Source organism: Leptolyngbya sp. FACHB-321 (genome assembly GCF_014695975.1).
Classification (GTDB): domain Bacteria; phylum Cyanobacteriota; class Cyanobacteriia; order Leptolyngbyales; family Leptolyngbyaceae; genus Stenomitos.
This window is the reverse complement of record NZ_JACJPI010000088.1, coordinates 1-57671: the sequence shown is the minus strand read 5'-3', so window position 1 is coordinate 57671 and position 57671 is coordinate 1. Positions and strand designations below refer to the sequence as shown.

Here is a 57671-nt window from a genome sequence, read left to right as displayed (position 1 = left end):
AATGCAAAAAGAATTAGTGGCAGGCGGATCAGGCGAATTGCAAGGGTTGCCTGTGGGCACACAGCTCACAGCGCTGGAAACCGCAACCAAAATGATTACCATTAGCGACAACACAGCCACGAATATGATCATCGCTCGCTTGGGCGGTATCGCAGCCTTAAACCAGCGGTTTCAGTCTTGGGGGTTGGTTTCTACAACACTCAACAATCTGTTGCCTGACTTAAGTGGAACGAATATGACTAGCCCCAAAGAGCTGGCATTTCTGATGACACGTATTAGTCAGGGGGAACTGGTTTCGATGCGATCGCGTGATCGCGTGTTGGACATCATGCAGCGCACAGTCAACCGCAGCCAACTGCCTCAAGGTTTGGGTAAAGGCGCAACGATCGCTCACAAAACTGGCGATATTGGTGGGCTGATTGGCGATGTTGGCTTGATTGATATGCCCAATGGCAAGCGTTACTCGCTGACGGTGCTGGTGAAGCGCTCGTTCAACGACGACAGCGCCTATGACCTGGTAGCAAATACGTCACGCGCTGTTTATCAGTATTTCAACCGTGTTCCGGCAGCCCAACCGCGCCCGGCTGTAAATCCTGCGACAGCACCAGAGCAACCACTGCCTAGAGCTGAGAACAGTGTGCCTGTTGATTCTGAGCGTGCCCTTAACCTTCCCGCCAATACTGCTATGATCCAGACTCCCTAATGGGAAGCTGCGACCGTTAGTCGAGCGATTGCCAGCCAAGCAAATTCCGCCTTTAGATATTCAATGGGGTCGGAGCAATGGCATTGAGGTCGAGCGGTTCTAGGCTGTTGTTAAGCGTTTCGGCTTCCAACTCCTCGGCTTGTAGCTCATCCAAAGATTGCCAGATTTGGTTAAGCAATGGCTCTAACCCAATGCGTGCGACGGCTGAGATTTGAAAAACAGGTACGTGACTTAATGCGTGCAGTTGCGCTGCAAGGTCATCGATCGCTTCAGTTTCCTGACTCATCGCATCCAGTTTACTAAGCGCTAAGAGTTGGGGACGCTCGGTCAGCCCACGCCCATAGGCATGGAGTTCCTGCTGGATGGTATGGTAATCGGCGATCGGATCAGGACTTGTCACATCAATGAGATGCAAGAGCAACCGCGTCCGCTCAACGTGGCGTAGAAAGTCGTGCCCCAAGCCTGTTCCCATATGTGCGCCTTCAATCAGACCCGGAATATCGGCAAAGACAGTACCATCTCCCGTGGGCTTACGAACCACGCCCAAGTTGGGCACTAGCGTTGTAAAGGGATAATCAGCAATCTTGGGTCGAGCCGCAGACAGTGCTGCAATCAGTGTTGATTTACCCGCATTCGGCAGACCAATGATGCCTACTTCAGCTAGCAGTTTCAGTTCCATGCGTAGAAAGCGGGCTTCTCCAGGCAGCCCAGGTAAGGCTCGCTCGGGAGCACGGTTACGATTACTAAGAAAGTGCTGATTGCCTAACCCGCCTTTGCCCCCCTTCGCCACACAGAACGTTTGGTTCGGTTCAACCAGATCGCCCAACAGTTCACCCGTTTCTGCGTCGTAAATCATCGTGCCGCACGGAACATCAATGATGCGATCGTGCCCTGCGGCTCCTGTACGGTTGTTGGGTCCACCCCGTTGCCCATCGTCTGCTTTAAACAGATGGTTGTAGCGAAAATCCAGCAATGTTTGCAGGTTCTCCACTGCGCGAAAAATCACGGAACCACCTCGACCACCATTACCGCCCGACGGTCCCCCAGCAGGCACGTACTTCTCTCGGCGGAAGGCAACTAGCCCATCACCTCCATTACCTGCCTGTACCTGTACTTCTGCCTGATCGATAAATTGCATGGTGCGAAACTAAAGCATTCATTCTTCATCATAGGCGTTTCAGCTTTTAGCGTTCAGTTTTTAGCGTTCAGCCTTAGGCTTTAAGCTCTAACACCTACGTTGATTGCCACTTATAGACTGTTATGCCTTGGCTTAAGCCGGAGCGGTCAGCAGGCAGAACTGCTCCATCAGAAAGCATCTCACGGGGCTTCCCGTTCCAACTTCCTGGCGATCGTAAACTTTTGATGAAGCATCCGAAATCTTGAGAATTACTTTGAATGTAACGTTGCGCCCCCACATGATCGACTCCACTCAGTCTCATCGCTTACAGGAGATTCATCAATGAACTATTTTTCTACTGTTATCTCATTATTACGCGACCGCAAAGAGTTCTTAGCGGAAATTTATGACGGTGTGGGGCTTAAAACTAAAATGGCGGCGCTCCTTATTTCTAGTTCGTGCTTCTTCGCCATTTATGGAGCAATTATTGGCTCCTATCATAGCCTGCCCCAAGTTGCTTCTTCTGCTATTAAGTTACCTGCCTTATACCTGATTACCTTAGTCATCTGTTTGCCAACGCTATACATCTTTAATGCGCTCTTTGGCTCTAAACAGACGATCGGGCAACATTTCACGTATCTACTCACAGCCGTTTCAGTGATTGCAATCTTGCTGTGCGGCTTCGCTCCCGTCACCTTGTTTTTCTTGATTACTGTTAATGACTACTCCTTTTTCTTATTGCTTAATGTGGCAATCTTTGCCCTTACAGGTATTATTGGCGTTACATTCCTCTATCAGATAATGAAGCCTATTTCTGATAATGATGGCGATCAAGGCGCTAAAGTTCGCAAAAACATTCTCCGCTTTTGGCTAGTACTTTATGGCTTTGTTGGCAGTCAGCTCGGCTGGACGTTGCGTCCTTTCCTCGGTTCACAAGGTCAGTTTGAGCTGTTTCGTCCTAGAGAAGGCAGCTTCTTTTCAGGTGTTTGGAATGCGCTCGTTAGCCTTTTCTCTTAACCTGAGTGGCTAACATGAACCCTGAATTAAAGCAACTGACGATCGCAGCAAAAGAGCTAGAGCAGCTTACTGGATTGGAAGTAACCGATCTCTTTATTGGGGGAATGGTCGGCGGTGCTTATCGCTCTGACCTTTTCAAAACTCGGCAACGCTTCCTTTCCTTTTGCTTAACTCAACTCTTTATCTTCGTTTTAATCTTTATTTTTACGCTGCCGATCGGTCTTCTTCTAGTACGGAATCACGCTAATTCTGTGAATGATGTGTCAACCATCTCTTGGTTTTTGCAAGTCAGCTTTAGCGTCAGTACAGTGGTGATCGTGGGCTGGAACGTAACGATGGCACTTAAAAGTAAAACGCTCAAACCGCTTGCCCACTTACTGGACGAAGTTGATAAATATAACGAGATTGTGCAAGCAGTAGCTATCGTTGAACGACTAGACGCGATCGACAGTTCGCAGACTCACAGGATGGATCGTCAGCAGGCGATCGAAGCGCTAACGATCGCTAGAAATAGTCTAGTTTGTGGCTTAATGACCGAGAAAATCTTGCGGCAAAATCGTGGGCTTTTGGCTCGACGTGCTGCTCTGCTGATGAACATTGAAACCAACTTGACTACTTTAAAGACAATGGAAGTGACCAGTCAGGCAAGTGAATATGTCGAGTTATTGAACGAAGCCTTGCAAATTGGCATCAGCGTCCATCAAGAAGTGCAGCAATTCTCTCAACGGTAGATGTTGAAAAAACTGCTGCACATAGTTTGAGTGAAGCTAAAACGGGTAAAACCGCTACTTTTCGATCGTCACTGAGAGAATTTTGTCGCCTTTGCGAATTGCATTGACTACATCCATATCTTTCGTTTGACCAAAGGTTGTATGCACTCCATCCAGATGGGGCTGGGGCGAGTGGCAAATAAAGAACTGGCTACCACCTGTATTTGGTCCAGCATGAGCCATCGACAGCGTACCAGCCAAATGTTTGTTGTGGTTAAGTTCGTCCTTAATTTTGTAGCCAGGTCCACCAGTGCCCGTCCCTAAGGGGCAACCGCCTTGAACCATAAAGTTAGGAATTACTCGATGGAAGGCTAGCCCGTTATAGAAGCCTTTCTCAGAGAGATCGACAAAGTTTTTTACCGTATTGGGTGCATCAGCATCAAAAAAATCAATGTTAATGGTGCCCTTATCGGTTTCGATGATGGCGCGTGTCATGATGTCTACTTACTCCAGGGTGCGGTCATTGGTTTAGAAAACCTTTTCGATCCTAACGCTCAGGGAGGCTTTACAGTCTTTTAGACAAAAAAATCTCGTTTTACGGGCAGTTATGTGGAAATGTTGAACCTTCTTTTACCAGCTTTCTTTAACCACACTTCAGAGGCATCCTTACGCCAATTACGCCGACTCTGGGTTTAATTTGCCCATTACCCAAGTCGTATAGGTACCGATCGGACTCCAGAGTAAGTACGGCACAAGCAGCAACGCTGCCCACCCTGAGATCTGCCAGACAGCGAAGGTCAGAACTAGCCCAATAATGACCCCAATACCACCGATCAATGTACCTGCTTTCAGGCTTCGCAGCCATAGAGTGACCGGAGAGTAGAGGACGATCGCCAGCTCCAGCAATAGATACGCAATCATGAGCGACCAGGTTTTGCTGCTGCCAGGATCACGTTCCCAAACAATATAGGCAGACCAGGCTCCAGCAATTAAAATGACGATCCAGATCAGGGGAATTAAGGGTTCAAACGTTAACCATCGAGGACGACGCAAGCGTGCAAACCATTTCACATCTTTCGGTCGCAGGATGTTGCTAGCAAGCGCCACTAAGAAAGTCACGGCACCAATGACCATCCAGGACTTAATCATGCTTCTCTAATCTCCACTGTTGCTTAATCCACCCTTCAAAAGTTTGGACTTTCTGATTATGTCAGGGCAGCAGTAGATCTTAATCTGTCCTTAGTGCAGTGATACCAAGCCTCTCAAAAGGAAGAACCCTAGATGCTGGGGAAGCTCCATGCATCGCTCTGACAGTATTGGTTTGTTTCTTGCACTAACGGACCTTCTTGCTCTTGAATTGCAATAAAGGTCCTGTTTGCCTTTTGCACACTTTGCAGATTAGTTACGGGTGCACTGACGACGGCATCGCTTGCTCTACTTGTGTCTCGATAGAGCTTAATAAATTGTGCCTGCAAAATCTGAATCTGCTTGTTAGAAAACTCCATTCCAGCCAAGTTATCGGCATACCCATCCAGTTCAATGGCAGCTCTCAGCAACAGGCGGTTGTCTTCTGCGATCGTCATGCCTATCCTTTCCGGTCGAGCTTCAGCAACTTTATTAACGATCGCTACCAATTGATTACACTGAGAGACCTTGCTTTTGCTATGATGCGCGATCGCGGTAGTCAAGAGGCACGCTCCTGCAAACAAGACAGCATATCTACGGGTTAAAAAAGTTGCCTTTCTCGTTGCCTTAACGTTAAAGCGATCGCGAGTTACGGTTTTCACTGATTTCTTCCAGAAAGTGTGCTTCAACTGGACGCGAAAAGCCGTATTCACACGGGGGCATAAGCGAATACAAGCCAAGTGTTACACAACACAATACTATCGAGCAAGTGAAGATCCGTAAAAACCGCGAAGATTCAGCAAGGGTTGACTAACGTTAGCCAAAAATACTGCCGAAGAACTCAACGGCTTCCTTCAACGACGCGATGAAGATATCAATCTCTTCCTGGGTGTTGTAAAAATAGAGGCTAGCGCGTGCAGTCGATTGAGCGCCAAGATGCCGATGCAACGGTTGGGTGCAGTGATGTCCCGCTCGAATTGCTACGCCTGACTGATCCAAGATGGTAGAGAGGTCGTGAGGATGCACATCCCCAGCAGTAAAGGCAGCTAATGCTGCACGTCCACTGCCATCCGCATTGGGCTTAGGACCATACAGCCTCAGTTCCGGCATTTGCTGAAGCTGCTGAAAGAGGTAGCTAGTGAGTTCCTCTTCATACGCATGAATAGTATCCATGCCGATCGCACTTAAATAATCAACGGCTGCACCCAAGGCGATCGCCTCAGCAATCGCAGGTGTACCCGCCTCAAACTTATGGGGTAAATCCGCGTAGGTTGAGTGATCCAGAAAAACGTCTGCAATCATTTCGCCACCACCCAAGAAAGGAGGCATTGATCGCAGCAACGCTAACTTGCCATAGAGGAAGCCAATTCCTGTAGCCGCGCACATTTTATGTCCAGAGGCAACGAGCCAATCACAATCGATTGCCTGTACATCGATCGCCATGTGAGGAACGCTTTGGCAAGCATCAATCAAGACTTTCGCACCGTACTGGTGGGCAAGCGCACAAATCTCCTTCACCGGGTTGATGCAGCCCAAGGTGTTGGACACATGCACGACCGAAACCAGTTTTGTTCTGTCTGACAGCAGCGACTTAAAATGCTCCAGATCAAACTCTTCGGTTTCGGTTAACTCGACAAACTTCAGCACTGCGCCCGTTCGTTGTGCCAGTAGTTGCCAGGGAATCAGGTTGCTGTGGTGCTCCATCACGGAGAGGATGATCTCATCGCCCTGCTTCACATTGGCGTTACCCCACGCATAAGCAACCAGGTTGATCGCCTCACTAGCATTACGGGTGTAGACAATTTCTTGCCGCGACGCTGCGTTCACAAAGGCTGCTACCTTATCCCGTGCTCCTTCGTATGCATCAGTTGCCCGCGAACTGAGGGTATGCACACCTCGATGCACATTAGCATTGTCGTGCTCGTAATAATGGCGAAGGGCATCCAGCACCGCAATCGGCTTCTGCGATGTCGCCGCATTGTCCAAATACACTAACGGCTTGCCATGAATCTGCTGATGCAAGATGGGGAAATCAGCACGAACTCTAGCTGCAATAGGCTTTTCTTGAGTGAGGGTCATGGCAGAAGGGGGAGAGAATGAGGGGCAAGGGGAGCGGAAGGGATAAGGGATAAGGGTTAGATTAGCCGTCTGTAGGGACATTACATATAACGTCCCTACAGACAAAGAGTTTTAGGTTTGCTGAGTACGAACGATCGCCGCCAACTTCTCTCTCAGCGATGCAACGGGAATCTCTTGAATCACTTCGTAGGCGAAGGCATAGGTCAACAATTTGCGGGCGTTGTCTTCATCGATACCGCGGCTTTGCAGGTAGAAGACTTCATCGCTATCGAGTTGACTAACCGTGGCACCGTGAGTACATTTCACGTTATCAGCGGTAATTTCAAGCTGAGGTTTAGTATCGATCCGGGCTTTAGGTGACAGCAGTAGGTTGCTGCTTAGTTGTTTGGCATCCGTAAGTTGGGCGGCTTTGGGTACGAAGACTTTGCCGTTAAAGACTGCATGGGCACGATCGTCCACAATGCACTTATGAATCTGATTGCTGCTGCCGTGGGGATGGGTGTAGGCGATCGTGCTATGCGTATCCGCCACCTGTTCACCACTAATAATGGTCAATCCGTTCAACGCTGTTTCGGTCTGCTCACCAGTGTGGTAAACCTCTAAATTATGGCGAGAGAGTTTCGCACCAAGACTCACCGCATTACAGGTGTAGCGAGAATCCCGCGCTTGCGAAACAGCCGTTTTACCAATATGGAACGCCTCAATGCTATCGCGCTGAATACGGGTGTGGTTCACTTCTGCATTATCACTCAACCAGATTTCCGTTACAGGATTGGTGCAGTAAATGCCGTCATACAGTGTGACGTAGTCTTCAACCAGCATCAGTTTGCTACCCGATTCTGCAACAACCAGTGCGCGAGGATGGGCGATCGTCGGCTGAGTGGCAGTTGAAACGTACAGAATTTGAATGGGATGAGCGATCGCCTGATTTTTCTCTACCCAAACGAGGGCCCCATCGCTCAGGTTAGCAGTGTTCAGTGCTGTGAATGTTTCCTCTGCGCCCTGCTGCTGTGCCAGATAACGCGGCAGTTGCTCAATGAGTTCTGCGCCAGCAACCAGATGAGTAACCAGTATCCCATCGGGCAAATCATCGACTGCCGACAACGCTGCGTCGTAGCGTCCATCAACAAAGACCAGGCGGCTGCTCACGGCTTCTGGCAGAATAAATGGCTGAATCGCAGCAAACCCTAGTGTAGGCGCTAGCTCATTAACTGCTTGGAAGGTAACTTGCAGTAAGGCTGATAGATCAGTGAAGCGCCATTCTTCGTCTCGAGTAGACGGAATTGCCAACTCTTGAACCCTAGCAGTGGCACGATCGCGAATGACGTTTAACCAACCCGCTGATGCATCCAGTTCTGGACGCAAACTCACTAGCTTTTGAAGGTAGGTAGCTCGATCGACCTTCAACTTCCCGTTTGTTGGTGCGACATCAGAAACAGTAGACTGAGTTGTCATTGTGCTGCTACTGCCTCCTCTTCACGCACCCAGTCGTAGCCACGGGCTTCTAACTCTAGCGCCAGTTCCTTGCCACCTGTAGTGAGAATGCGTCCGCCTTCCATGACATGGACATAATCAGGCGTAATGTAGTCGAGCAAGCGCTGATAGTGAGTAATCAGGACGATCGCATTGTCTGCGTTTGCCAGTTGATTCACGCCATTCGACACAATCTTGAGTGCATCGATATCCAACCCCGAATCCGTTTCGTCCAGGATGCCTAGCGTTGGTTCCAACATCGCCATTTGAAGAATCTCGTTGCGCTTCTTCTCACCGCCCGAAAAGCCCTCATTCAGGCTGCGGCTAAGGAACGCAGGGTCCATTTTGACAATATCCAGCTTTTGCCGCACCAGATCATCAAAATCGAACGCATCCAGTTCTTCTAAACCTTGGTGCTTGCGTTTGGAATTGTAGGCAACGCGCAGAAAGTCGAGATTGCTGACGCCAGGAATTTCAATGGGGTATTGGAAGGCAAGGAAAATGCCCGATCGTGCGCGCTCTTCTGCCTCTAGCTCCAGCAGGTTTTTGCCCTGAAAGCTAATTTCGCCACCCGTCACTATATAGTCAGGATGACCGGCTAGGACTTTAGAAAAGGTGCTTTTGCCAGACCCATTGGGACCCATAATGGCATGAACTTCACCCGCTTTTACTTCCAGATTCAACCCTTTCAGAATCTGAATCCCATCTACGTCGGCGGTCAAATTCCGCACGGACAAAATCACTTCGCTGTTCTCGCTAATCATCCTTAACCTCTAAAAAAATTAGCTATTAGTGCCTGGCAATCAGCCACCAAGAGCACGCCTTCAGCACTAATAGCCAATAACTAACTACTAAACACTGCCTTTACCCAACGCTACCTTCGAGCTTGAGGCTGAGGAGGCGATCGGCTTCCACTGCAAACTCCATCGGCAACTGGTTAAACACATCCTTACAGAAACCGCTAATCATCATCGAAATCGCGTCTTCGGATGAGATACCGCGCTGGGAGAAGTAGAACAACTGGTCTTCGCCAATCTTGGACGTTGACGCTTCGTGTTCCACTTTGCCTTTGTTGTTTTGCACCTGGATGTAGGGAAAGGTATTGGCTTGAGCTTTGTCGCCAATCAGCATAGAGTCGCACTGCGAATAGTTCCGTGCGCCTGTTGCCTTAGGACCAATCTTGACCAACCCGCGATAGCTGTTTTTGGACTGTCCAGCCGAAATGCCTTTAGAAATAATGGTGCTGCGCGTATTCTTGCCAATGTGAACCATCTTGGTGCCCGTATCTGCCTGCTGATGGTGATTCGTCAGCGCGACCGAGTAAAACTCACCCACAGAGTTATCGCCCACCAACACACAGCTTGGGTATTTCCAGGTAATGGCGGAACCTGTTTCTACCTGCGTCCAGGAAATTTTGGAGTTTACGCCCTGACACAAGCCACGCTTGGTCACAAAGTTGTAGATGCCGCCCTTGCCGTTGGCGTCGCCTGCATACCAGTTCTGCACCGTAGAGTACTTAATATCAGCGTTGTCGAGCGCGACCAGTTCCACTACGGCAGCATGAAGCTGGTTGGTATCAAACATTGGCGCAGTGCAACCTTCGAGATAGCTGACTGAACTACCTTCTTCTGCCACAATCAGCGTCCGTTCAAACTGACCTGAATCGCCATTGTTAATACGGAAGTAGGTCGAAAGCTCCATTGGGCACTTTGTGCCTTTGGGAATGTAGACGAAAGAACCATCACTGAAGACCGCAGAATTAAGTGCCGCGAAGTAGTTGTCGCCAGCAGGAACCACACTACCGAGGTACTTTTGGATCAGTTCAGGATGCTCTTGCACCGCTTCTGCAAAGGAGCAGAAGATTACCCCTTCTTCGGCTAGCTTTGCTTTGAAGGTCGTGGCGATCGAAACGCTATCAAAAATGGCATCCACTGCCACATTGCTCAAGCGTTTTTGCTCCGAAAGCGGAATGCCTAGCTTCTCAAAGGTATCCAGCAGTTCAGGATCAACCTCTTCCAGGCTCTTCTTTTTCTCCTTCACCTTTGGTGCGGAGTAGTAGACGATGTTCTGATAGTCGATCGCTGGATAGGTTGCATTCTGCCAGTTCGGCTCCGTCATCTTGAGCCACTGACGATACGCCTTCAGGCGAAACTCCAGCATGAATGGCGGCTCTTCTTTCTTCGCCGAAATCAGCCGTACAACGTCTTCACTCAACCCGCGCGGTATCGTATCGGATTCAATGTTAGTAATGAAGCCGTATTTGTAAGGCTGGTTAACCAAGTTTTGAACAGTTGGACTCATCGGTAGTGTTCTCTGGTCTAGGTTGGGGATCGGGTCGGTAGAAAGTAATTTGCGGAGCGTAACTTACAGAACTGCTAGCTGTGTTGCTGATTAGTGACCGTTCTGATTTCATCAAACGTTATGTCTTGCTGGTCGCCTGCAAAATCATGGTCGGGCGTAAGAAACAGTAGGCAGTGGCATTCTTTACGCTCACGCATCGGTACACATGGGCAGTTCCAGTAAGCAGCTTCGACTTCAGCCGCTTTGTCCTCGTAATGACGGCAGGGGCAAAGGGGCGAACCCAAATCATCTTTATGCTTTGCCAAGCCTTCAATCACAACTGCCGTCACGCCAGGGTCAACGCAGAAATAGGTGCCGGTTCGCTTAGCATAGGTAATAGAGAAGTGCCTCATCGCTTCGAGGCTTTTATCAGTGGACTGAGCCGCTTTAGGGGAGGCAGATTGATTAGGTTGAGTGTCTGGGTTCATGAGGCAGCGCGACAAGACAACGGATCGATTCTATAATTAAAACAACATAGATGTTGCTTAATCATATTGTAAAGCACTTTAGCAACAATGTTGTTGCCAAAGTCGAAAGCAGAACCTTAAATAAGGCATTGAGGACTATGGCTTAGGGCAAGACGATTGTGTGTTTAAGTCGTTGTAATATCAGGTTGTCGTAGCCGTGCTCCCGTAGTCGATCGCTGTTTTAGTAAAGCCATGTGAACTTAGCTGTCAGCTTTACCGCTGGGAAAAGAATGACAACTGTCCAACAACCCTCCACAAAACAAGACATTTTGCACCACTTGCTCAAGCAAGGACAGTCAACAGTACAGGAGTTGGCTGAACAGCTACACGTCAGCCCGCAAGGCATTCGACGACACTTAAAGGATTTAGAAGCGGATGGCTTGATTGTCCATCAGGTGATTCAAACGGGCATGGGTCGCCCCAACTACAGCTACACACTTAGCCAAGCAGGGCGCGATCGCTTTCCCGATCGCTACGATGATTTCGCCGTTTCGCTCTTAGACACATTGGCGGCAACGGTGGGCGCAGACCAGATGGGCTCTATTCTGCGGAAACAGTGGGAACGTAAAGCGCTGGAGTACCGCGATCGCCTCGGCAACGGTTCTCTCAAAGAACGAGTGGACCAGCTAGTTGCACTTCGCCTTGCTGAAGGCTATATGGCAGAGTGCCATCCCGTTGATGTGAATGGCGCTGCTGTAGAACAGGGCGATCGCTTTATCCTGACAGAGTATAACTGCGCTATCTCTCACATTGCTGAGTCCTTCCCTAGTGTTTGTGGTCACGAACTGGAAATGTTTGCCGCCGCTCTCGATTGCAAGGTCGAACGCACTCACTGGCTTGTCAACGGCGAACACCGCTGTGGCTATTTGATTCAACCCAAGTAGCTTTTAGCAAGCAAAGAGGTTCTTGCCAATGAGTTGGGTAACAGATGTGCTTCTTATATTTAGCCTGGGAGAAGTTTGGGCAGATTACATGGAGCCAATTGAAGCTGATGAAAATGGAGAATCAGTTGAAGAACCACTACCGCTAAGGACTATTAATGCTTGGTTGATAAAGAACAATCAGCAATCTTTGAACAGATGGGACGAGTATGTCAACACTGGGAAGCCGATGCAGTCCCGTATATACGGTGGAGCTTACAACTTCTTAAAAATTAGTGAGTTCGTTGAGGTTGTCAAAGCGCAACCGTGGCAAGAGCCTCAGAATATGCAACTCCTTATCAAAGATGATCCAGAAGATCGATTTACTCTGTACACCTTATCCACTTAAGCTGATAGCTGACTGCTGATCGCTGAGTGCTGAACCCTTCCATGCAACCATCCAATGAATTTCTAACACCAGAAGAATGTGCGGAGGTAGATAAGGCACTGCTAACTTCGCGGGAAAAGTTTTCGGCGCGAGTGGCAATTTATGCGCTGCGATCGCTCAAGCAAATCGCTCAAGCGAATGGGGTCACCATTGTGCAGTTAGACCCGCAGCAGATTGAAGCTTGGGTTTACCAGGATGAGAGCTTACAAGCAGGGGTCGATCGCGAGTTTCGGCAGTTTTTCTCGCAGTTGGTCATTGCGTCGATGAAACCGTTGAGACAAATGGCGGCGGCGGCAGGTGTACCGATCGAGGCAATCGGATTGGCTCAGGTTATTGACTGGTTTGAACAACAAGCAAAGCTAAATTTAGGCAACCGTTAAGTTCCTGTATTAACGCACCGTGGCTTGTACTCAGAGTCTTTTTGATCAAGGTTGCTTTGGTGGTCGTTCAACGTCTACAAGCGGTAGTGCAGGTCGAGCCGCAGGCTCTTGCTTGATCGGCGCATTTTGGATTAGGAACAAGGCAGTGCCCATAAAAATAGCGCTTCCTAAAACAGTCCAAACAGCCGAAAGCCCACTCAACCTAAAGTCACGTCGAACGCGGGCAAGAGGACGGCTTTCGCGGCGTAGCCGATGTCCAGTTGGTAGATTGCTGAGAGTAAAGGGGTCACGCACATAATGACCGCTCCAACTCACTACCAAGCGTTCGCGACAGTTTTGACACGTTAGCAGCCCGCGCAAAAGTTTATGGGGCTTAATAACACCAGCACGGTGACAGATTGGACAGATTGGAGAAGGCGTGTCAAAGGTATGAGCGTTCATCTAAATCGTCTATCACTACAGAGGCTTACTTAGATCAAATCGACAGGCGTTATTTTGCAAACAGTTGGTCACAAGGAGCATTTTCTTGCCTCAGCGGATGACTATAGCCTCAGCTCTCAAAAGACTATTTCGTATCCGTTAAGCTCGTAACGTTCAAGCGTATAAATTTTCTCGATATAAGCTCTAAGTACCAGTATACAGACCCTTGCGGGATGTACACTTGAATCATCTAGCCCAAATTTTCCTTAAATTTATGCTTCGAGTTGTAGCCTAATGGTTGCGTCGTTGACACAAGAATGCTTTGACCAGGCATAAAAAGTGTTTTCAGGTTTTGCTTCCATCCAGGTTTCTCGCTTGAAGCTTCATAGTTGAGGCAGGTAGTGCTGGCTATAAGGCGCTGTATCATGTCGATTGAGAGCATCGACTAAAGGTATTAACTATGCCTAGGTAGAGCTTTTAATTGGCTAGAACAATTGCCTCGCTTAGTGTAGCTTGCGTTACCTAGAGTTGGCAGTACTGTCAGAGTACCCATTTAAGTTTCTTCATCTAAACAGCAGCGATGTTTGTTGGGGGTTAGGCAAGCTCATTTTACGATCGTCCCTGAGTGATTTTGAAGCAAGAGTGACTTTGCAGCAAGTACGATTTTCTCCAAACTTCGGCTTGTAGTCAGCAGCAACTTAGCTGTCTTTGGCGACGTTAAAGGATGGCGTTACTAACAGGACTGATCAGAAGCTTGTTGGATTACACAGCCCTGCAAAATTAGCGCTTTAGCGGTTGAACTGAACAAGGGCATTAGGGTTCAGCTCTTTCAGCACCTTATGAAGACGTTCTCCCCGGAAGCGATCGTAGAAATAAGCGAAGATAAAACTAGCAATAAAAGTTAACTCTGATCTCATAATCGCTCTTAGCCTGATGACTGCCAGCCCTTCTCCCAACGTTCTGACACCTCAGACACCGCCAGCGACTGTGCTGAGTCCACCAAAGCCTGTGCTTGCCAGCACGCTGAACCGCCTGCAACCTGCGCCTGAAACCCTCGTGCTGCTGTTGGCACTGGTTATTGGTAGTGGCACGGGCTGTGCTGTGGTGCTTTTTCATTACCTCATTCAGCACATTCACAGCCTGATGCTAGAGGATGTGATGGGATTGATTGTGCCGCTGGGTTTTTGGACACTTGCCTGCATTCCGGTGCTCGGTGGGCTACTTGTAGGGATTATGCGCTGGTGGCTCCAGGATTTTGGACCGAACTTGTCCGCGTTGATTTCAGCATCTCAGGGACTGGATAGCGTCTCGCCATTACGAGCCAGTGGGAAAGCTGTTGCAGCATCAGTGTCGTTAGGAACAGGCGCATCTTTGGGTCCTGAGGGTCCAAGCGTTGAAATCGGTGCCAACATTGGCGTGATTGTTGGGCAAGCACTACAAATGTCGAAGGAGCGCCAGCGTCTCTTGCTAGGGGCAGGTGCTGCCGCCGGCCTGGCAGCAGGCTTTAATGCGCCGATCGCAGGTGTCTTTTTTGCGCTGGAAGTAGTGTTGGGCACGACGTTTGCAACCTCTGCCGTCAGCGTCGTGCTGTTGTCAGCAGTCGTGGCAGCGTTGATTGCTCAAATTGGGCTAGGTGGGCAGCCACCATTTACATTGCCAAGTTATGAGGTGCGGAGTCCCTTAGAGCTACCGTTGTATCTAGGGTTAGGGCTGTTTGCTAGTTTGGTGTCGATCGCCTATACCCAGTCTATTCAACGCGCCCAGCAGTTTTTCGATGGGCGAATTCCAGGTATGGGCTGGATGAGTCGAGTACCCATGCTGCTGCGTCCGGCAATCGGTGGTTTTTGTGTTGGCGCGATCGCATTGCAATTTCCCCAAATTCTTGGTATCGGCTATGAAACTATAGAAGCGATGCTGCGGGATGTACAGTTTTCGTTGCCGTTACTGTTGAGTTTGCTGGTACTTAAGTTGGCAGCAACAGCTATCAGTCTGGGCAGTGGGCTAGTGGGCGGGTTATTCGCGCCTGCGATGTTCTTGGGTGCATCTCTCGGTGCCGCTTATGGCAAGTTGATGGCGCTTGTGCTGCCGCTCTCACTGGGTAGTATTGCGGCACCCCCAGCCTATGCCATGGTGGGTATGGCAGCAGTGCTAGCAGCTAGCGCCCGCGCACCATTGACTGCGATTTTGCTGCTGTTTGAGTTGACCCGTGATTACCGCATCATTCTGCCGCTGATGGCGGCTGTGGGCTTGAGCGTTTGGCTGGTTGATCGCCTAAAGCCACTTGACCGCAACCTCTCAACCATTCAGTCAACGAGCTTAGCCAATTCACCCGATCACAATGCGGATGTGCTGCATCAGTTACTAGTTGTTCAGGCGATGCATCAAACGTTTCTGTCGTTGCCCAGTACTATGCCAGTGCTCAAAGCTGGTTTAGCTTTAACAACCCATCAATCTCGCAGTGCGCTGGTGGTAGATGCCTCTGAGCAACTGATTGGTCTCGTGACGCTTCAGGATATTCATCGTGCCATTTCCCGCTGGGAAACTTATTGCCATACCCATGCTGCTAGCGATCGCCCGGTCATTGATTTAACAACTCAGACGTTGGACGACATTTGCACGAAGGATCTGCTCTACGCTCATGAGGATGAACGAATTCAGGACGCGCTTGCCCGGATGTCAGCCAGAGGGTTGCATCAACTACCTGTTGTCGATCGCCACAACACCCGTCACATTATCGGATTGCTAGAGCAAGAAAAAATTACCTTGCTATGCAGCCTCACATTGATGCAACAATCGCTTCATCCTTATTTGGACATGGGAAAAGATTCTGCTGACGGCAACGAAATGCCTACAGCAGAATTGATGAGCTTGCCACAAGCTTAAAGGTTTGCTCTGCTCTTATTTCTTGCGACTTGTCCAAATATTGCTGAACATCATTAGCAACCCGCCGACAAAAATCGCGATCGCCAAACCTGCGGGCAGTACAGTCATCCAATCGATCGTTTCCATTTAAGCTTCTTCATCCAATTGGTCAATCTGCTTTAGATGAATGTGCTTACGACCCAGGGAAATTTCAAATTCATCGCCTGGTTTAAGTTCCATCTGCTTAGTGTAGGCAGAACCGATAAGCAAATTACCATTGGACTGAACGCTAATCCGATAGCTGGCACTGCGACCGCCGCGTCCATTTATATTTTGTTTACCATCAAGCTCAATACCCTCTGCGTCAATGAGCGCATTGAGAAACTTCATCATATTGACTCGTTCTACACCGTTCTTTGTCACCGTGTAGTAACCGCACTCCCGCGCTTTCTCTTCTTTACTATGGTTCTCTAGTTCTTTAACTTTTTTGAGCAACGCTTCGCCTAGAAGAGGCTCAATTTTTTTCTTTTTACTCATTAACTTAGCTGGGAACTGTGTGGATTGGGTCACAAATTTACTAACATCTGGCAAAGGGTAAATGCTTTAGCTGTTTACTTACCTATGCAATCATAGTACACCGTCCCTCTCATTTGTCTCATACCCCAGCTGCTAATTTACTTAAGAGCGAAGGCGTTGTTCAGCTTTACTAAGCCGATTGATCGCTGATAGTAATTGCCACAAGCATTTAGTTTGTTGGTATTGGTGGCTGGAGAAGAGACAATGACCTTCAACCTTAGCTGCAATGACTGACTAAAATTGTTGCTTGCAACACTCACATGATCGTTACTCAATTGGCGCCACTGCCACTAATTGAAAGCAGCCAATAGTTAGTACATTCGTTATAGCCATTTGTAGACCAAGCTTACGGATTCAAAGCATAAGCGTTAGTCAAGCATCGTTAAGTAAGGTTACTAGGTTAGGACATCGCTCTGCTAAGGCAAGGCAACGTTTACCTCTAAAGAATGTTCGCGCACTCAATTTAATTTGGATAAAAGACGCGTCTTAGAGGATGTCTTAAAAGTCCACTTTCTCGTCGCTTTGGCGACTGAAGGCGACTGAAGTCGCAGCTACATAGATCAAACCTGCCGACGCAGGTTGTTAAACTCTTTCATTCCGGTAGTCCGCGTAGGCGGACTTTGTTTTCGTAGTCGCAGTTTTAACCGCCAGACACTTTTCAAACAACCTCTTAGCCTAAAAGTATTGACGATCGCCTTTTCACTACTCAATGCTGCATGGTGTTGTAACGATATGATAACGTGTGCTGAAGAAGCAGCCATCAGCCATTACATCTGGCTGCTTCTGAGCTACTCACTGAGTTCTTGCTATCCAATGCACACGACAACGAGAGCTGTGGCACAACAAAAAAGGAGAGTACGGAACTTGTTAGTCCACGTGCCCTCCTTCTCCTGATTTAGCAAAAGCTCCTGCTTTAGCAAAAGATATTGTACAGACAAGCGCTACGTACGCTAAATCACCTCAGCAGCAAGCACTTAACTTATTGGCTGGGTTGCTGACGTTTTTGCGATCGTTGTTGACGACGTTGCTCTAGTTGCTGGCGCTGTTCAGCGGTTAGCACAGCATCCATCTTTTGCTTGGCATCCTGACGGACAGCTTGAATTCTCGTTTTTTGGTCTGCCGTTAGATTTAGGGCTGCCCACTTGCCGCGTGGCTTTTGTCCTGCCTGTCTTTGCTCCCCTGACTGCCCTTGTTCTCCTGGCTGTCTTTGTTGTCTTTGTTGTTTGGCGGCGTCTAACTGTGCCTTTTGCTCTGGCGTAAGGATCGCATCAATCTGGCTGCGGGTCGATTCGCGGATTTGCTTAAGCTGCGCTTTTTGGGCTTCGGTCAAGTTGAGATTAACGCCACGTTTTTGATATTGCCCAGCAGGTGGTGTTGGTGTTTGTGCTGCGACAGGCAGCATGGGTACAGCATAGGAAAGTGCGATCGCCAAGGCACCGGGTAAAAAAAGGAAGCGTTTGACGTTCATAGCGTAGTTGTGTGTTGTGAAGTGTTTCAGATTAAGGAGGTACAACTGATGCATCAGTTGTGTAGCCTTAGACCACTCACAGTTTCGCAAGGTTCAACGCAGGCTTGAGATTAAGTTGACAAGGCGGCAGAACGTCCCAAGGTGGTGATGTAAAGGACGGCTTCATCAATGGGAATACCCAGCACTTCATTGACCTGATCGTCAAAAAAGCCAGCAATGCCACTGACACCTAGACCTAGCTGGATCGCTGCCAGGTTGAGGCGTTGTCCTAAATGTCCCGCATCCAGATGCAGGTAGCGGTAAACGCGATCGCCATACGCCGCGATCGCCGCCTTGAGGTCTGCCGTATGAAACAGCACGGCTCCAGCATCGCGACCCAGCGCTTGCCCCAGGCAGAGAAAGTGCAATTCTTGACGGAAGTTTTTGAAACGAATCTGGCGGAGTTCCTGAGCCTTAGGTGCGTAGTAGTAGCAGCCTTCCTCTAAGCCCATCACGGAGGAAACAGCAATAAACGTTTCGACCAGGCTGAGATCAAAATAGTCGGGAGAGGCATCCAAGCCCTGATCACTGTAGTGCTGAGGCTGGTAGGTAAAGTCCAGCAGGGCAATGAGTTCTTCGAGGGTTAGAGCTTCTCCGCTGTAGCCACGGGTAGAACGGCGTTGCAGCATGGTTGTTTCTAACTGTTCCAGACGATCGCCCCAATCAATTGGCGGAGTCACTGTGGAAACCTTCAGGCAAAAAGGAAAGTTGTACTTGTCGATCCGCTGGGGCTGGGTTGCAGCAGGCTTCCAGTTCACTTTTGCTGTCGCATCGAGCGGTAGCTGTGTCGCTTGATGCAAGTGGCTCAAGATTTGCCCCTCGGAAAGGGGCGGATACTCGCGCTGTGTGGCGCTTGGCAGGGCAGTCCGCGCCAAAGACAAATTTTGCTTGACTTCGAGCAAATCAGCAAGGGGCAACACCGCGATCGCCCCTTCTTGCTCAGCATCAAGGTAGAGCAGTTGTTGCATGGCTTCGTCCATAAAGCCGCCAATTAGGTGCGGGCGGTAGTCATTGAGTGCACATGCCATCTCAATGTTGCCAAGTAAGTGCCCTGTATCGAGACAAATACGTCGGTAGGCGCGATCGCGGTATCGCCATGCCGAGCGAAAGAAGACGGCTGTTGTTACCAGAGCAAGCTGTGTATTTTCCAGCACTGGATGCCAGTAGCAGGCAGCTTGAAGTTTTGTCCAAACATCACTCTCCCAAAAATGCATCAAGGAGTGAGTGTACGCCTGGTAGTTGTAAAGTCCGGCTGGCAGCAGCGGTGTACCGCGTGAAATGAGGTACAGTTCAGCAGGATACAGACCGCCAGCGGAAGGGGCAGCCCTCAAATAATGAGGGGCATTGGGGGTGAGAATTTTTCCAGTGAGTCCATAGCTGCACAGCAGCAGGCGCGACAACCGTCGCCACCATAGCCCAGTCGGGTCATTGCTAAAAGCGTCTGGCTCATCAGCCAGATAGGGCTTCAGGTCAGTGACAGAACCGATTTTGTACTCTTTATAGGGTAGCGGTGGCTGGTTCCAGTCTATTGCTGGCTGGTTCGCGTGGATGGTTTCTGGGTGGTACTTTGTCCGCTCATGATAGTGCTGGGCGATCGAGGCGGTGAGATCCGACATAACGGTTGCGGAAGAATGCGGCTCCGCTCCAATCTTGACACTCTCTTAGCTAAAAGTGCCATAGCTTTTGGCTCAAACTACGGCTTGTCAGCGCGATCGCCATTTAATCGCCATTTAAACTGTTGCTGTGCAAAAACCTGGAGGCGCGCTTGCCAAACCTGATAGCCTTTAGCGCTGAGATGCAAACCGTCGGTACTTAAGTCAGCCGCCAAGTTACCGTTTGCGTCAGTAAAGTAGGGTTGTAGATCCAAATAAGTAACGTCTTCTTCCTTTGCCATGTCTGCCAGCGCTTGATTCAGCTCACGGATGTCACTGTTTGACACTGGCACTCGTCTTGACAAAGAGCCCGACGCTGGCTCAGGCTGTGCTGTGTCTTCTTTGGAGGATGGTTGCGATTGCAGCGGACGGCGATCGACATAAGGCAGAATCGACTGCACCACAATCTGAGCTTGAGGATGAGCTGCTTTAAGGTGGAGTACAATTTCGCGATGATTCGCCAGGATTGTCTCAGTGCCTACACCGTGCAGCAAATCATTGATGCCAATCATGACGAGCACTACTTCTGGTCGCGTTTGGTCGAACAACCTGAGCCGACGCAGTAAGCCAGTTGATGTTTCACCCGAAATGCCCTGGTTTAACCAATTCTCTTCTGAAGGAAGTAGTTCTGGTGGAAACCAGAGGCTGAGAGAATCGCCTGCCAGCACCACTAAGCGCGGTGGCTGCTTTTCGGCTGCTACTTTTGCTTCTTGCCTAAGCAACGCCACCCACCGTTCATACGTAAGCTGATGGCGCGGTCCTAAGATTGGCAGAGGCACTGTAGCGGTGTCTGCTTTCACTGTTGAAACGGTTGTCGAAACTGTTGAAGCATTAACCTCCTGAAAAAAAGCGGTCAAGCTACCCCGATGCAGCAGCAGAGCAGACAGAAGCATCAGTCCACTTAAGCTGAACGACAGGATAGCCCAACCACGAAGAGAAAGGAATCGCCTAGACACTGGCTCAGATTTAAGTTGCTTTGAGTCAGATTGTAATGGCAATTTCAGGCTTTTTCAGCACTACTGATCGATCGTTTTGGCAAAAGCGATTTCACCACGAATCTCTTCACCGTAAGCACCCTCGCCATGCTCGTAAATATCCAAACCTTCGTCTTCGACTTCAGGCTTGACTCGCAGTTCCATAAAGAGACCCAGCACTTTGAGGATGATGAATGTGCCAACTGCCGCAATGATCGCTGCAATCAACACAGCAATGATCTGAGTGACTAACTGACCAGCATTACCATATAGGAGACCATTGTTGCCAGCTGCGTTAACAGCTTTTGTTGCAAAAACTCCAGTCAAAATCGCACCAACTGTACCGCCAACGCCGTGTACTGGGAAGGTGTCTAATGAATCATCAAACTGTAGCTTTGCTTTCAAGTTAACGGCAAAGAAACACGCTAGACCCGTCAAAGCACCAATGGCGATCGCAGACAATGGTGTAACAAAGCCTGCTGCGGGTGTAATGCCGACTAGACCAGCAACGAAGCCGCTACCCATGCCAACTGCTGTTGGCTTTCCCTTCAACAACCACTCTGCTACAAGCCATGCCAGACCTGCCGCCGAAGCGGAAACTGTTGTTGCTACAAATGCAACTGTTGCCAAACTGCCTGCGCTCAGTGCACTGCCACCGTTAAAGCCAAACCAGCCCATCCAGAGGATGCCAACGCCCAACAAAACAAATGGGACGTTATGAGGAATCACTGGCTTCGACATCCAATCTTTGCGAGGCCCAAGTACCCACGCAGCGACTAACGCCGACACACCGGAACTAATGTGAACGACTGTGCCACCCGCAAAGTCCAACGCTCCCATAGCACCTAATAAACCTCTACCCCAAACCATGTGGGCTAGGGGCGAATAAATGAAGGTAGACCATAGAACGATAAACCAAAAGAACGCTTTGAACGAGATGCGCTCAACGATCGCCCCAGACACTAGTGCGACCGTGATGATGGCAAACATCATCTGGTACACCATAAATACCTGGTGTGGAATCGTTGCCGCATAACCGATTGGATCAGGCGCATCAGCCGCAACGCCATTGAGACCCAGCCAACCGAGTCCACCGACGAACTGCTGAATCCCCTGGGCAAACGTTTGCCCCTCTGCAAGCGTTACATCAAACGCTAAGCTGTAGCCCCATAGAACCCAAGTAACGCCGACGATCGCCATTGCCACCAAGCTCATCATCATGGTGTTAAGCACATTGCGCGATCGCACCAGCCCCCCGTAGAAAAATGCCAGACCGGGTGTCATAAATAGCACCAGGGCGGCAGATGTAAGCACCCACGCTGTATCACCCGTATCCATTTTGGGTGGTTCTGCGGCAGCAGGGGCAGCAGCATCCTGAGCCACAGCAGGATCAATCAGCAACCCTGTCAGTAGGTGGAATAGCGTGATTGCTACCAAAGGCAAACCAAAGGCTAGAACCAACCTGCGTAGAGTTTTTTTGCTCTGCTCGCTCGGCTTACCGACAGCCAGATTTACAACGTGCTGCCAAAGCGAGGATACCGATCGAGAGAAGGAGTGCGAAGACCGCCGACGCTTATGCTTCGGCTTCTGATGAATCGTTAGTTTAGACATTAGACACCAAAGAATCCTTGTGAAAATATCAGCCAATACAGTGGGCAACTCGCCGGGGTAGGCTAAGTCAAAGCGACATTACGTAAAAGGCTTGGAAGTTGCTTACTCTACTCGACCCCCTCAAAGCACAAAGCATCAGAGATTTTGGGTCGGTGCCGCTACAAGCGTTGAGCAAAGCAGCCAGGCAGTCAACAACCTTTTCCAAGCGATGAACTAATAAGAGTGATTGCACCAAGTCTGAGAAGGTAAATTCTGTATAATCGATTACAGTTTGACTTTGAAAGCTTACTGGCTTGCAGTGTAATATCACCACTTTGGGGCTTGTAAAGCTTTCTAGTAAAGGGTTAGGAGATCATTCAACAATAGGCTTGACCCCAGTAACCTTTTTACGTGATTAAGCTTTGTTTGTTTAAGTTACAGGAGGGCGATCGCACAAGGTTCGGCTGCCATTCTCGTCGTCCCTTGCAGTATCAACCTGTCAGACGATGTATTGTTGACCTTTTCCCAGATACTGAAAGAAGACTGCTCAACTGAGGGAAAATGTATCATGCTGTCAAAAGGGTTTGAAGTTGAGATTTACACCAGCACCCCAGACGGTGATATCGTTGGGCTGTCTGACAAGATTGTGGCAGCGTTAGATGGTTTTGTACGTGAACCAGATAGCCGCAATGTGGAATATACAACGCCGCCCTGCTACCGCTACGAACGGCTCTTGTGCGATTTGGTACGCCCACGTCTGCAACTGCGTGATTATCTGCATCACCTAGGAGACTACACGCTGATTCCTGGCAGTACGCTGTCTCTGGGCGCAGTCGATCGCTTTTGGCGGTCTGATCCAGGTAACCCTTACCACACCTATATCGAGCAAACCTACGGCACCAGCGTCGTTACTGCCAGCATTCACATTAACGTTGGCATTAGTGACCCAGACTTGCTGATGCGGGCGTGTCGTTTAATCCGGCTAGAAGCACCGCTTTATCTAGCATTGAGTGCGTCGTCACCGTTTCTAGGTGGAGAAGTAACGGGCTACCACTCGACCCGTTGGGGCTTGTTTCCCAAAACGCCTGCCGAGGTGCCCCTGTTTGAGAGCCATGCTCATTTTATCCGGTGGACAGAGCAACAGCTTGCAGCAGGGACAATGCAAAACGTGCGTCACCTCTGGTCGTCTGTACGCCCTAATGGCGATCGCCGTCCCTATAACCTCAATCGGTTAGAACTGAGGATTTGCGATCTGGTGATCGATCCGGTTGCCTTACTTGCCATCACAGCGTTGTTAGAAGCTCGCTTATTACAGCTTCTAGCTGATCCATCCCTCGATCCGCTGGAAAGCAGCCAACTGTCCGCCGCCAGTCGATCGCACGCTTTAGCCGATTTGGCTGACGCAAATGAGAGCGCCGCCGCTCGCCTCAGTCTGGATGCTGAGCTAAGGCACTGGAAGGACGGTAGCCCCATCCTGGCAAAAGATTGGATCGAGCAGCTTTATCAAGAAGTCTGGCCGATCGCCAAGCAGGAAGGCTTTAGTTGTTTTCTCTTGCCCTTGAAGAAAATTTTGCGAGAGGGCAACGAAGCACAACGCTGGTTGAAACTATATGAGCAAGGTCTTGCCGTTCAACCCATTATGCGACAGGCAATTCAAGCTGCTGCTGACTACGAACTCACACTGCAAGATGACCTTTGCCAACCGCTGGTTGCGTAGACTTTAGTTTTGTAGTCTTTTCCCAGAAGGGGCTTCTCACCCCAGCTCAAACCGCTTCATAACGGTTTTTACTGAAATAAAGGGCACCCAATAGCTGGTTCCCAACTTTAAAGGCTGTATCGCGATGGCTTAAGAACGGCTAGATCAAAGCAAGCGCTATTATCCTCTAGCCACTTGAAAGTGCTAGCGATCGCTTTACTGCTTAATCATCCCTTCGGAGGAAGACAGTTTTTAATCAAGAGCCCTAAATAGGCAACCTTTGCTCAATAAAGATTAAAAAAAGTTATCAATCGCTCTTTTTTTAAGATCGTAATTACGGCATTAAGGCACCAAGCGCTGATGATCAGCTACAGACTTAGAGTTGTTTTAGTCCATCCGCAGATTCCGCCAAACACAGGCAACATCGCTCGTACATGCGCTGCTACTGAAACTGAGCTTCATTTAGTAGCGCCGCTCGGCTTCGAGATCAGCGATCGTTACCTCAAACGTGCAGGCTTAGACTACTGGCCTCATGTCAAGCTGCACTATCACAGTTCGATCGAAGCGTTTCATACTATGCAGCAGTCACAAGAAGGGCGTTGCATTGGTTTCAGCACTGGTGGACGCTGTAGTTATACTAAATTTGCTTTTCAACCTCATGACTGGTTGCTCTTTGGCAGCGAAACCACTGGGCTTCCTGCCCACGTGCTTTCTGCCTGCGATGAGACGGTTTATATACCGATGGCAAGCCAATATGTCCGCAGCCTCAATCTCTCTGTGAGCGCTGCTGTTGGTCTTTTTGAAGCGCAGCGACAACTGAGCTGCTTGGAATAGCACGATTACTACACCAACCATGTATGTTTGCCTAGACAACTGTATATGTACTGCTGAAAGCTGTGACACAGACGATCGACGTAAACACCTGCCTGTCCTTCTTAAAGGATGCAGAACCATGTTTTAGAACTCCTCATTGACGAGTTCTAAAACATGGTTCGTCGTTACTCAAGTACTCTCCAGGCAATCGCAACGTTTATGGATTGACTGAGCAACGACATGTGATGAATTCATTTTCTGAGCTAGAAATCAGGTCAGAGATTGATTCGTTGTTTGAATCGCAGCTTTACGCGATCGCTCTTCGCCAGCCAGAACTGCGTTCATGACAATGCTTAATCGCTCTATAGCTATCTAGAAATAGGACTGAAGCAAGGTTAGCTGTGTCCTTGGAACCATGCTTTTCCTGCGGTCACTAAGCTTTCAAACACAGCTAATTGCTATGATCGCAGGCTACTTTTGTGTAATAAGAAATTTCTATAACAGTAGTACTGAACTATTGAGTGTGATCCGGTTTTGTAGGTTGCTGTGCTCAAGCGCTTTACAGGGTAGTGGCAGCGGCTCACAAAAGTTCCAGGTGCTACAGGCAGACTCACTAACACTCAAAGCCTTCAGTTATTAATTGTGATAATGTACACAATTCTACGGTTGTTGAGTCACCTGCCTTCCGTCTACCGTCATGCAAGTGAGCGTTATGATTGCAACTTCAATCGTTGCCCAAGATTAGCTGTAATCCTTTCCAGGACGCTGTTTCTATGTTTTTCTTCAAGGGAAAACTGAGTGCTTATAGGCTGAGTCAGCATGATTTGATTGAGCGAACAATCGCCTCTTTAAGATGCTTACGCCTAAGCCTTTTACAAGCACGTGAGCATCAGCTTTTTGAGGGGCAAGCGATCACTGATAGCGCTCAATTAAAGGTTCTTTCAACACGAGTTGTAGATTTTTGGGGTTATGTTAACTTGTCTAAATTGAGAAAGCAGGGTAATCTTGCCTAAGTGTTTGTCGCTAGTGATCCAGATCGCTTACCTAAGTGATTTCTATCATTGGCTGATGGCAAGCTGAGTGACTCAAGGACAGTTAAACGCTGGACATTTTTAGGAGGTCGTTTTTTTGGAACGAACATTTCCGCAGAAGGTTAAGCCTGTTCCTTCCTGTGAAGTTGAAGATGGTGTGAATGTGAGTCAAATCAGGCAGGCTCCATCGGAGGTCAATCGTTTGGTACGGACTTCTGCCGCCATGATCGGCTTGGCAATCTCGGTAGGGACGTGTAGTTTGCCCTTACCAGGTCAAAGTGATGAGGCGGTTGCTGCGGAACCCGTTATTGGTGAAGCGGCTGTAGGCGAACCGAACGCCAGTGCCTTGCCTCCAAAGTTTGATGTCGCGGCAATTTCCACTCCGACAGAAGCAACCGATCAAGCTCAAAATCTCTCGCCTTCGGGAGCCATTGAGCACGCTGTGCAAGAAGGTCAAACGCTTTGGCAGCTAGCTCAACTGTACCAAGTTGATGCTGCCGCGCTGGCACTAGAAAACGGCATTTCGGTTAACTCCGTACTGCATGTTGGTCAGGTATTAAAAATTCAGGGTAGTGGTCAAGTCGCTCCCATAACACCGACTGTCGATGTCGCTAGTGTGTCTGGAGGCTACGGTTCGGTTAATAGTGCTGCAACAGAGGATAGCGATCGTCCTGCTGCTACACAAGCGAGTGACAAGGAAGCCCTTGATACCTTGCATCAAAAGCAAGAGCGTTTGCGACTGAGCCTTGCACAGCTCGAGTCTTCACGTAAAACTTCTGCTCCGGTTACAGCTCCAGAGTCTGTGGCTGAGGTTGCGGCACCATCTTCTGAAGCGTCTTACTCCGAAGCGTCCTACAAAGTTGTCCTGGGAGACACACTAGAAGCGATCGCAAAGGTACACGGCGTTTCTTTGAAGCAGTTGTCCGAAGCAAACCGCCTGGTTAATCCCGATGTTTTGAACGTTGGTCAAGTACTGGTTGTTCCTCAAACGAGTGAGAGTGCATCTCCCGTTGCGTCTGCCACTGCTCCTGTAATGATTGCTTCGGCAAGTCCAGAGCAAATGACGCTGCCAGCTTCCATTAGCCGACCTCAAGTTTTCTCCCAGGCTAAGACTGCACCATCCACGCAAGGCAAATTCCAGCCTGCATCGTCTGCCCAGGTTGGGAGCGATCGATTGCGCGGTATCGCCGTTCTACCTAGCCAGTCCAGCCAGTTAACTGCTGTTGATCAAACGATTCCAGCAGTGTCTTTGAACCACTCGCCTATTGCTCCAGTGGCGATTGGTGGGGCCAATGAAGTTGCCACTTCGTCTTTTGTTGGCAACCAGGGTGCTCAGGCTGCTCAGACTGGTTCCAGCGCCCAGCAGAGCTACGTGGAGAATCTCAGACTGGAGATTGTGAAGCTGCGCGAAAAATATCAGGGTTCAGTGAGCCAAATTGATCCTGCTGCACCCAGTACAAAGGTGGCGGCATCATCTCTGAATGTTGCGGCACCTGCAAATGCTGAAGCTACAGCCTCAAGCAGTACCGAGCTGCAACCTTCCCGCTATACTAAAGCCCTGCAGGCACAGATTCGCCAGCTACAAGATAGCCACCAGCAAGGTAACCGCGCTGTTGTAAAGCCTATTGCTGTTGTGAAGCCTGCTGCAACGCCTGTTGTACCGTCGAAGCCTCAGTTGCTGGCAACGGCATCCATTGGTGCTGAGAACTACGAGCCGCTAGTGCGATCAGCTACCGGGCAGATGGTTTCTCCAGACCTTCCCCCTCTTGGCTCGGTTGATGCGTATTTACCTGGAAAGTCAGATAAGTTTAATGGCTACATCTGGCCTGCTAAAGGTGTTTTGACCTCGGGGTATGGTTACCGTTGGGGTCGTATGCACAAAGGCATTGACATTGCTGCTCCTGTAGGGACTCCAATCTTTGCAGCGGCGGCTGGTGTAGTCATTAGTGCTGGCTGGAACTCTGGTGGCTATGGCTATCTGGTTAAGATCCAGCATCCCGATGGTAGTGTCACGCTATACGCGCACAACAACCGCATCATAGTCCGAGAAGGGCAAACAGTTGCTCAGGGTCAACAAATCGCCGATATGGGCAGCACGGGCTACAGCACTGGTCCTCACTCCCATTTCGAGGTTCATCGCCCTGGTCAGGGAGCTGTCAACCCAACGGCTTACTTGCCAAGAGGACAGGCGTAACCCTCTTTCAAGTCAAATCACGACTACATTGGGGGAGCATTTTAGCTCCCCTTTTTCGATCGCAGCTTTTGATGCGCTTACCCTGCAGCGGCTGAGTGGTGCTTGTTAGTAAGGGGTGCTTATCAGAAAAAACTTAGCAGCACATGGCAACGGTTCGGTTAGAAGGCATTACACGACAGTTTGGCAGTGCGGTAGCTACCGCAGCAACAGGCATTGCAGACATTACGTTTGAGGTTCCTGATGGTCAGTTTTGGGTGCTGGTTGGTCCTTCTGGCTGTGGAAAATCTACGGTTCTTCGCACGATCGCTGGGTTAGAGGCAGCAACGGCTGGCGAGCTTTATATTGGCGATCGCTGTGTCACTCAGATGCCAGCGCGCCAACGAGACGTGGCAATGGTGTTTCAAAACTACGCGCTGTATCCCCACATGAGCGTGGCAGAAAACCTTGCTTTTGGACTCCAGATGCGTCGGGTTAATGCTCAGCAAAGGCAGGAACGGATTGTAGAAGTGGCAAAACTGCTTGCGATCGACCATTTACTCGATCGTAAGCCTGGGCAACTATCGGGCGGGCAACAGCAGCGTGTGGCGTTGGGTCGGGCGATCGCTCGTCAGCCCCAGGTCTTTTTGCTCGACGAACCGCTGTCCAACTTAGATGCCCAACTGCGGGACGAAACTCGTGCCGAACTGAAGCGGCTTCATCAACAAGTAGGCATTACGACGATCTACGTCACTCACGATCAGGTTGAAGCTATGACTCTAGCAGACCAGATTGTTGTTCTAAACCAGGGGCGCATTCAGCAGATTGGCGACCCTCAAACCATTTATGCACATCCAGCGAACCGGATGATTGCCACGTTTTTGGGCAGTCCACCGATGAATATCCTGACTGCTACGTACGATGGCACCGCATTTCAGATTAATGGACAAGCGCTTCCTTGCCCAGAGGCACTGCAAGCCAAACTTCAGCCGATCACTGGACAAACCTACGATCTCGGCATTCGTCCAGAGCATCTTCAGCTTTGTGCTGATGCAGGTGATCTCAAGGTCGAAATTAGTGTGGTAGAGCCGCTTGGTCGAGAAGTGTTGGTACGTGCTAGGTTACTGACAGAGTCATCGGCTCGATCGTCAGAACTCGCTTTTCAGTGTCGCCCTGATCAGCGCCTCTGTGTAGGCGATCGCTGTTCACTAACGCTAGATTTTGATCAGCTCTTTGTCTTTGATGCCACTACTGGCAAAACGCTGTATCCCTTAAATCAGCTCTAGAAACACGCCGTAACATTGTTTCTAGCCGTCATTTATTATCTTAATTGTGCTTTAAGAGAATTTAGCCAGGGAATTGACAGCTTCTCAATGCTTTACAGCCTTGAGAGGGCGGGCAGCAGTACGATGATCAAAGTAATGATTGACAGTAACGATCGCCCTTCAGCCTATTAACAACCCTGTATCTAGCGGTACTGCTGCATTCACTAACGACAACAGCACGCCTGTTTGCTCCTGTCCGTTTGTTGCCAAATCACTATGGCAAAGGTAGACTCGCTCCTCAGTACGACCGAGCAGATCTAGCAGAATGCGACGGAGACGGCGTTCATTTGCATCCATCGCATCCGCAGATGTCCAGGCGCGCCCCGACCAACCTTGCAGAAACAGTGGTGCACCAAATAGTGAGTCGACCCCACTCAACCAGCGTGGCGAACCAGCATCCAGCCAAAATTGCCAGCGGTGAACCCGACGACTAGAACGGTACTGAAACACATTAGCCAATAGCACTGCATTACTATCTGGTCCGATCGGGCGTACGGGATAAGGGTTCGCAGTCACAGTGTCACTCTGTAAAAGTTGAACAAAGCGGCTCACGGTCATATAAGCCGGTGCATCAAACCGTTGGCTGCGTCGGAGTCTACCATCTACTTCCCAGTAGTGCTGAGCCGTTTCGATCAGCTGGCGTAACGCCGATAGTTGCTCAAACGGTAACGCGCCGCCGCCAAACAGGAAGTGCTGAATGGCACGATCGAGCAACGAGACCGCATTGGGGATCAACCGCTGTTCAAGTTGACTCTGCTGCGTTGCAATCCACTGTACGATCGCCTGGTAGGCGTTGCTTGCCTGGTAGCCCAACCGATCCCAGCGAGGAAAGGTGGTGACTGGCAGCAAACGGGGGCGATCGGGATGAGGGGCAAAGCAGTAATCGGCAAGTAACCCAGCACGAACGGGGTCGATCAACGAGGGATGAGGGGTAAGGAGTGAGGGGTGAGGAGCTTCTGACTGCTGACCGTTTGCTGGCTGCTGACTCAACACTACTAGCATCTCTGCCACTGCTTCTCGATCAACCAGTCGTCCTAAACTGGGATAAACCAGGGTTAATAACGTCAGCAGGGCGCGAATAATAGGCGAACTGGTCAAGGGGCGCTGGTCGTTGAGAGATTCGACGGGAATCTGATGCTTACCGAGCATTTCGGTCAGGCTGTAGCGGGCGATCGCATCTACGCCGGGTGCAATGACGACAATATCGCGGGGCTGCACTTGCTGAGTCTGCACCGCTTCAATGATGACTTCCGCAGTGCGGCGCAACAGTTGGGCACGGGAGGTTGTTTGAATTGCCTGGATTGTGTCTGGCAGGCTAGCAAAGAAAATTGGGTCAGTGGCGAGTGCCACAACTGCATCGCCTAAGTCGTCACCCAGGCAGTAGATAGGACGATCGGTCAGCGTTTCAATGCGACAGCGGTCTACTAAACCTGCCAGATAAGCGGGATCAGCTCCCAAGCCCAACCGTACGGCTCCATCTGGATTGTAGGTAAAAATAGCGGCTGCTCCAGCATCCAGCAAAGTCTCGAAGACCGATCGCGCGATCGCTGGGTACTCGTCCACATCATCCGCTAAGACCACCTGATACCGTTGTGCCAAGTAGCGTTGGTAGGTTGGGTTGGGTAGTAAGTATTGCCAGTACAGCCCCGCAATGATGCCATAGGTTAACAGCCCTTGCGACAGACACCAGTTTTGCCAGCGTTGCAGCAGTTCACCCACTTCAGATTCTGGGAATGGCAGCGCCTCATTTTGCCCTGCAAGTCCCTGTTCAAGTATTACAGGGATATCTGCGATCGGAATGCCAGCCAGGGCTGCGAGTTGTAGTAAATCCAGCAGTCGTCGAACCAGGCGTACCTCGGTCAGGCTCGTCTGTTGCCCGATCGCCTGGTCGAGTTCTGATCGCCAGAGTTGCGTTGCCAGTGCTTGCTCGTTTTCGGGTGCCAGGCGCACAGGGAACTGCGCTTTTAGGTCAAGCTGTTGAATGAGCAACGACCAGAACAGCGTCACTTCTGACTGAAAAAAACCTAGCGGTGTAGTGGAGTGGAGTGATACCTTGCCTTGAGTCGCTGCCGTCAAGCGATCGACTAGCTCAATTCTGTTATCACCGATCGCTGCCAAGACGAGGACTCCGGGTACACCCTCAGGTGTGGTGGAGAAAGAAACGAGCGGCGGCACGGATGAGTGAAGTGACGTAGGGGGAAGCGGTGGCGAAGCCCTTTCTGGTGTTTCATTTAATACTTTAGTGCTTCGCTCTCTCGGTGTGCCATGTTGTGTTAAACCAGACTGTATCCAACTACGAAACTGGTTGACCAGATAGGCAGTTTTGCCGCTGCGTGTTGCGCCTGAAACCCAAATTGGCTCACTGTTCACTGATTGCCCTCGACTGATTTTGCTACCATGACTGAGCGCTCTTAGCTTTAGCGTTTCCGTTTCTGCAATAGAGTCCTTTAGCTTTCTTCTCAGGCTAGCAAAGCTTACCTATCAGCGCTAAGGATTCAGCGCCACTCTGCACCCCTTCGTATTATGCAAACAACACTTTGGACAAGGCTGAAGCAGTCACTCGGCGCTGCTAGACAGTGGTATGAACAAACTCCAGAGCGAGCCCTGGATCAAGCCTATGCTGCCGCTTTGATGATCCAAGCGATCGAAGATGAGCATTTTGACGGCAAGCCAATTTCTGCAGAAACCGCTAAATATGGTGCTAATTCAAAGGCAGTTTTTCAAGAAGAGCTAAGAAAATGCCTCAAGATTGCAACCCTCCGGCTCTCAGAATTTAAAGCCAGTCGGTTTATTTTTAACACAGCCGATACGTCCGGAAATGCACGCCAGGGTGCCGCTTCTTTAGCCAACAGTGAGCGAGCGGCGGTCATTTTAGAAAAGCTGAAGTTTATTGATACCGTTCTCGAAAAATATCAGCCGGAAACAGAATCTGTGGCGCTGGTACCTGTCAATCAAACGGGCAGCGTTCCAGTGGCACAAAATGGGAAACCGCAGCTAGCGATCGGAGCCAAAAGCAATACTGGTAGTCAACGCTTGAGTAATGGTCAAACTATTGACCAACTTTATAAAGGAGAAAAAGGAGAGCCAGTCTTTGATGATGATGACGATACGGGTATTTTTGATAAGTCGGGTGTATTACCCCGAACGATCGCCAGCACGCTCGGTCGTATCAAGCGTGACTTAGACCCAAATTCTGAACAGAAAGTAGTGCAAAGCTTTCGGTCTAACAAGGTAAAGACACGTACCTCCATTCGCTTTTTGCTGATTCTTATCACTGTGCCGTTGCTCGTGCAGCAAATTTCAAAAACGGTTCTTGTTGGTCCTATTGTTGATTCCTTTCGATCATCCGAGAGCGCTGATCCCTTCTTGAATTTTGAGCTTCAAGAAACAGCCTTGAAAGAGCTGCACATGTTTAGAGAACGGATGGAATTCGACTTCTTGTTGGGCAAGGCTCCAAGCCTTCACAATGATGTGCTAGGCGACCCAGCACTTGATGGAGCTGAAGAGCATTACACAACAGGTGAAACCAACAAACCATTAACAAGAGCAGAGCAGGAAGAACGCATTGAAGCCAAGCTAAAAGAGCGCGCCGAAGAGATTAAATTGGAATACAGCCATAGCGGTTCTGAGGCGATTAAAAACATTTTTGCTGATTTATGTTCACTGATTGCTTTTGCGATCGTGCTGATCATGAATCGTCGTGAAGTAGCCATACTCAAGTCATTTATTGACGACACTGTTTACGGTTTAAGTGATAGCGCCAAAGCCTTCATTATCATTCTGTTTACCGATATGTTTGTCGGTTTTCACTCGCCGCATGGATGGGAGGTTTTGCTAGAAGGTTTATCGAAACATTGGGGCTTACCTGCAAATCAAAGTTTTATCTTTTTGTTTATTGCAACGTTTCCAGTAGTCTTAGACACGATTTTCAAATACTGGATTTTCCGCTACCTCAATCGCATTTCACCATCGGCAGTGTCAACCTACAAAACTATGAATGAGTAAAAGTTACGGTTACAGCAAAGACCCAATGGGTAAGCCAGAATTTCTTCTCACTGACTGAAGGGGTGAAAGAGCATGGCTTCTTTAATTGAAGATCGCTGTAACTTTATATCCCAGACTTGTTTTCTAGTTTCCTTTCTGTAGCGGCGAGAGGCTGGGAGATGAGAACGTTTCTGCCAAACGAAAATGGGTCTGAGGCAGTCTCAAACCCATTACTTATTAGGCGCTTAAAGCTGACTTAGTACAGTTGGGGGATCGGCTGGGCTGGGGTCGTTGTTGCAGGAGCCGTAGGTGCTGGGCTAGTCACTTCCGGCGCTGGGCTAGTCTGTAGCGGCGTTTCAGTCTGGAGTGGGGTAACGCTCACACCACCTGACGGCGTAAACGGTAAGAACGTTGGGTCAACCTCGCGTGGGAAATAGCTAGCATCCACACAAGAGTCTAGGGCTTGTGTTGGCGGAACTTTGGCAGCTCTGTTCACTCCGACCACGCAATCAGAATAGCGCTTGGGCAGCAAACTACGTCGGCAGCTATCGAGTACCTCAGCCGCAGTGCTATCGGTGACTTCACGCCGAATATCAACCACGCAAGTCGCCATTTCTCTCGGTCGCCGGACTTGGCGGCAGGCATTGAGGGCGTCAGCGGCAGCAAAAGTGTTTCCGCTCAGTTGGCTGACACAGCTCGATAAATCGCGTGGGGCAAAAGCTCTAGAACAAGCAGACGCAGCTTCTTCGGTCGTAATCTTGGCACCGAGGAGGTCTGATGTGCAGCGATCGTAGTCGTTGGCGGCGGTCGCCGGTGCTGGCAGCACGATCGCGAGCAGACCTGCTGCAACGCTAAGGCTGGCAAGGGTGCTAACGAATGAAACACCAGACTGAGGCGTGGGCTGATGGATTTGAGCGTTCACAGATTCAGGGGTGAAAGGTGATCGTTTGCATCATAACAAGCTTTCTAGCCCTGGTTCAAACCCCTGTCTAAGAGCCAACTAACCGAAGATTACAATTCTGTTATCAACTTCACTAACCCGAATCTACTACAGTGATAAAGGTATACGAACCCGTTAGCAGTCGAAAGGATACCCCGGTATGCACCTGAGTGAATTAACTCACCCCAACCAGTTGCACGGTTTGTCGATTTATCAGCTTCAGCAAATTGCTCGCCAGCTTCGTGAGAAGCATCTGCAAACCATTGCTGCCAGTGGTGGGCATTTGGGTCCTGGTTTAGGTGTGGTCGAGTTAACATTGGCACTCTATCAAACCCTGGATCTCGATCGCGACAAAGTGACCTGGGACGTGGGGCACCAGGCATACCCTCACAAACTCCTGACTGGGCGCTATGCCCGCTTTCACACGCTGCGGCAGAAAGATGGCGTTGCGGGCTATCTCAAGCGCTCTGAAAGCAAGTTTGATCACTTTGGCGCAGGTCATGCGTCTACCAGCATCTCTTCAGCGCTGGGTATGGCGTTGGCGCGCGATCGCAAAGGCGAAACCCATAAAGTCGTTGCGGTCATTGGCGATGGCGCTTTGACAGGCGGCATGGCGCTAGAGGCAATCAACCACGCAGGACATTTGCCCAAAACGAATCTGTTGGTTGTGCTTAACGACAACGAGATGTCCATTTCGCCCAATGTCGGTGCGATTCCCCGCTACCTCAACAAAATGCGGCTCAGCGCACCTGTGCAGTTTATTTCGGAAAATCTGGAAGAGCAATTCAAGCAATTACCATTTGTCGGCGAATCTCTGGCACCAGAACTGGAGCGTGTCAAAGAAAGCATGAAGCGGTTAGCAGTGCCCAAAGTCGGTGCTGTGTTTGAAGAACTGGGCTTTACCTATATGGGACCGATCGACGGTCACAATTTGCAAGAGCTGATTACCACCTTTCAGCAAGCGCATAAGCATACGGGTCCCGTTCTCGTCCATGTTGTCACTACTAAAGGCAAAGGCTACGAGATTGCCGAGAAAGACCAGGTTGGCTATCACGCCCAATCGCCGTTCAACCTCGCCACTGGGAAAGCGGCTCCCTCTAGCAAGCCCAAGCCACCCGGTTACTCAAAGGTGTTTGGTGACACGCTCACTAAACTTGCTGAGAACAACCCAAAAATCATTGGCATTACGGCTGCGATGGCAACGGGTACGGGACTCGACATCTTGCAGAAGCAACTGCCTGAGCAATACATCGACGTCGGCATTGCCGAACAGCACGCCGTGACGTTGGCAGCCGGACTCGCGTGTGAAGGGATGCGTCCTGTGGTGACGATCTACTCCACCTTCTTGCAGCGTGGGTTTGACCAGATTGTTCATGATGTCTGCATTCAAGACTTGCCTGTCTTTTTCTGCATCGATCGCGCTGGCATTGTGGGTGCAGATGGTCCCACCCATCAAGGCATGTACGACATTGCCTATCTCCGCTGCATTCCCAATATGGTGCTGATGGCTCCCAAAGATGAAGCCGAACTTCAGCGCATGATTGTGACAGGCATTGACCATACGGGACCGATCGCCCTTCGCTATCCACGCGGTAATGGCTATGGCGCTCCTCTGATGGAAGAAGGCTGGGAGCCACTGCCGATCGGCAAAGGCGAAATTATCCGTAATGGTGATGATGTACTGCTGGTTGGCTATGGCTCGATGGTTTACCCTTCGATGCAAGTTGCCGAAATTCTCAGCGAACATGGCATTGAAGCGACGGTGATTAACGCCCGCTTTGCCAAACCGTTGGACACCGAACTGATTCTGCCCCTGGCACAAAGCATTGGTCGTGTTGTGACGCTTGAAGAAGGCTGTTTGCCTGGAGGTTTTGGGTCTGCGATCGCCGAAGCCCTGTTGGATGCCGATATTTCTGTACCACTCACCCGCATTGGCATTCCTGACAAGCTGGTTGATCACGCTACGCCAGAGGAATCTAAAGCAGACTTGGGCTTAACGCCACCCCAAATGGCAGACCGCATTTTGAAGCTGTTTAGCAAACAACCATTGACGGTTGGTGTGTAAACAACGATCGACTGCTGCCTAAAACTTCCTTGAATCGCTGCCTAAACTAAGGTCGCGATCGCTTTGCATTGGCGGCGTTTAAACGGTTCATGCCCTTTGGACTGGCTAGGAAACTGTGCGGTTTGGCTGGTATGGCACACAGGTTAAGGGATTGGTCATCTGTAGGGGCAGGGTTTGCCCATGCTTAATGCATCAAGCCGTTCAATCTTAACCAAACCTGCCCTCATGGAACCGAACCGGGCAGGTTTTGTCGTTGCTTGTCGGGCTAACCGTGAATGATTCGCTAAACCTGCTCTATCACGCTACGCAACTTCGGGAGAATGGGCAGGTTTCGTTGCTTGTTGGGCTAACCGTGAATGGTTCACTAAACCTGCCCCTACCACCCTATCTGCCTCTACTATTTGGGTGGGCAATCTGGATGCAATTGATCGTCCTGCCACGATAGAGGGTTACTGTGAATGTATTGCCGCAGACGTTGTAAAGACGTTTCGTCGCGAACAATATGTTCATAATAATTGCGCTGCCAAACAGCAACCCCAGTTACTTGCCGACGTTGGTTGATGCAACGGGCAGAAAATGTTTTGAACCCACGAATAATTTCGGGAATGCCATGACGGTTAGTCGTTAACGCCGCGTTGGTAGGGGCAGGTTTTGTTTCAGATTTTTCGGTTCTCGTCGGTTGGTTATCTGCTAAATCTGCCCCTACGGGGGCTCGTTTAAAGCCAAAATGCCGTGAACATGATTGGGCATCACCACGAAGGCATCCAACTGCAAATGTGAATGGTATTTTGGCAAACTCATCCAATGCGATCGCGCAACCTGCCCAAAGTCGTTCAATTGCATTTCACCCTCCACAATTTCACCCAACAAACATTGCCGCTGATGTGTACAGATAGTGATGAAATACAGTCCGGCTGATGCGTAATCATACCCCTGCAACCGAATCGTTCGCCTTTGGCGACGCTTTGCGTCTCGACGATGATGTTTCTCCGGGTCGTATTTCATGCAAAGCTGCTCCTGACAACGCACCTGTTGATAGAGTTTCCGTAGGTGGCATGGCTGTGCGTCTCCATCGTAGGAATACCAAACAAATTACAGATGCCTGTAGGGGCGAGTTTTGCCTAAGAATTAACGCGAAGCTGATTATGTATTGTCCAAACCCACCCCTACGACTGAACTGCGTTGCCGTTACCAAGGCAGAAGTAATCGTCACGATCGATCAAGCAATCGTTACCATCGCATAAGCTGTCGTTACCTCCACACAAGTAATTGTTACCACTGCACAAGCTATCGTTACTTCTGCACAAGTTATCGTTACCTCTACACAAGCGATGGTTAGGAATGATGAAGCTATCGTCACTAACGTTAAAGCTGTCGTTACTAACGCTGAAGTTACCGTAAAGTTTGCGCGTGCGATCGCCATACCTGAACGCATCACCAAGGCATTCCCCAAAGGCTTTCACTAAATTGCAACAACCCGGACAGGCTCATCCGTACACTACGTCAGCACAATCATTGACTGGCTTAAACAACTTCATGGAGAAAATACGCCTTTTCTGTGAGCTTTGCTGAACCGAAAGCTCTTGGTCATCAGCCATGCTGGTTTCATCCACTCTCATCAGGGTTTGCTTCTATGTCTCGCAAAAAACGTACTTCGCAGATGCTCGAAAAAGCGGAACTCCGCTCTGCTGGCTTGAAAGCCGTTGATCCAACGCTAGACTTTGGTGATACCCGCAGCATGGCTAACCTCACCACTCAGATCGAACAACTCCGCACCAAGATTGACGCTTATAACACGGCTCTCGCCATCATTGATTCCTCTAAAACAGAAATTGCAACTCTGGAGAAAAACCTGGGTGATTTAGCCGACCAGATGTTGATTGGCGTTGCCTTCAAATATGGCAAAAACAGCCCTGAATATGAAATGGCAGGTGGTATCCGTAAGAGTGAGCGGATTCGCAGAAGTACCGCTAGCCGTTTGAAAGCCGGAGCAGAAGAGCTGTCGGCTAGCAGTGCTGGTGTGCAAGCGGTCTAGTGTTTGCTTCAAGCAAGGGCGATCGCAGCTTGCTGAGCGCTTCAAAGTGCAGGCGCGATCGCCATCTTTACCGACCATTACAAATTTAACTGCTGCTGCATGACTGCCCTAGCAGTTTCATACTCTTCGCTAGTGAGAGAAGAGAAGTGATCGTCACTAGCGAGGCAGCATTCACAGCCAATTATGATTGATGTAATTCATCCTTCAACATTTGCTCAATCACAGGTTTCAGTGCTTGTAAATCTTGATAGACTGTATCCCATAGAACTTCGAGATTCACGCCAAAGTAAGCATGGATCAGCTTATCTCGCATTCCTGTAATGCTTTTCCAGGAAATCTCTGCATACTGATTGCGTAACGCTAAAGGAATGTATTTTGCAGCTTCGCCAATCACTTCGATCGCACGTGTCACTGCAAAAATAGTCTTCTGATCGGTTTGAAACTCAGTAAAGGTTATGCCTGCAACGAATTGTTCTGCAATTTCAATGGTGTTTAAGATGTCCTGGAGGTAGTCTTGAGTGTTGCGCTGAGTCACAGATAAATGACCTCCTGGAGAATTCGCTCCCCAATACGAGGTTTCAGCCCATCCTTCATCACCAGATCCACCTTCAGTTCCAAAATATCGCTGAGATAATTTTCAAGTTCGCAAAACGTGACTAAGCCAAAACGAAATCCGGGTTCAAATTCAACCAGCACATCAATATCGCTCGCTTCAGTCTGCTCACCTCGCACATAGGAACCAAATAACCCCAAACGAGACACATGATACGTTCGCTGGAGGTTCAATTGATAACGTTCCAGTTGCTGTTTGATCTCGTCCAGGGATTTCATGATTTATTCTACAGTGACCGACTTTGCGAGATTACGAGGCTGGTCGACGTCCAAGCCTCTACGTGCAGCAATGTGATACGCCAGCAGTTGCAGGGGAATCACCGTGACGATCGGCGACAGCAGTTCATCCACATGAGGCACTGGAATCACCGTATCAAAGGTTTCGGCAGCTTCGTGTTCATCCATTGGCGTGACACCAATCAGACGTGCATCGCGGGCTTTTGCTTCCTGGGCATTAGAGAGCACTTTTTCAAAGACAGTTCCCGGCATCGCGATCGCCACCACAGGCACCTTTGCATCCAGCAGCGCGATTGGTCCGTGCTTCATTTCGCCAGCCGGATAACCTTCGGCATGGATGTAGCTGATCTCCTTCAGCTTGAGCGCACCTTCAAGGGCGATCGGAAAGTTAATGCCCCGTCCTAAAAAGATAAAGTCCTGCGTTTCGGCAAAGTCGTGCGCCAGTTGCTCAATGTAGCGCTCCTGGCTTTCCAGCACAGCTTCAATTTGTGCGGGTAGCTGCTGCAAGCCTGCCAGCAGTTGTTCTAGCTGCGCGGGTGCAATGACTTGACGCTGCTGTGCCAGGTCGATCGCCAGACAATAAAACGCCATCAGTTGTGCGACAAACGTTTTCGTTGCCGCTACGCCAATCTCAATACCTGCGTGAGTATCAATAATGTGAGGCACCAAATCCCCTAACGAACTTTCTGGACGGTTAGTAATGCCTAACAACCGTGCTTGAAACTCTGATGCATGACCCGATCGACGCTGCTTCTCCATTGCCAGTGCTGCCAGCGTGTCTGCTGTTTCGCCAGATTGCGTCACGCCAATAGTGAGGGTGTTTGGGGTCAGCGGCGAGGGTGCATAGCGAAACTCAGACGCATATTGCACCGATGTCGGCAGTTCTGCCAACTGCTCCAGCAGGTACTTCCCCACTAGCGCTGCGTGCCAACTAGTGCCACACGCCACAATTTGAATCTGTTGCAAATCGGCATATAAATCAGCCGATAAATTCAGGCGAATTGGCGAATGACGGTGATCGGCGGCTGTCCAGTGACTATCAATATAGTTTTCCAGACACGATCGCACGACTCCTGGCTGCTCATAAATTTCCTTGAGCATAAAGTGTTTGAAGCCCTGCTTTTCCACCATTACAGGGTTCCAATTCAGCGTCCGAGGTGTTTTTTTGAGGCGCTGTCCCTCGAAGCTGTAAACTTCTACTCCTAACGGAGTCATCCGTGCCAACTCACCGTTATCTAGAGTCAGCACTGCGCGGGTGTAGGGGACGATCGCAGGCGTATCCGAGGCACAATAAAACTCGCCCTGCCCAAAGCCAATAACGACGGGAGCCTGCTGCCGCGCCACGATCAATTCGTCAGGATAATCAGCCGAAATAACGGCGATCGCAAACGCGCCTTCTAACCGATTGACTACTTGCCGCACCGCTTCTAAAAAGGGCGACGGTTCGATCGAAACCAACGGGCTGGCTTCCATACTTTCCGCTTGCTGTAACACTTCAGCAATTAAATGCGGAATCACTTCTGTATCCGTATCCGAACGAAACTGACAGCCTCGCTCTTTCAGTTCTTCTCGGAGTTCACGATAGTTCTCGATAATGCCGTTTTGAATCACCGCGATGCGCTTTGCAGTATCGGTGTGAGGATGGGCATTATATTCTTCAGGCTTGCCGTGGGTTGCCCAGCGGGTATGTGCAATGCCCACTCGTGCGGGATTATCCTCACCAGCAAGCTTTGATTCCAGGTTGTGCAATTTGCCCTTGGCGCGGACGCAATGAATCTCGCCCTCCAGCACAGTGGCAATCCCAGCAGAATCGTAACCGCGATATTCCAGCTTACGCAGCCCTTCGAGCAGAATGCTGCTTGCTGCCTGAGTGCCAATATAGCCAACAATTCCGCACATTTGGCGTTGCTCCACCTGAACCTACATACCCGCCAATATACTCCGTTTTTTTAATCTCTAAGGAGAGTGGGGAGTGAGGGAGTAGGGAGTGGGGAGTGAGGGGGCAAGAGGATGATGAGGGGAGCGGCAGTCGATGAGGCAAGAGTTGCGTTTGCCTCCTGCCCTCTGCCTGGTGCCTTCCTCAGCAATCCCAGGCACCAGCGTTCTGAATGCCATACTCCGATCGTAGTGATTCCAGATCGCGATCGAGTACGGTCTCAGGATCGATCGCGGCATTAATTTTTTGGGGCAACGCTAGCCCTTGCTTGACTCCCTTCAGGTACAGTTGGCAGACCTGCACAGGGTTATGGTAGATGCCGCCCCACGCTTTGCCCTGGATGGACTGCCACAACAGCTCTAAAAACACCACGAAGCTTTGCGCGTAATAGTACCAGGGGCGTTTCCAGGTAAGGGCAGTCAGCAAAAAGCCAATTAGTTGGAGTTCTTGTTCCAGCGCTGTGCTGTAGCCCGTGACTACGTGCATAATGTCGTGCCGCTGCATGTCGCACCAAGGAATCCGCATGATGCCAACCTGAAGGTCTTGATTGCGCACAAAGTCGGGGTTTGCCTGGTAGTAACGTTCTAGCCCCTGCCGTAGCGTGAGGGACTGTTGCGGTAGGTGGGTAGATACATTGATAGAGCCGATCGCATCCATTGGGATTTTTACTAAAGCGTTGATTTTAGTCTTGCTCTAAATATATGACTCAATGCTTAAGCTGGTGACAGTCAGCAGAAGTGTCACAAATTTTAGGTAAATTCTACGCGAAATTACTAGAGTCAACCTATCGACTTCAGGTTAAGTTAAATCATTTTTTGACCTGTAGAGCATACGTTTAAGGCTCTAGAGATAAATTTGTTTTTCTTAACTACATTTTGGGCATCTTTCCTACAAGTGGCTTGATGCATTGACTGCTAAAAAGTTCCGAAATGGTTAGAACTGTCGATGATGTCATGGAGGAGTGTTTCAGGTTAGGAAGGTCGGCTTCTGAATCTTGAAATTAGGTTTTATTGCTCTCAAAAATCACCTTTTCACAATAAAGAGTCACATATGCACGGTGTATACATCAACAGCATCGGCAAGTTTTTGCCTGGAAATCCGATCGCCAATGACGAGATGGAAGACTATTTAGGAAAAGTGAATGGTCGCCCCTCAAAAGTCAAACATCGTATTCTCAAAAGTAACGGCATTCAGCAGCGCTATTACGCACTTGATCGCCAGCAACAAACCACATATAGCAATAGCCAAATGGCAGCGAGCGCCGTTCGTGATGCGTTAGCAAACGCTAATCTAGAGCCAGGTGCGATCGACCTTCTCTCTGCTGCCACCAGTTGGTCAGATTTGCTTGTTCCTGGCTTTGCCAGCATGGTACATGGCGAATTGACGGAACTATCACCCCTCGAAATTAGTTCCAGCCAGGGCGTCTGTTGTGCGGGTGTGACGGCATTAAAATATGCAGCATCACAGGTAAAGCTAGGCGAAAAACGAGCCGCGATCGCTGTTGCCTCAGAGCTACCGTCACGGTTGTTCAAACACACTCATTTTGAAGCTGAAGCAAGCGTCAAAGCGGGAAAATCTCTCGGTTTTGATACCGAATTTCTCCGCTGGATGCTGTCTGACGGTGCAGGCGCTTTTCTCGTTCAAAATCATCCTAATCCTTCAGGCATTAGTTTGAAAATTGAATGGATTGAGTTGATTTCTCATGCCAATGCCTATCCTGTTTGTATGTATGCTGGCACAGAGGATGACAGCGCACAAAAAAGTTGGATGGACTATCCTTCCTACTTGCAAGCTGCTGAAGCGGGGGCTATCAATCTTCGTCAAAATATTCGACTTTTAGATAATGTGATCAAGCTTGGCGTCGAAGGTTGGCTCAAGTTAATTGAACTAGGTCGCGTGCAGCCTGATGACATTGATTGGTTACTGTGTCATTATTCATCCCACTTTTTTCGGGGACAAATTGTGGAACTGCTGGAGAAAGCAGGCTGCATGATTCCTGAAGACAAATGGTTTACCAATCTCTACACACGCGGCAATACAGGTTGCGCGTCCATCTACTTAATGCTGGAGGAATTATTCCACTCTGGCAATCTGCAACCGGGGCAAAAGATCTTCTGCTTCGTGCCAGAAAGCGGACGGTTTACAACGGCGTATATGATGCTGAGCGTGGTGGGGAGCCAGGAGGCAGAAGCGAAGGAAGCAGGGGAGGCAGAGGGAGCAGAATTGATTCGCAACTCGCAACGCTTTAACGCATCTGCACCAAGCATGAATCAAAACTCTTCATCCCAATCCCCAACTCCTATGCCTCACCTCTCCAATGACCTAACTCAAAACTTAGAACTTTCTGGCAACGCAGCGCAAAACGCTATTCAGAACTCTCTTCCACTCCCCACTCCCCACGCTCCAATCCCTACTCCTGAAGAACCCGTTTCTGCCTACCTGCTGCGTCAACTTGCCCTCGTCTGGTTAGAGTTTGAGCGTGAGATTCGTTCCGTTCCCATTGTGCGCAAACTGCATCGCGGTGAATTTACGGTGGATGACTACAAGGCGATGCTGCGAAATTTGCGTCCGCAGGTGGTGGAAGGGGCGCGGTGGATTGCCCGTGCTGCATCGAATATGACGGACTTTCGGCTACGATCGACCTTCATTGGTCATGCCCAGGATGAACACCGCGATTACCAGATGCTAGAACGCAACTACGTGTCGATCGGTGGTGCGCTGGAGGAAATTGTGAATGCGGAGAAGAACATTGGTAGTGAGGCACTGTCAGCGTTTATCTTCCACCAGGCATCACGCGAAAATCCCGTTGATCTGCTGGGAAGCATGTTTATTATTGAGGGCTTGGGCAACAATCTGGCGGGACATTGGGCAGCAAAAATTCAGCAAACGCTGGGGCTAAAAGATGAACAAGTGTCGTTTTTGGGCTATCACAGCGCGAATGACGAAGCACATTTGGGCAAGCTGAATGAGTTGATTAACGCCGAATGGATGACTACAGAGATTGCTCAGCGAATTGTAAAAACCGCTCAGGTAACAGCGCGACTTTACTTGCTGCAATTGGAGGAGATTCGGTGATGGCAACTACGCCTTAGTAAACATGAGGACTGAGTATGAACCGAAGCCCCAACCTTTTGAAGCAAATTTTAGTGGCTATCGTGAGTTGTTTGGCGGTGATTCTGATCCATTCGATCGCTCCGATTCAAGCTCAGTCCCAACCCGTTGTTGCAGTCAAAACTGTTTACTATCCAATTAAGGGCGCAACGGCTGGACAACTGCGCCAACAAATGAACCAGTTGGGCCCCATTAGCCAAACATCAGGGCAGCGCTTTGATGCGCGTACCGATTGGTATGTGCGCTGGAACTATCAATATTTAAGTCAGGCAAATAGCTGTCAATTAACTGCGATTCGAGTCAGAGCCGATGTCTCGGTTACCCTGCCACAGTGGAAGCAACCCGCTAACGCTGCGAAAGGCTTGGTCAATCGCTGGAACCAGTACATTAAAGCACTGCGCCTTCACGAAGATGGGCATAAAGACAATGGCATTGCCACTAGTCAAGAGATTCTACAGCTGCTAAAACGGTTTCCGGCAAAAAGCTCATGCTCAGAGCTGGGGGTTGCTGCAAATAAGGCAGCTCAAGGCATCATCAGCCAGTACAACCAGCGTGACCTCGACTACGATCGCAAAACCCAACACGGTGTCACTCAGGGTGCCGTCTTTTCAGGCTGAGCAACCTTATGCTTCACTTCACTATTTAATTCACAAGAAATATGGACGTTGTTTCTGCTTCCACTCAAGCGCCAATTCAAGCGACGATCGAGCCATTGCCACTGCAATCTGACCTGAACCCTTATCTACCCGAACCGCACGATCGCCGCAATCCTAACGCCTGGGATGCACTGTATGTCGATCAGGCGATTCCGGTAGACCTGGTTGCGAAGGGCTACATGATTCGCGACTTGCGAAACTGGACGCGCAGCTATCTATTATTGCCGATCGCTTTCATTGCAAATGTGCTGCTGGCAATCATTATGACGGTGAAGCGGCTGTTGCCCTTCCAGTTCAGCAACTACACGCTGATGCATCGATCGGCTGCCTGGTTTCTCAACACTTTTGCGTCGCCCGAAGCCTGCTACCTGATTGTGCGGCACATCTGCCTCGGCTCCAATATCGTCAATTTCCTGATTGATAACGGTCCTGATCCGACGATCGAAAAATCTAAACTTTACCCCAGCACCATCAACGATTTGGCAGAGAATGCGTTTCTGGAACACGATCTCATTCTGTATAACTTCGTGCTGGACTACAGCAAGGCACAGCGCGAAAATCCTCACTGGATACAGCAGGTGCAGGCACGAGGGCTGAGTTTTGACAGCATCAAATCGGTGCAAGTAGACATTGATTTCACGAAGCGTCGCTGGTTACGCATCCTGGATCTGGAGTCGTCGATCGAGCTTTTCAAGGTCTTCTATTCGCTCTGCCTCACGAGTGACGAATTTGAACGGGCAGTGCTGTCCCTCGAATTTGACGAAAACTTTGGTTGCTATGTCAGTGCGCTGACAGGTGACTATAACTGGAACCACGTCATCACAAACCGCCATCCACTCGCTCCCGAAAGTTCGTTTAGTTCTGCCCGCAACCTGATGCTGCACGGCATTATCTCAGAGTATTTGCATCGCTACCTGGAGTTACGAAAGGAAATGGCAGTAAGCGGTAAGGGTTGAAAGTTAAAGGATGAAGGCTAAAGGCTAAAGGGTTGAAGTTGGAGTAGGAATTAGTAACGGCATTGGTTAAGCAAACAACTCTGTAACCAGGATGCTGAAACCTTGCAGGATGGTTTGGGTATCAGCTACGGCTGTACTTTCCACAAAAGGGAAGTAATTATCTGTAGCCATAGATAATCGTCCTCGATTTTCAATAGTCTGCTTTTATGTGGCAAAGAATTGCTTCACACTACCTGTTGGGAAGAGTGAGCAGAAAGGCGACATTTAGCAGCGCAGTCATAATACCTCCTAAAGCTGCACCTCTAACCAAGTTCCACCTCCGTAAGCGAGCCGCATAAATCAGTAATGGAGTAAGATACAGGACTTGAAATGCCCCTATAAATATTGCTGCAAAACCAATTAGATTTACATTAGTGCGGCTGGGACGTATAGGGTTTCCAGGAGCGTAATATGACGAAAAATAAGCAATTCCTAAGCAGGCAATAACTAGATTAAATACGACGACTAGAAAAGCACTTAGAACAATTCTTCGTTCATCCTCTACTTGCATAAGGCTTTACCAAGTCAGTCACAAAACTCTAGCTGTCTTAATCAACTTTCGTAAAGTGCTGCCCTATAGAAATCCTAGGGTTAACTAATTATGAAGCTAGCAGATGAGCTTGCTGTACTCCCCTAACCGAGAAATTATGTAGCCCAGCGCTCTATTATAGGCGTGCAGTCAGTGGAAGGATGACAGTGGTGAGTAGTCCCGTTTCAGACCCAGCCGAGCATCTTTCAGAGGCGATTACGCGCTTGCGTGGTCTGACCCAATGCACTATTCAAGCAGGTTGGCGCTACTGCGATGAGGATCTGTCGATCGCTCAGGCAACTCAGCCCGAAACCTGGCAAAGTTGGTCGATCGCGCCCCTTAATGAAAAAGACCACCTTGCCTGGACAAAGGGCAACCGGGTGCGCTGGTTTGGGCAAGTCATCACGGTGCCCCAAGACTTGCAGGGTTATCCACTGACAGGTTTAACTCTGCGCGTCGCTGCTACCTGGTGGGCAACCAATGCTCAACTTTTTGTCAATGGCACGTTCGTGCAGGAAGGCGATCTGTTTGATGTCAGTACTCGGTTGCTCCTCAGTAACACCGTTGCACCCGGAGATACATTTGCGATCGCCATTCGCCTGATCAGTCCCGGTCATGACGATGGCGCACTCGTGCGATCGGTCTGTCACTACGAATCCTCCAGCGACGCTCCCGAACCCAGCTTCATCGCCGACGAACTAGACGTACTCCGCCTCTATCTCCAAACCTTCGCGCCCGAAGAACTCCCCCTCCTCACCGAAGCCATCACCGCGATCGACTGGTCAATCCTTTCCTCTCCCCCTGCATCCTCCCTCCGCAAACTCTTCGATCAAGCTCTGGCAACCTTACGCGATCGCCTCCTCCCCCTTTCCCCCTTCATTAAACAGCGTCGCATCCGCTTGGTGGGACACGCTCATCTCGATATGGCATGGCTCTGGACAGTTGCTGAAACCTGGAACGCTGCTGAACGCACCTTCGAGTCAGCCTTGAACCTGCAAAAAGACTTCCCCGAACTCATCTTCTGCCACTCGACTCCCGCACTGTATGAATGGATTGAGCAGAACCGTCCTGCGTTGTTCGAGAAGATCCGAGAGGCGATCGCGGACGGATGGTGGGAACCCGTCGGTGGGCTGTGGATCGAACCAGAACTCAACATCATCAGTGGTGAGTCAATGGTGCGGCACGTGTTGTACGGTCAACGCTACTTTCAGGAGAAATTTGGCAGCATCAACCGCATGGCATGGCTACCCGATAGCTTTGGCTTCACCTGGCAGCTACCGCAGATCCTCAAGCAAGGTGGCATCGATTACTTCGTTACTCAAAAACTGCGCTGGAACGACACCACGAAATTCCCCTACGAAGTTTTCCAGTGGCAAGCTCCCGATGGCACCGAGATCTTCAGCCTCATGTCCGCGCCGATCGGCGAAGGCATCGACCCCATCAAAATGGCAACCTACGCCTGCGACTGGGAAACCAAAACAGGCATTCCCGATGTCCTCTGGCTCCCCGGAGTCGGCGATCATGGTGGTGGTCCCACCCGCGATATGCTCGAAATCGCCCGCCGCTGGCAGCGATCGCCCTTCTTCCCCCAACTAGAATTCTCCACTGCCCTCGACTATCTGCAAGACCTCGAAGCGCACTACAAGCCAGATGCAGCTAGAGGCTCAACGGCTGAGGATCAACGCTCGATCACCCAAGCACAGCTAGTCGTGAATGAGCCTTCAACAATCGTCAACGAGTCTTTAACTGCTCCTAACGAAACTCAGAACTCAAAACTTTCCTCTTTTTCTCCTCCCCTTGCCCCTCACCCCTCTCATCTTCCTCTCTGGGACTCCGACCTCTACCTCGAATTCCATCGTGGCTGCCACACTACCCACGCCGATCAGAAGCACTTCAACCGTCATTCTGAAGAGTTGCTGTATCAAGCTGAACTGTGGGCATCGCTGGCAACCATCAGCGCAAGCGTGAACTATCCCAAAAGGGATTTAGAAACTGCCTGGAAAAAAGTGCTGTTTAATCAGTTTCACGATATTCTCCCTGGCTCATCCATTACAGAAGTATTCGACGACGCGAATCGGGCTTGGGAAGAAGCGACAAAGCTTGGTCAGGAAATTAAGCAGTACTCGCTCGCTACGATCGCCCAACAAATTGCCCTTCCACCGCCACCGCATCCAGATGCGAAAGCGATCGTGGTCTTTAATCCGCTGAACTGGGAGCGATCGCATGTTATTGGAGTTGATATCTGTTTATCATCTGGTGATCCAGATAACTGGCGAATTTTTGATTTAGAGGGACAAATCATTACAGCCCAGCGTTTTTACTCTCTAGATAGAGGGCTTTGCGGCATTTCCTTTTTTGCAGAGCAGATTCCAGCAGTTGGCTACCGTACTTACTGGCTCTGCCCTTACGAATCAACTACAGAAACGATCGAATCGCATTCATTCGTCCTAGAAAATGAGTTTTTGAGAGTCATCGTTGATTCAAAGACGGGAGATTTAGCCAGCATCTTTGATAAAATCCATCAACGCGAAGTACTTAACGGCCTAGGTAATGAACTGCAAGCATTCGAGGATAAAGGACAATATTGGGATGCCTGGAACATTGACCCTAAGTATGCTCAACATCCTTTACCATCTGCAACTCTGCTAACAATTGAATCATCACAGAAACCTTTTCAGAGAAAAAATGACTACGTTCAAAATGCCCTTGAAGAATACATTTATATTGAACGCAAAATTGGGGCATCCATCTTTAAGCAATTTTATGTTTTGCAGCAAGATTCACCCAATTTGGAAATCCGCACGTTTGTTGATTGGCAAGAGCGCCATGTTGTCGTGAAAGCTGCTTTTCCATTGAATCTAGAAACAGATTACGCGACGTATGAAATTCCTTGTGGGGCGATTGAGCGGACGACGAAGCCGGAGAGCGAGCGCGAAAAAGCGCAGTGGGAAGTCCCTGCGATGCATTGGGCAGATCTAAGCGACGGTAATTATGGTGTGAGCTTACTCAACGACTGTAAGCATGGCTATGACGCGAAACCTGATCAACTACGACTCACCTTACTGCGTGGCTCCGAATGGCCCGATCCAGAGGCAGACAAAGGACGGCACTCGTTCACCTATGCCCTCTATCCTCATGCAGGCGACTGGAAAGCCGCTCAAACCGTCAAGCATGGCTATGAGTTAAATATGCCGCTCACTGCACAGGTCATTTCTGCTAGCGGAGACGATCGCCCTAAAACCTTGCCACCGACCGCTTCCCTTCTAGATCTGGGAGCCGAGAATCTCGTGTTGATGGCATTCAAGCAGTCAGAAGACTCGCTGGATGAGTGGGTCTTGCGTTGCTACGAGTGTCACGGCGAACCAGCACAGCTTACTTTCCAAAGCGACTTGGATTTGGCGCTAGAGCAGCCTGTAGATTTGTTAGAGCGACCAACGACTGCCCAAACAACTCAGGGGCAAACCGCTACAGTTCACCCCTGGAAAATTGTCAGCGTCAAAGTAAAGCGGTCAGCTACTAGCGGTCAGGTTTCAGCGCAGCCTTCAGCACAAGACCAAAGCGATCGCGTCGATGACTGAAAGTCGATCGCTGACGGCTGATGGCTGCAAGCTCTAATCTTCGTGATCCTCAAACGGATCATCTAATGCCTTCGATGGTGGTCCAAACGCCGTGTAGATGGCATATGCCGTCAAGCCGACCAACGTCGCGCAGATCGAAATATTAAGAGCTGTTGCGGGTTCCATATGCGAGAAATATTATGAGTGCGTTGCCATATAATGTTACAAACAATATATATGTTCTGTCGAGCTAAACATTAGGTGACTCATGGCACAGCGGACTCGGTTGGGAGACGTTCTTAAACCCCTGAACTCTGAATACGGTAAGGTTGTTCCCGGTTGGGGCACTACGACCTTGATGGGTGTCTTTATGATCCTCTTTTTGGTATTCCTGCTCATCATCTTGCAGATTTACAACTCTTCGCTTCTGCTAAATGATGTAGATGTCGATTGGACAAGTCTGGGCGGCTAAGTGCGCTTGGCTTCCCAATGCGAATGACGATTCGGCTTCCCGGCTTGACCGGGATTTTTTATGGCGATTTAAGACTGAGTTGCGTTCAACTAAGTAGCACAAAGGACTGAGGACGATAGACTAGACTGCGTAGGTGATACGTTATAACGTGACTCCTATAAATTCATAGTCATGCTTTAGGGTTTGCGTTCTTAGTCCAGCAAGCATTTGCAGGAGGCAATACGGTGAATATTTTCGGGATTGGGTTGCCAGAAATGGCAGTAATTATGGTTTTGGCGCTGCTTGTGTTTGGGCCCAAGAAACTGCCAGAGATCGGTCGCAGCGTTGGTAAAGCAATTCGTGGCTTCCAGGAGGCATCCAAAGAATTTGAGGCAGAGTTTAAGCGCGAAGCCGAACAAATCGAGCAAGCGGTGAAAGCTCCTATGGAAGCGATGCTGGAAATGCCCTCTCAGCCAACCTTATCTCCCGCACCTGACACGACTTCGGCTTCTGACACTTCCACGATCGCTGAACCAGATCTCCAACCAGACTCCGAAGCTGAACCTACTGTGGTTGCTGAAACTGTAGCTGAACCTACCGAAGCTGACTCTACTGCGCCTGAACCTAAGCCTACTGAAGCTGCTGTTCCAACCGAAGTTGCTAGTTAGGTCTAGCTCGATTGACCTGCCTGGATAAGACCAATGACAGAGGCAACCACTGCACAACCCGTTATCCCTCAGTTGATCGTTGGGCTGGGCAACCCGGGTGCAAAGTACGATCGCACCCGCCATAACATTGGCTTTGAGGTGATCGATACATTGGCAAAGGTCTGGCAGATTAGTTTGTCAGAAAACCGTAAGTTTCAAGGGTTCTTTGGTGAGGGTATGGCAGCGGGACGAGTCAAGATCCGCTTACTGAAGCCCACTACTTACATGAATAACTCTGGGCAGGCGATTCGCGCTGTCACTGACTGGTACAAACTGCCGCCTGAATCTGTGCTGGTGATCTATGACGACATGGATCTACCTGTTGGGAAGCTACGACTACGCCTTTCTGGTTCGGCAGGCGGACAAAATGGGATGAAATCGGCGATCGCCCACCTCGGCACACAAACCTTTCCACGTTTACGCATTGGCATTGGTAGCGCTAAGAATGGTGATGTGGCAGGTGACGCAGTTTCTCACGTATTAGGTCGGTTTTCAGCGCGAGAAGCTGAGGTAATGACAGAAGTTTTACACCTTGTTGTGGGCGCTGTCGAACTCAGCCTCAAGCAAGGGGTGGACAAAGCAATGAGCCTTTACAATAATCGGACGATCACACAGACTACTTCATGAGTAGCTTAGTATTACAACCTGAAAGCTTGAACCAGTGAGCTCCGACGAGCTTGAAGCAAGGCAGTGTCCTCGCCGCTTGAGCAAAATAAGCTAAGATTCCATGCAATCGTCTAAAGAAGTATGTCTATGACCGGACAGTCATCCTCAGACAACCAGCAACTCCTAACCACACTTGTGCAGGCAACTGCTGAACTAGCTCAGTTAAACAAGCAGCAAGCGCAAAAGCTCGGCACCTTTGACACAAAACTTGATACCTTTGACGCGAAAATTGAAGCCATTGCAGACCAGATTGGTAAACTCACGGAATCTATGACTGCTTTTCGCCTAGATCTTGATGACATTAAAGAGACCACTCGAAAGCAAGCTGAGACCGCAAAAGCCCAAGCTGAGACCGCAAAAGCCCAAGCTGAAAGCGTTTCGCAGTTGATTGCGTTGTTGGGAACGAAATGAGATTGTGCCATCAAGCTCGATCGCACTCTGCAAAAATGTACTTCTTAATCAACACATACGATCGTGGGTTCTCGTCGCTTACCTGAAACTACTGCTTATGTTCGCGTTCTCCGTCAGTCCTGGCAGCAGGGTGTACTGGAGGGCGAGGTGATTGCAAACCAATTTGAGTGGCAGTTTCAATGGTGCTTTCAACGTGGTGAACTGTCTGTAGAGCCATCGCTAGGTCGGGCGCTAATTAAAGAACCCTTGGGACGCTTTCTAGAGCAACGCGATTATCAGTTAGAACCCGGTGCCGATTACTCGTTTACTATTCGAGCCGATGTGTAGCATTTTTAACTGTTCAGGTACTTTGGCAGAGGGTAAGTTGCTGTTCTAGCATGGGGATATCTGAGTTTGCCTCAGGGCAGTAGACTTGAGATAATCCGTAGACGGATGTGAGCGACTTGACAAGTGGTGTATCGGTAGTTTGTATCAGCCTTGCGGTAGGAGCGATCGCGCCATGTTTGGCTTTGCGCCTAAGTTTATTCGTTATAAGAAACGCCGCTTTCAGTGTTCTTTAGCAAGAACCTATCAAGCTTTGAGTTCAGCATCGGTTGATGATCTGTGGCAGAAAATTGTTGATCTGACTGATGTGTCCTGGCATCCTATTATCGCCAGCACGAACGTTCCCAATGGGCTAGTAGCGAAACCAGGCTTGATTTATCAGGCAGTGACACGGTTGAGTCCGATCCCCATCCAAATCTTTGTGGAGCGCGTACGACCGGGAGAACTGTTCAGCGTGCGTATTCTTGTGATGCCAGGGTTGGAAGAACAGGTTACCTATCAGGTCAAGTCTACTGTTTGCGGCACTCGCGTCTCTTATTCGGTCACGCTTCGAGGTTGGCTATCACCGTTGCTCTGGTCACTCATGCGCCCTTATGCCGCGCGAGTTGCGTCTGACTTGGTACAAGCGGCGGAACAAAAAGCATTGCAAGCGGTGTCTGGAAAGCTGAAACGATCGAATCAAAGTTGTCTCGATTTCTAGGTCTTCATTTCTAGGTCATCTATCGTACTTCAGCCAGTGTGCGATCGCTTAACGGTAAACTTATGACAGATAGCCGCCCGCTTTTTCGCACTGGAGCCAGGGTCAACCATGCCCAATCGCCTCGATACTAGTTCTGTTTTAGAAGTACTCAAACCGGTGCAAGACCCTGAACTCAACAAGAGTTTGGTGGACTTAAATATGATCCGCAACGTGGCGATCGCTGATGGTAACGTACGTTTTACGCTGGTACTCACCACACCTGCCTGCCCACTACGCCAATTTATTGTTGATGAGTGCGAACGTGCAGTCAAAACACTGCCAGAAGTCAAAACTGTCAGCGTAGACGTGACGGCTGAAACCCCCTCGCAAAAAGCATTGCCCGATCGTGCTGGCATTGATGGTGTCAAGAACATCCTGGCGATTTCAAGCGGCAAAGGTGGCGTGGGCAAAAGCACCGTTGCTGTTAACGTTGCGGTAGCGCTGGCGCAAACTGGCGCTAAGGTCGGTTTGATCGATGCAGACATCTACGGTCCGAATGCACCGATGATGCTGGGCTTGGAAGGTGCCAAAATCACGGTGCGACAGTCAGGGGCGCAAGAGGTGCTAGAGCCTGCTTTTAACCACGGCGTTAAACTGGTGTCGATGGGCTTTTTAATTGACAAAGATCAGCCTGTGATCTGGCGTGGACCCATGTTAAATGGGGTGATTCGTCAGTTTCTTTACCAAGTGCAGTGGGGCGATCTGGATTATCTGATTGTGGATATGCCACCGGGTACAGGCGATGCCCAGTTGACACTAGCGCAGGCAGTACCGATGGCAGGAGCGGTTATTGTCACAACGCCCCAGAGCGTTGCGCTGCTAGATTCCCGTCGTGGCTTGAAGATGTTTCAGCAGCTTGGTGTGCCAGTGCTGGGTATTGTCGAAAATATGAGCTACTTCATTCCGCCTGATATGCCAGAGAAACAGTACGACATTTTTGGCTCGGCTGGCGGCGAAAAAACAGCAGCAGAGCTACAGGTGCCGCTACTTGGCTGCATCCCGTTAGAAATTTCGCTCCGAGAAGGGGGCGATCGTGGTATCCCAATTGTTCTGGCAGCACCCGAGTCGGCTTCGGCAAAGGCTCTAACGACGATCGCACAGCGACTTGCCGGGAGAGTTTCGGTAGCAGCGTTAGCGTAGAAAAGCAAAAAACAGGAGTCAGAATTAACTCAAGGACTCCTTACTCGTCACACTCCCTCAACTATGTTGCAAAAGTCCTTCAGTCGCATTCGTTGGAAGTCTCTGGTGCAGCCCTGGCAGCATACCGATTGGCTGCTTTTCGCGCTGCCTGGGGGCTTGACAGCATTTGGGGGTGTGATGATTCGCAGCACCGAGTTAAACCAGGGCTGGACGGATTGGTATCAGCATTGGATTATTGGCGCGATCGGCTTTGTGATCGCGCTGGTGATTGCGCGAGTGCGCTACGACACCTTGATGGCATCCCGCTGGATTATTTATGGGGTGACCAATCTTTCTCTGCTAATCGTTATTTTTCTCGGTACGTCCGCGTTGGGGGCGCAACGCTGGATCACGATCGGGGGCTTTAATGTTCAGCCGTCAGAATTCGCTAAACTAGGGATTATTGTAACGCTGGCAGCTATTTTGAGCGATCGGGCTGCCTCGACACTGCCTGTGCTAGTGCGGACATTAGCCATTACTGCCGTACCGTGGGCACTGGTGTTTGTCCAGCCCGATCTAGGTACTTCGCTGGTTTTTGGTGCCATTACGTTAGGCGTACTTTACTGGGGCAATGCAAATCCAGGTTGGTTGCTTTTGCTGATATCGCCGCTCGTTTCCGCTATCTTATTTAACCTGATCACGCTTTCGCCTTGGTTTGTTGGGTTAGTGGCAATCTGGGTTGTGTTAATGGCTGTCGTTGCATGGTACACGTTACCGTGGCATCGGTTTGGGGCGGCTGGGGCGCTGGTCGTAAACCTGGTTGCTGGTGAACTGGGTCATATTGCCTGGGGCATTCTGAAGGATTATCAGAAAGACCGGATTATACTGTTTCTCGATCCTGATAAAGATCCTTTGGGTGGCGGCTATCACTTGATCCAGTCGCGCATTGCGATCGGTGCTGGCGAACTATGGGGACGAGGGCTGACAAAAGGAACGCAAACGCAACTGAACTTTATCCCAGAGCAGCATACAGATTTTATCTTTTCGGCGATCGGCGAGGAACTGGGCTTTGTTGGCTGTTTCCTGGTCTTGCTGGCGTTCTGGGTTATCTGCCTGAGAATTATCATCATTGCCCAAAATGCGCGCGATGACTTTGGCTCTCTGCTGGCGATCGGCGTTTTGTCAATGCTTGTCTTTCAAGTCGTTGTCAACGTAAGCATGACGATTGGGCTGGCGCCTGTTACAGGCATTCCCCTACCGTGGCTTAGCTATGGGCGGTCTGCCTTACTAACAAACTTCATCGCGATCGGGCTAGTGCAGTCCGTTGCAAACTTCCGTCAACGTCTTAACTTTAGAGATTGAGATAAAACGAATAAAGTGGAAAGTATAAAGGCTAAAGTATGAAGGATAAGTAAAGGATTTTAGCCTTTAGCTTTCCGCCCCTATACTTTCATCTGTCACCCCACTACAACACCAGAAGCTATGATTTTGCCCGGTTCAGCCGTTAAGGTCATCAATCCCGAAGACACTTACTATGCCTTTCAAGGCTTGGTTCAGCGTGTTAGCGACGGTAAAGCAGCCGTACTGTTTGAGGGCGGCAACTGGGATAAGCTGGTCACTTTTCGCCTTAAAGAGTTGGAAGAAGTGGATGTTACCGCTGGCAAGAAGAAAGGAAAGTGAAGGAATAAAAGTTTTGAGTTATGAGTTATGAATTAAAGACAACTCAAAACTCAGCACTTAAAACTCATAACTCTGCTATGCGTCTTCCCCTGCCTCAATTTGCTGCCCAGAATCGTCCGTCGAGCCATATTGCGGAAGTCATTGAAACGGCGACGACCGAGTTTCTGGCGCAATGTTTGGAGCCAGAGAACTTAAGTTTTCCGGTGATGCCACCCTTTGGCAGTTGGGTGAAATCGATCGACGAAGAATCGGGTAACCAGATCTATGCCGTGGTTTATCACGCCACTACCAGCCCAATCGATTCCGTTCATCGGGCGCGAGCCTTAGGGCTATCGCTCCAAGATCTGCGCGAACAGCAGCCTCAAATCTTCGCCATGCTGAAGACAGAGTTTCGGGCGGCGATCGTTGGGTTTCAGGCACCTGTCGCAGCCCGAAATGGCGGTGCTGCTGAGGCTGCCCGCGTGTATCAGCACTTGCCGCCGCGCCCACCCCAAATTCATCAAGCAGTTCACGTTTGCGAAGTAGCCGAGATTTTGCACTTTAGCGAAACGTTAGATTTTTTGCGTACGCTCTTGCAAATGCCCAGTGCACCTGTGGATGCGTTGGCGGCTGCAACAATCCGCGAAATCTACCAACTGCGGCAGGCAGACCGCGCCTGGCTGGTGCAAGCGGGGCGATCACTCAGTTTGCTGTTGAAAGATGACTACGATCGACTGCGGATTATCCTGAGTCAGATTCACATTTGAACCACACGTTTAAAGCCACATATTGAAACGTGACCTTTTACTGCCTTAGTACTACTGGGTGTTGAAGTCTAGAATCGGTTCCTTCTTTTTGAGTTGTCGCCCCTCTTGCAACAGTCGTTCTGGCAGCAGTGTGCTAGTCAGCGTAGTGTTCAGAAGGTTGGCTCCATAGAGTTCCACTTGCCTTAAATCGACATCGCTCAGGTTTGCTCCTTCAAGGTCGGCGAACAGAAGGTTTGACTGCTTCAGCGTTGCATTCTGTAAGTCAGTCTTGATGAGGCTCCCGCCACTTAGATTTGCCCTGTTTAAATTGGCACTAACCAAGTTGGCATGGGTCAAGTTGCTCAAACTCAAATCTGTCTGCTCCAGCGTTGCTGCTGTCAGATTGCTCCCCTGAAGGTTTGCCTCACTCAAATTTGCCGCGCTCAGGTTCGCCGCTTGTAGGTTCGCTTCCTGCAAATCTGCGCCAATTAGACGTGCCCCTCGGAGGTCACAACTTGGGCAATGCTTTGTTACTAGCAGCCAGCCCACCAGAATTTCTCGCCGATACAGTAGCAGTAAGCCACAGACGCTTAGGACAAACACTAGTACTAAGCACTTTGACTTCATCACACTGAACCGCTTACTGCCTTCATAATTTACGCAATGTAAACTCATTTACGCTTATCCTTACTCTTCTCCTTGCGGAGGAAGGGTGTTTAGACCTTTCCGATTCGCTCCTATTGGAACCTGAGTTCGGGATAAGAACTGGGACAAGAAAGGGGCAAACCCGATAGGCTGAAAATGCAAAATCTCATGCCTGGTTTGCCCTCATGCTTAGTCTAGAAGCACTTTTTTGC

At 49.8% G+C, this 57671-nt stretch carries 55 protein-coding genes and 1 pseudogene (1 of these 56 running past the window's edge); 30 read left to right on the top strand and 26 right to left on the bottom strand.

Annotated features, from left to right (window positions below; translation table 11 throughout):
* Positions 1–703 carry the end of a serine hydrolase gene (locus H6F76_RS30755; RefSeq protein ID WP_242036889.1) on the top strand. It extends 1220 nt beyond the left edge of the window, so only the last 703 of its 1923 coding nucleotides appear in the window; its start codon lies off the left edge, out of view; its stop codon occupies positions 701–703.
* Positions 704–755: 52 nt separating this feature from the next.
* On the opposite strand, the gene obgE is transcribed toward H6F76_RS30755, so the two are convergent.
* Positions 756–1841: a GTPase ObgE gene (gene obgE, locus H6F76_RS28495; protein ID WP_190513443.1), complete on the bottom strand. Its 1086-nt coding sequence runs from the start codon at positions 1839–1841 to the stop codon at positions 756–758.
* Between the two features lie 321 nt (positions 1842–2162).
* Between obgE and H6F76_RS28490 the strand changes: the two genes are divergently transcribed.
* Both H6F76_RS28490 and H6F76_RS28485 read left to right on the top strand, forming a co-directional pair.
* On the top strand, positions 2163–2837 hold the full coding sequence (locus H6F76_RS28490; RefSeq protein ID WP_190451555.1) for a hypothetical protein: 675 nt from the start codon (positions 2163–2165) through the stop codon (positions 2835–2837).
* A 14-nt stretch (positions 2838–2851) separates the two neighbouring features.
* On the top strand, positions 2852–3568 hold the full coding sequence (locus H6F76_RS28485; protein WP_190513442.1) for a hypothetical protein: 717 nt from the start codon (positions 2852–2854) through the stop codon (positions 3566–3568).
* A 54-nt stretch (positions 3569–3622) separates the two neighbouring features.
* On the opposite strand, the gene H6F76_RS28480 is transcribed toward H6F76_RS28485, so the two are convergent.
* From H6F76_RS28480 to H6F76_RS28445, 8 genes are all read right to left on the bottom strand, one after another.
* Positions 3623–4042, bottom strand: a complete 420-nt coding sequence (locus tag H6F76_RS28480) for a peptidylprolyl isomerase (RefSeq protein ID WP_190451558.1) — start codon at positions 4040–4042, stop codon at positions 3623–3625.
* Between the two features lie 180 nt (positions 4043–4222).
* The gene (locus tag H6F76_RS28475) at positions 4223–4696 is read right to left on the bottom strand and encodes a TspO/MBR family protein (protein WP_190513441.1); all 474 of its coding nucleotides are present in this window, start codon (positions 4694–4696) and stop codon (positions 4223–4225) included.
* A gap of 128 nt (positions 4697–4824) precedes the next feature.
* The gene (locus H6F76_RS28470) at positions 4825–5334 is read right to left on the bottom strand and encodes a hypothetical protein (RefSeq protein WP_190513440.1); all 510 of its coding nucleotides are present in this window, start codon (positions 5332–5334) and stop codon (positions 4825–4827) included.
* Between the two features lie 154 nt (positions 5335–5488).
* Positions 5489–6751: a SufS family cysteine desulfurase gene (locus H6F76_RS28465; protein WP_190513439.1), complete on the bottom strand. Its 1263-nt coding sequence runs from the start codon at positions 6749–6751 to the stop codon at positions 5489–5491.
* Between the two features lie 111 nt (positions 6752–6862).
* Positions 6863–8206 carry a Fe-S cluster assembly protein SufD gene (sufD, locus tag H6F76_RS28460; protein WP_190513438.1) on the bottom strand — a complete coding sequence of 448 codons (1344 nt, stop codon included), beginning with the start codon at positions 8204–8206 and terminating at the stop codon, positions 6863–6865.
* On the bottom strand, positions 8203–8988 hold the full coding sequence (gene sufC, locus H6F76_RS28455; RefSeq protein WP_190513437.1) for a Fe-S cluster assembly ATPase SufC: 786 nt from the start codon (positions 8986–8988) through the stop codon (positions 8203–8205). The genes sufD and sufC overlap by 4 nt, the downstream gene beginning before the upstream one ends.
* Before the next feature lie 100 nt (positions 8989–9088).
* Positions 9089–10525 carry a Fe-S cluster assembly protein SufB gene (gene sufB / locus H6F76_RS28450; protein ID WP_190451571.1) on the bottom strand — a complete coding sequence of 479 codons (1437 nt, stop codon included), beginning with the start codon at positions 10523–10525 and terminating at the stop codon, positions 9089–9091.
* Between the two features lie 74 nt (positions 10526–10599).
* Entirely contained in the window at positions 10600–10992 is a 393-nt protein-coding gene (locus tag H6F76_RS28445) for a ferredoxin-thioredoxin reductase catalytic domain-containing protein (RefSeq protein WP_190513435.1), read from the bottom strand.
* A gap of 269 nt (positions 10993–11261) precedes the next feature.
* On the opposite strand from H6F76_RS28445, the gene sufR reads away from it, so the two are divergent.
* From sufR to H6F76_RS28430, 3 genes are read left to right on the top strand one after another with little or no spacing between them, the layout of a single operon-like run.
* Positions 11262–11915 carry an iron-sulfur cluster biosynthesis transcriptional regulator SufR gene (gene sufR / locus H6F76_RS28440; RefSeq protein WP_190513433.1) on the top strand — a complete coding sequence of 218 codons (654 nt, stop codon included), beginning with the start codon at positions 11262–11264 and terminating at the stop codon, positions 11913–11915.
* Positions 11916–11943: 28 nt separating this feature from the next.
* Positions 11944–12300 carry a hypothetical protein gene (locus tag H6F76_RS28435; protein ID WP_190513431.1) on the top strand — a complete coding sequence of 119 codons (357 nt, stop codon included), beginning with the start codon at positions 11944–11946 and terminating at the stop codon, positions 12298–12300.
* A gap of 41 nt (positions 12301–12341) precedes the next feature.
* Positions 12342–12719, top strand: a complete 378-nt coding sequence (locus H6F76_RS28430) for a hypothetical protein (protein WP_190513429.1) — start codon at positions 12342–12344, stop codon at positions 12717–12719.
* A 45-nt stretch (positions 12720–12764) separates the two neighbouring features.
* Here H6F76_RS28430 and H6F76_RS28425 read toward each other — a convergent pair whose 3' ends face one another.
* Positions 12765–13160, bottom strand: a complete 396-nt coding sequence (locus tag H6F76_RS28425; RefSeq protein WP_190513427.1) for a hypothetical protein — start codon at positions 13158–13160, stop codon at positions 12765–12767.
* A 767-nt stretch (positions 13161–13927) separates the two neighbouring features.
* Positions 13928–14056, bottom strand: a complete 129-nt coding sequence (locus H6F76_RS31235; protein ID WP_277881294.1) for a hypothetical protein — start codon at positions 14054–14056, stop codon at positions 13928–13930.
* Positions 14057–14072: 16 nt separating this feature from the next.
* Here H6F76_RS31235 and H6F76_RS28420 point away from each other — a divergent pair, with 16 nt between their 5' ends.
* Positions 14073–16022 carry a chloride channel protein gene (locus H6F76_RS28420; protein ID WP_190513425.1) on the top strand — a complete coding sequence of 650 codons (1950 nt, stop codon included), beginning with the start codon at positions 14073–14075 and terminating at the stop codon, positions 16020–16022.
* Positions 16023–16148: 126 nt separating this feature from the next.
* On the opposite strand, the gene H6F76_RS28415 is transcribed toward H6F76_RS28420, so the two are convergent.
* From H6F76_RS28415 to H6F76_RS28395, 5 genes are all read right to left on the bottom strand, one after another.
* The gene (locus tag H6F76_RS28415) at positions 16149–16538 is read right to left on the bottom strand and encodes an AbrB family transcriptional regulator (RefSeq protein WP_190451695.1); all 390 of its coding nucleotides are present in this window, start codon (positions 16536–16538) and stop codon (positions 16149–16151) included.
* 1018 nt (positions 16539–17556) lie between these two features.
* A complete protein-coding gene (locus H6F76_RS28410) occupies positions 17557–18045 on the bottom strand; it encodes a P pilus assembly/Cpx signaling pathway, periplasmic inhibitor/zinc-resistance associated protein (protein WP_190513423.1) in 489 nt (162 codons plus the stop codon).
* 110 nt (positions 18046–18155) lie between these two features.
* The gene (locus H6F76_RS28405; RefSeq protein WP_190513421.1) at positions 18156–19700 is read right to left on the bottom strand and encodes a SagB/ThcOx family dehydrogenase; all 1545 of its coding nucleotides are present in this window, start codon (positions 19698–19700) and stop codon (positions 18156–18158) included.
* 77 nt (positions 19701–19777) lie between these two features.
* Positions 19778–20629 carry a GDSL-type esterase/lipase family protein gene (locus H6F76_RS28400; protein ID WP_190513419.1) on the bottom strand — a complete coding sequence of 284 codons (852 nt, stop codon included), beginning with the start codon at positions 20627–20629 and terminating at the stop codon, positions 19778–19780.
* A gap of 123 nt (positions 20630–20752) precedes the next feature.
* Positions 20753–22321 (bottom strand): ammonium transporter, encoded by a 1569-nt coding sequence (locus H6F76_RS28395; protein WP_190513417.1) that lies wholly within the window; start codon positions 22319–22321, stop codon positions 20753–20755.
* A 544-nt stretch (positions 22322–22865) separates the two neighbouring features.
* Between H6F76_RS28395 and gshA the strand changes: the two genes are divergently transcribed.
* From gshA to H6F76_RS28375, 4 genes are all read left to right on the top strand, one after another.
* Complete coding sequence (gshA, locus tag H6F76_RS28390) at positions 22866–24017, top strand: glutamate--cysteine ligase (RefSeq protein ID WP_190513472.1); 1152 nt, start codon at positions 22866–22868, stop codon at positions 24015–24017.
* Between the two features lie 339 nt (positions 24018–24356).
* Entirely contained in the window at positions 24357–24830 is a 474-nt protein-coding gene (locus H6F76_RS28385) for a tRNA (cytidine(34)-2'-O)-methyltransferase (protein ID WP_190451593.1), read from the top strand.
* A 1107-nt stretch (positions 24831–25937) separates the two neighbouring features.
* Positions 25938–28034 (top strand): peptidoglycan DD-metalloendopeptidase family protein, encoded by a 2097-nt coding sequence (locus H6F76_RS28380; RefSeq protein WP_190513415.1) that lies wholly within the window; start codon positions 25938–25940, stop codon positions 28032–28034.
* A gap of 143 nt (positions 28035–28177) precedes the next feature.
* Positions 28178–29296 carry an ABC transporter ATP-binding protein gene (locus tag H6F76_RS28375; protein ID WP_190513413.1) on the top strand — a complete coding sequence of 373 codons (1119 nt, stop codon included), beginning with the start codon at positions 28178–28180 and terminating at the stop codon, positions 29294–29296.
* 159 nt (positions 29297–29455) lie between these two features.
* Here the strand turns inward: H6F76_RS28375 and H6F76_RS28370 are convergent, their stop codons facing one another.
* The gene (locus H6F76_RS28370; protein ID WP_190513411.1) at positions 29456–31705 is read right to left on the bottom strand and encodes a recombinase family protein; all 2250 of its coding nucleotides are present in this window, start codon (positions 31703–31705) and stop codon (positions 29456–29458) included.
* Between the two features lie 153 nt (positions 31706–31858).
* On the opposite strand from H6F76_RS28370, the gene H6F76_RS28365 reads away from it, so the two are divergent.
* Complete coding sequence (locus tag H6F76_RS28365; RefSeq protein WP_190513409.1) at positions 31859–33340, top strand: proton extrusion protein PcxA; 1482 nt, start codon at positions 31859–31861, stop codon at positions 33338–33340.
* A gap of 235 nt (positions 33341–33575) precedes the next feature.
* On the opposite strand, the gene H6F76_RS28360 is transcribed toward H6F76_RS28365, so the two are convergent.
* Positions 33576–34241 carry a hypothetical protein gene (locus H6F76_RS28360; protein WP_190513407.1) on the bottom strand — a complete coding sequence of 222 codons (666 nt, stop codon included), beginning with the start codon at positions 34239–34241 and terminating at the stop codon, positions 33576–33578.
* Positions 34242–34419: 178 nt separating this feature from the next.
* Between H6F76_RS28360 and dxs the strand changes: the two genes are divergently transcribed.
* A complete protein-coding gene (gene dxs / locus H6F76_RS28355) occupies positions 34420–36324 on the top strand; it encodes a 1-deoxy-D-xylulose-5-phosphate synthase (protein WP_190513405.1) in 1905 nt (634 codons plus the stop codon).
* A gap of 247 nt (positions 36325–36571) precedes the next feature.
* Positions 36572–36769, top strand: a complete 198-nt coding sequence (locus H6F76_RS28350) for a hypothetical protein (RefSeq protein WP_190513478.1) — start codon at positions 36572–36574, stop codon at positions 36767–36769.
* Here the strand turns inward: H6F76_RS28350 and H6F76_RS28345 are convergent.
* Both H6F76_RS28345 and H6F76_RS29935 read right to left on the bottom strand, forming a co-directional pair.
* On the bottom strand, positions 36722–37129 hold the full coding sequence (locus tag H6F76_RS28345) for a transposase (RefSeq protein ID WP_199322564.1): 408 nt from the start codon (positions 37127–37129) through the stop codon (positions 36722–36724). The two genes, H6F76_RS28350 and H6F76_RS28345, sit on opposite strands and share 48 nt — an antisense overlap.
* Positions 37027–37329 carry a transposase gene (locus H6F76_RS29935; RefSeq protein ID WP_199322582.1) on the bottom strand — a complete coding sequence of 101 codons (303 nt, stop codon included), beginning with the start codon at positions 37327–37329 and terminating at the stop codon, positions 37027–37029. Before H6F76_RS29935 ends, H6F76_RS28345 begins: the two co-directional genes overlap by 103 nt.
* 326 nt (positions 37330–37655) lie before the next feature.
* Here H6F76_RS29935 and H6F76_RS31230 point away from each other — a divergent pair, with 326 nt between their 5' ends.
* Both H6F76_RS31230 and H6F76_RS28340 read left to right on the top strand, forming a co-directional pair.
* Positions 37656–37790, top strand: a complete 135-nt coding sequence (locus tag H6F76_RS31230; RefSeq protein ID WP_277881293.1) for a hypothetical protein — start codon at positions 37656–37658, stop codon at positions 37788–37790.
* A 167-nt stretch (positions 37791–37957) separates the two neighbouring features.
* Complete coding sequence (locus H6F76_RS28340; protein WP_190513403.1) at positions 37958–38359, top strand: hypothetical protein; 402 nt, start codon at positions 37958–37960, stop codon at positions 38357–38359.
* 181 nt (positions 38360–38540) lie between these two features.
* Here H6F76_RS28340 and H6F76_RS28335 read toward each other — a convergent pair whose 3' ends face one another.
* The 4 genes from H6F76_RS28335 to H6F76_RS28320 all read right to left on the bottom strand — a co-directional run bounded on the left by H6F76_RS28335 (position 38541) and on the right by H6F76_RS28320 (position 41801).
* Positions 38541–38894, bottom strand: coding sequence for a HepT-like ribonuclease domain-containing protein (locus H6F76_RS28335; protein WP_190513401.1), 354 nt, complete (start codon positions 38892–38894; stop codon positions 38541–38543).
* Positions 38891–39190, bottom strand: a complete 300-nt coding sequence (locus tag H6F76_RS28330; protein WP_190513399.1) for a nucleotidyltransferase family protein — start codon at positions 39188–39190, stop codon at positions 38891–38893. The genes H6F76_RS28335 and H6F76_RS28330 overlap by 4 nt, the downstream gene beginning before the upstream one ends.
* 3 nt (positions 39191–39193) lie before the next feature.
* Positions 39194–41107, bottom strand: a complete 1914-nt coding sequence (gene glmS / locus H6F76_RS28325; RefSeq protein WP_190513397.1) for a glutamine--fructose-6-phosphate transaminase (isomerizing) — start codon at positions 41105–41107, stop codon at positions 39194–39196.
* Positions 41108–41288: 181 nt separating this feature from the next.
* Positions 41289–41801, bottom strand: a complete 513-nt coding sequence (locus tag H6F76_RS28320) for a hypothetical protein (protein ID WP_190513396.1) — start codon at positions 41799–41801, stop codon at positions 41289–41291.
* A 393-nt stretch (positions 41802–42194) separates the two neighbouring features.
* On the opposite strand from H6F76_RS28320, the gene H6F76_RS28315 reads away from it, so the two are divergent.
* The 4 genes from H6F76_RS28315 (at position 42195) to H6F76_RS28300 (ending at position 50013) form a co-directional block, all read left to right on the top strand.
* Positions 42195–44219: a StlD/DarB family beta-ketosynthase gene (locus tag H6F76_RS28315; protein ID WP_190513394.1), complete on the top strand. Its 2025-nt coding sequence runs from the start codon at positions 42195–42197 to the stop codon at positions 44217–44219.
* Between the two features lie 35 nt (positions 44220–44254).
* Positions 44255–44872, top strand: a complete 618-nt coding sequence (locus H6F76_RS28310) for a DUF922 domain-containing Zn-dependent protease (protein WP_190513392.1) — start codon at positions 44255–44257, stop codon at positions 44870–44872.
* A gap of 41 nt (positions 44873–44913) precedes the next feature.
* Positions 44914–45867 (top strand): hypothetical protein, encoded by a 954-nt coding sequence (locus tag H6F76_RS28305; RefSeq protein ID WP_242036888.1) that lies wholly within the window; start codon positions 44914–44916, stop codon positions 45865–45867.
* 729 nt (positions 45868–46596) lie between these two features.
* Positions 46597–50013 (top strand): alpha-mannosidase, encoded by a 3417-nt coding sequence (locus H6F76_RS28300; RefSeq protein WP_190513390.1) that lies wholly within the window; start codon positions 46597–46599, stop codon positions 50011–50013.
* Between the two features lie 33 nt (positions 50014–50046).
* Here the strand turns inward: H6F76_RS28300 and psbN are convergent, their stop codons facing one another.
* On the bottom strand, positions 50047–50178 hold the full coding sequence (psbN, locus tag H6F76_RS28295) for a photosystem II reaction center protein PsbN (protein WP_106254766.1): 132 nt from the start codon (positions 50176–50178) through the stop codon (positions 50047–50049).
* 82 nt (positions 50179–50260) lie between these two features.
* On the opposite strand from psbN, the gene psbH reads away from it, so the two are divergent.
* The 10 genes and pseudogenes from psbH to H6F76_RS28245 all read left to right on the top strand — a co-directional run bounded on the left by psbH (position 50261) and on the right by H6F76_RS28245 (position 56835).
* Positions 50261–50464, top strand: coding sequence for a photosystem II reaction center protein PsbH (gene psbH, locus H6F76_RS28290; protein ID WP_190451631.1), 204 nt, complete (start codon positions 50261–50263; stop codon positions 50462–50464).
* A gap of 224 nt (positions 50465–50688) precedes the next feature.
* Positions 50689–50904: pseudogene (locus tag H6F76_RS31660) on the top strand (TatA/E family twin arginine-targeting protein translocase); the annotation flags it as partial.
* A 240-nt stretch (positions 50905–51144) separates the two neighbouring features.
* A complete protein-coding gene (gene pth / locus H6F76_RS28280) occupies positions 51145–51777 on the top strand; it encodes an aminoacyl-tRNA hydrolase (RefSeq protein ID WP_190513388.1) in 633 nt (210 codons plus the stop codon).
* A gap of 126 nt (positions 51778–51903) precedes the next feature.
* Entirely contained in the window at positions 51904–52227 is a 324-nt protein-coding gene (locus H6F76_RS28275) for a hypothetical protein (protein WP_190513386.1), read from the top strand.
* A 63-nt stretch (positions 52228–52290) separates the two neighbouring features.
* The gene (locus H6F76_RS28270; protein ID WP_190513384.1) at positions 52291–52554 is read left to right on the top strand and encodes a DUF3146 family protein; all 264 of its coding nucleotides are present in this window, start codon (positions 52291–52293) and stop codon (positions 52552–52554) included.
* 172 nt (positions 52555–52726) lie between these two features.
* Complete coding sequence (locus H6F76_RS28265) at positions 52727–53251, top strand: SRPBCC family protein (RefSeq protein ID WP_190451643.1); 525 nt, start codon at positions 52727–52729, stop codon at positions 53249–53251.
* 108 nt (positions 53252–53359) lie between these two features.
* The gene (locus H6F76_RS28260) at positions 53360–54430 is read left to right on the top strand and encodes an Mrp/NBP35 family ATP-binding protein (RefSeq protein ID WP_190513382.1); all 1071 of its coding nucleotides are present in this window, start codon (positions 53360–53362) and stop codon (positions 54428–54430) included.
* A gap of 63 nt (positions 54431–54493) precedes the next feature.
* The gene (gene rodA / locus H6F76_RS28255; RefSeq protein ID WP_190513380.1) at positions 54494–55771 is read left to right on the top strand and encodes a rod shape-determining protein RodA; all 1278 of its coding nucleotides are present in this window, start codon (positions 54494–54496) and stop codon (positions 55769–55771) included.
* A 120-nt stretch (positions 55772–55891) separates the two neighbouring features.
* Positions 55892–56089: an NAD(P)H dehydrogenase subunit NdhS gene (locus tag H6F76_RS28250; protein ID WP_190451652.1), complete on the top strand. Its 198-nt coding sequence runs from the start codon at positions 55892–55894 to the stop codon at positions 56087–56089.
* A gap of 77 nt (positions 56090–56166) precedes the next feature.
* Entirely contained in the window at positions 56167–56835 is a 669-nt protein-coding gene (locus tag H6F76_RS28245) for an HAS-barrel domain-containing protein (RefSeq protein WP_190513378.1), read from the top strand.
* Between the two features lie 51 nt (positions 56836–56886).
* Here the strand turns inward: H6F76_RS28245 and H6F76_RS28240 are convergent, their stop codons facing one another.
* Entirely contained in the window at positions 56887–57489 is a 603-nt protein-coding gene (locus tag H6F76_RS28240) for a pentapeptide repeat-containing protein (protein WP_190513376.1), read from the bottom strand.
* Between the last annotated feature and the right edge of the window lie 182 nt (positions 57490–57671).

Bases quoted from the DNA above. Each gene is read 5' to 3' on its own strand.
- obgE (WP_190513443.1), bottom strand. From the start codon at position 1,841: ATGCAATTTATCGATCAGGCAGAAGTACAGGTACAGGCAGGTAATGGA.
- H6F76_RS28490 (WP_190451555.1), top strand. From the start codon at position 2,163: ATGAACTATTTTTCTACTGTTATCTCATTATTACGCGACCGCAAAGAG.
- H6F76_RS28485 (WP_190513442.1), top strand. From the start codon at position 2,852: ATGAACCCTGAATTAAAGCAACTGACGATCGCAGCAAAAGAGCTAGAG.
- H6F76_RS28480 (WP_190451558.1), bottom strand. From the start codon at position 4,042: ATGACACGCGCCATCATCGAAACCGATAAGGGCACCATTAACATTGAT.
- H6F76_RS28475 (WP_190513441.1), bottom strand. From the start codon at position 4,696: ATGATTAAGTCCTGGATGGTCATTGGTGCCGTGACTTTCTTAGTGGCG.
- H6F76_RS28465 (WP_190513439.1), bottom strand. From the start codon at position 6,751: ATGACCCTCACTCAAGAAAAGCCTATTGCAGCTAGAGTTCGTGCTGAT.
- sufD (WP_190513438.1), bottom strand. From the start codon at position 8,206: ATGACAACTCAGTCTACTGTTTCTGATGTCGCACCAACAAACGGGAAG.
- sufC (WP_190513437.1), bottom strand. From the start codon at position 8,988: ATGATTAGCGAGAACAGCGAAGTGATTTTGTCCGTGCGGAATTTGACC.
- sufB (WP_190451571.1), bottom strand. From the start codon at position 10,525: ATGAGTCCAACTGTTCAAAACTTGGTTAACCAGCCTTACAAATACGGC.
- H6F76_RS28445 (WP_190513435.1), bottom strand. From the start codon at position 10,992: ATGAACCCAGACACTCAACCTAATCAATCTGCCTCCCCTAAAGCGGCT.
- sufR (WP_190513433.1), top strand. From the start codon at position 11,262: ATGACAACTGTCCAACAACCCTCCACAAAACAAGACATTTTGCACCAC.
- H6F76_RS28435 (WP_190513431.1), top strand. From the start codon at position 11,944: ATGAGTTGGGTAACAGATGTGCTTCTTATATTTAGCCTGGGAGAAGTT.
- H6F76_RS28430 (WP_190513429.1), top strand. From the start codon at position 12,342: ATGCAACCATCCAATGAATTTCTAACACCAGAAGAATGTGCGGAGGTA.
- H6F76_RS28425 (WP_190513427.1), bottom strand. From the start codon at position 13,160: ATGAACGCTCATACCTTTGACACGCCTTCTCCAATCTGTCCAATCTGT.
- H6F76_RS31235 (WP_277881294.1), bottom strand. From the start codon at position 14,056: ATGAGATCAGAGTTAACTTTTATTGCTAGTTTTATCTTCGCTTATTTC.
- H6F76_RS28420 (WP_190513425.1), top strand. From the start codon at position 14,073: ATGACTGCCAGCCCTTCTCCCAACGTTCTGACACCTCAGACACCGCCA.
- H6F76_RS28415 (WP_190451695.1), bottom strand. From the start codon at position 16,538: ATGAGTAAAAAGAAAAAAATTGAGCCTCTTCTAGGCGAAGCGTTGCTC.
- H6F76_RS28410 (WP_190513423.1), bottom strand. From the start codon at position 18,045: ATGAACGTCAAACGCTTCCTTTTTTTACCCGGTGCCTTGGCGATCGCA.
- H6F76_RS28405 (WP_190513421.1), bottom strand. From the start codon at position 19,700: ATGTCGGATCTCACCGCCTCGATCGCCCAGCACTATCATGAGCGGACA.
- H6F76_RS28400 (WP_190513419.1), bottom strand. From the start codon at position 20,629: ATGCTTCTGTCTGCTCTGCTGCTGCATCGGGGTAGCTTGACCGCTTTT.
- H6F76_RS28395 (WP_190513417.1), bottom strand. From the start codon at position 22,321: ATGTCTAAACTAACGATTCATCAGAAGCCGAAGCATAAGCGTCGGCGG.
- H6F76_RS28385 (WP_190451593.1), top strand. From the start codon at position 24,357: ATGATCAGCTACAGACTTAGAGTTGTTTTAGTCCATCCGCAGATTCCG.
- H6F76_RS28375 (WP_190513413.1), top strand. From the start codon at position 28,178: ATGGCAACGGTTCGGTTAGAAGGCATTACACGACAGTTTGGCAGTGCG.
- H6F76_RS28365 (WP_190513409.1), top strand. From the start codon at position 31,859: ATGCAAACAACACTTTGGACAAGGCTGAAGCAGTCACTCGGCGCTGCT.
- dxs (WP_190513405.1), top strand. From the start codon at position 34,420: ATGCACCTGAGTGAATTAACTCACCCCAACCAGTTGCACGGTTTGTCG.
- H6F76_RS29935 (WP_199322582.1), bottom strand. From the start codon at position 37,329: ATGAAATACGACCCGGAGAAACATCATCGTCGAGACGCAAAGCGTCGC.
- H6F76_RS31230 (WP_277881293.1), top strand. From the start codon at position 37,656: ATGGTTAGGAATGATGAAGCTATCGTCACTAACGTTAAAGCTGTCGTT.
- H6F76_RS28340 (WP_190513403.1), top strand. From the start codon at position 37,958: ATGTCTCGCAAAAAACGTACTTCGCAGATGCTCGAAAAAGCGGAACTC.
- H6F76_RS28330 (WP_190513399.1), bottom strand. From the start codon at position 39,190: ATGAAATCCCTGGACGAGATCAAACAGCAACTGGAACGTTATCAATTG.
- glmS (WP_190513397.1), bottom strand. From the start codon at position 41,107: ATGTGCGGAATTGTTGGCTATATTGGCACTCAGGCAGCAAGCAGCATT.
- H6F76_RS28320 (WP_190513396.1), bottom strand. From the start codon at position 41,801: ATGGATGCGATCGGCTCTATCAATGTATCTACCCACCTACCGCAACAG.
- H6F76_RS28315 (WP_190513394.1), top strand. From the start codon at position 42,195: ATGCACGGTGTATACATCAACAGCATCGGCAAGTTTTTGCCTGGAAAT.
- H6F76_RS28310 (WP_190513392.1), top strand. From the start codon at position 44,255: ATGAACCGAAGCCCCAACCTTTTGAAGCAAATTTTAGTGGCTATCGTG.
- H6F76_RS28305 (WP_242036888.1), top strand. From the start codon at position 44,914: ATGGACGTTGTTTCTGCTTCCACTCAAGCGCCAATTCAAGCGACGATC.
- H6F76_RS28300 (WP_190513390.1), top strand. From the start codon at position 46,597: ATGACAGTGGTGAGTAGTCCCGTTTCAGACCCAGCCGAGCATCTTTCA.
- psbN (WP_106254766.1), bottom strand. From the start codon at position 50,178: ATGGAACCCGCAACAGCTCTTAATATTTCGATCTGCGCGACGTTGGTC.
- psbH (WP_190451631.1), top strand. From the start codon at position 50,261: ATGGCACAGCGGACTCGGTTGGGAGACGTTCTTAAACCCCTGAACTCT.
- pth (WP_190513388.1), top strand. From the start codon at position 51,145: ATGACAGAGGCAACCACTGCACAACCCGTTATCCCTCAGTTGATCGTT.
- H6F76_RS28275 (WP_190513386.1), top strand. From the start codon at position 51,904: ATGACCGGACAGTCATCCTCAGACAACCAGCAACTCCTAACCACACTT.
- H6F76_RS28265 (WP_190451643.1), top strand. From the start codon at position 52,727: ATGTTTGGCTTTGCGCCTAAGTTTATTCGTTATAAGAAACGCCGCTTT.
- H6F76_RS28260 (WP_190513382.1), top strand. From the start codon at position 53,360: ATGCCCAATCGCCTCGATACTAGTTCTGTTTTAGAAGTACTCAAACCG.
- rodA (WP_190513380.1), top strand. From the start codon at position 54,494: ATGTTGCAAAAGTCCTTCAGTCGCATTCGTTGGAAGTCTCTGGTGCAG.
- H6F76_RS28250 (WP_190451652.1), top strand. From the start codon at position 55,892: ATGATTTTGCCCGGTTCAGCCGTTAAGGTCATCAATCCCGAAGACACT.
- H6F76_RS28245 (WP_190513378.1), top strand. From the start codon at position 56,167: ATGCGTCTTCCCCTGCCTCAATTTGCTGCCCAGAATCGTCCGTCGAGC.
- H6F76_RS28240 (WP_190513376.1), bottom strand. From the start codon at position 57,489: ATGAGTTTACATTGCGTAAATTATGAAGGCAGTAAGCGGTTCAGTGTG.